Source organism: Nocardioides insulae DSM 17944, from assembly GCF_000422825.1.
Taxonomy (GTDB): Bacteria; Actinomycetota; Actinomycetes; order Propionibacteriales; family Nocardioidaceae; genus Nocardioides; species Nocardioides insulae.
On record NZ_KE383929.1, the window covers coordinates 285570 to 343240 of the forward strand.

Consider the following 57671-nt stretch of genomic DNA (forward strand, 5'->3'; position numbering starts at 1 on the left):
GTCGATCACGATCAGATCCAGCGCGCCCGACCGGATCAGCATGTCGGCGATCTCCAGCGCCTGCTCCCCCGAGTCGGGCTGGCTGACCAGCAGGGCGTCGGTGTCGACGCCCAGATTCTTCGCATAGTCCGGGTCGAGTGCGTGCTCGGCGTCGATGAAGGCCACGATGCCGCCGGCCCGCTGGGCGTTGGCCACCGCATGCAGGGCCACCGTGGTCTTACCCGAGGACTCCGGACCGTAGATCTCCACGACCCGGCCCCGAGGCAACCCGCCCAGGCCCAGAGCCACGTCGAGCGCGATCGCTCCGGTCGGGATGATCTCCAGCGGCGCACGGGCCTCATCGCCCAGCCGCATCACCGACCCCTTGCCGAATGACTTCTCGATGTTGGCGAGTGCAGCGTCTAGCGCCTTCTCGCGGTCACCACCAGCCATGATGTTCCTTCCCTCGGACCCCTTGGCCCCGGTCGTCTTAGCTTTTCGTCGTGTCGTCGCCATCAATCCTGGACGCTAGAGGAGGCCACCGACAGTCTTGGAACGGAGCCTGTGGATGAGGCCCGCGGATGTGCGATACACCGCCACCTTAGCCCGAACAGATGTTCGATCCAGGTTGGTCGTGGTGGCGTGTTGCGAACGCCGCACAGGCCAGGTCCAGACCCGGAACCAGGCCAGGACGAGAGCACGACCAGACCCCGGGCGATCGGGATCCGACCGATCGACTCCGGGAGGTCCATCGACGATCACTCGCGGTCAGCACTCGCGGTCAGCAGCGCGGGGACCGGTCAGGGGGCAGCAACGCTCAGCGTTCGCTGGCCGGCAGGTCGAGGGCGGTGTGGACGGCACGCCAGACCTCCTTGGGCGCGTGGCCCGCGTCGAGGGCCTCGCGGACCGTACGTCCGCCCAGGGCGGCGAGCACCTGCTGGTCGGCCCAGACCCCGGCGTACCCGGGTGACAGGGCGCCCTCCATCCGGGCCCAGAACTCGGTGTGACGCATCGCCCCTCCCCAGATGGTCCTCGACGGCGGCCAGCATGCCACGGAACCCCGGTCCGAGCCCGCATCGGGAGCCTGGGGACCGCTCAGGTGAGCAGCAGGGTGTCTAGTCGCCGGCGCACCAGGACCAACCCGACCGCGGCCATCGCCGCGAGGTAGAGGACAGAGACGGCCGAATCCCAGGACAGGGCACCGGTGGTGAGTTCCCGGCAGAGCACCACCCCTCGGTAGAGCGGGGTGACCTCCACGATCCAGCGCAGCCAATCGGGGAAGGTCGTCACCGGGAAGAAGGTGGCGGAGAACAGGAACATCGGGAGGGTCGCCAGAGTGATGTACTCGAAGTGCTGCCAACTGGTGAAGTAGGTGGTCAGTGCCATGCACACCGCGCCGAAGGCGGCCCCGATCAGCAGAGTCGCCGGCACCGCGGCCAACGCCCACCACGAGTCGACCAGCCCCATCAGGAGCATCACCACGAGGAAGGCCGCCGAGTAGATCCCGCCGCGCAGCAGTGACCAGGTGAGTTCACCGCGCGCCACATCTCCGGTGGTCATCGGGGTCGCGAGGATCTGATCGAACAGCTTGAGATAGCGGATCTTGAAGAAGAAGTTGTACGTCGAGTCGAGGACCGCGCCGTTCATCGCCGAGGCCGCCAGCATCCCGGGCGCGACGAAATCGGCGTAGGCGATCTCCTCACCGTTGAGTTCGAAACCGGAGACCAGCGACCCCACTCCAATGCCGATCGAGAGGAGGTAGAAGAGCGGCTCGAAGAACCCGGTGAGGAAGACCAGCCAGGCCCGGCGGTAGGAGAGGAAATTGCGATGGACCAACAGGCCGGTGGCCTGGACCGGCCCCGGCGATCGGGCGATCGAACGTCCGGCGGCCGCGGAGAGCACCGGCATCAGGTCATCATCCTCCGGGTCAACTGCCGCACCGACAGGTGCCACCCGACCACCGCGAACGCCGTCAGAAAGGCCAGATGCACCAGGGTGGCCAGGGGCTCGAACGTGCCGAGGCTCAGCATCCGGGTCAGGTCGACGCCGTGCCACAGCGGGGTGAACCTGGCCGCGACCTCCAGCGGGACGGGGAGGTTGGCCACCGGGAAGAAGGCACCCGAGAACAGGAACATCGGGATCATGCCCAGCCGGAACACGGGTGCGAATCCGACGTCGGTCTTCAGACTCACGGCGTAGGCGTAGAGCGGCGTGGCGAACGCGGCCCCGATCAACACCTGCACCAGCCAGGCACCGAGCGCACCGCCCACACCTGCATAGACACCGAACAGTGCCATCACGGCGGTGAACACCGCCCCGGAGACGGCGACGCGGAGGAGCATGAAGCCCACGTGGGCGAGCACCACCGAGCCGATGCCGAGTGGGCTGGCGACCATGGAGAAGTAGGCCTTGTCCCAGATGATCTTGCCGAGAACGGGGTAGCTGGCCTCGCCGAAGACCGTCGTCATGCTGTGTGCGGCCAACAGGCCCGGGGCCACGAAGGCCAAATAGGAGCCCGCCCCCTCGAGGCTGTCGTCGGACGCGTCGACGAACCCGCCCAGCAGCACGCCCATAGCCACGACGTAGAGCAGCGGCTCGACGAAGGACGAGATGACGCTCCCCTTCCAGGTACGGCGGTAGCTGATCGCCCAGAAGTCGGCCAGCCGCCAGGCTCCTTCCAGGACGGTGCGAGGGGCGGCCGCGCGCGGTCCGTCCGCGGAGATCTCCGTCATGGCGGGCGGCCCTCAGTCCACCAGGGTCCGGCCGGTGAGGCGCAGGAAGACGTCCTCCAGGGTGGCCCGTCGCACCAGCGTGACCAACGGCGTGAGGCCACGCTCGTGGACGCCGGCGACGACGCTCTCGCCGTCGTCGCTGTACATCAGGAGCCGGTCCGGCAGGACCTCGACCCGCTTGGCCAGGTCACGGACCTGCTCGGCCAGTGCCTCGTGCTGTCCGACCCCGAACCGGAGCTCGGCCACCTCCCGTGTCGAGAACTGCTCGATCAGCCCGAGGGGCGACCCCTCGGCCGCGATCCGACCCTTGTCCATCACCACCAGGCGGTCGGTGAGCTGCTCGGCCTCGTCCATGTAGTGCGTGGTCAGGATGAGGGTGACTCCCTGCTGTTTGAGGCGGAACAGGCGATCCCAGATGACATGCCGGGCCTGCGGATCGAGCCCGGTCGTGGGCTCGTCGAGGATCAGGATCTCCGGCCGGTTGATCAGGCTGCGCGCGATGGTGAGCCGCCGCTTCATGCCGCCGGAGAGGTGGTCGACCACGGTAGTCGCCTTCTCGGTGAGCTGGGCGAACTCCAGCAGCTCGTCCACCCGTGCCCGGACCTCCCGGCGCGGCAGTCCGAAGTAGCGACCGTAGACGTAGAGGTTCTCCCGGACGTTGAGCTCGGTGTCGAGGGTGTCCTCCTGGGGACACACGCCGATCCTGGCCCGGATCTCGGGACCGTCGGTGGCCGGATCCAGGCCGAGGATCCGGAGCTCGCCGGCACTCACCGGACTGACCGCGCTGATCATCCGCATGGTGCTGGACTTGCCGGCGCCGTTGGGCCCCAGGAAGCCGAACGCCTCGCCACGCTGCACGGACACGTCGATGCCCCGGACGGCCTCGACCTCGCCGAAGGACTTGCGCACCCCGCGCGCCGAGATCATCAGCTCTGCCGACATGTAGCGAGACTCTAGGGCCGCTCGCCGACAGTCCGCGACGCGGAATCTCACCTGGCCCACGAGAGTCCCCGCCGATCTGGCCGTCCGGACCGTCAACCCGGACTGTCAACCCGGGCCGACCGATCCCTCCGAGACTGTCGGTGCCGACTGCCAGGATGTCTCCATGACCGATCCGCTCGCTCGCTTCAGCGAACCCACCCGGGAGTGGTTCTCGGCGGCGTTCGCGAGCCCCACCGCCGCGCAGTCCGGCGCGTGGGAGGCGATCAGCGCAGGTCGGCACGCACTGGTGGTGGCCCCGACCGGCTCGGGCAAGACCCTGAGCGCGTTCTTGTGGTCGATCGACCGACTGCTCACCACTCCTCCACCGGAGGCGACCCCGCCGAGCACCAGGGTTCTCTACGTGTCCCCGCTCAAGGCGCTGGCGGTCGACGTCGAGCGCAACCTGCGGGCGCCCCTCACCGGCATCCGGCACACCGCCGAGCGGCTGGGCGCCGAGTTGCCGCAGGTGCGGGTGGGCGTCCGGTCCGGTGACACCCCCGCCAGTGAGCGGCGGCGATTCGCCACCCATCCGCCCGAGATCCTGATCACCACCCCGGAGTCGCTCTTCCTGCTGCTCACCAGCCGGGCGCGCGAGGCTCTGCAGGGGGTGGAGACCGTCATCCTCGACGAGGTGCATGCGGTGGCGGGCACCAAGCGTGGCGCGCACCTCGCGCTCACCCTGGAGCGCCTCGACGCCATGTTGCCGCAGCCTGCCCAGCGGATCGGGCTCTCCGCGACCGTGCGGCCGGTGGAGGAGGTGGCGCGCTTCCTCGGCGGCACGGCTCCCGTCGCGCTGGTCACCCCGGCCAGCGAGAAGCGCTGGGATCTCAGCGTGGCGGTGCCGGTGCCCGACATGACCGAGCTCGACAACGACGAGCGCTCCATCTGGCCGCACGTCGAGGAGCGGATCGCCGGGCTCATCCGGGAGCATCGCTCAACCATCGTCTTCGCCAACTCGCGCCGGCTGGCGGAGCGGCTGACGGCTCGGCTCAACGAGATCGCCACCGAGCAGGCGGGCACCGAGACGGTGCTGGCCAAGTCGCACCACGGGTCGGTCTCCAAGGAGCAGCGGGCGCTCATCGAGGACGACCTGAAGCGCGGCCGTCTCCCCGCGGTGGTCGCCACCAGCAGTCTCGAGCTGGGCATCGACATGGGCGCAGTCGACCTGGTCGTGCAGATCGAGTCACCGCCGTCGGTGGCGAGTGCCCTCCAGCGGGTCGGCCGCGCCGGTCACCAGGTGGGCGAGGTCTCCCGCGGGGTGCTGTTCCCCAAGCACCGCGCCGACCTCGCCCCGACCGCGGTGGCCGTGGATCGGATGCGCACCGGTGCGATCGAGGCGCTCAGGGTGCCCGCCAACCCGCTCGATGTCCTGGCCCAGCAACTCGTCGCCCTGACCGCGCTGGAGGAGTGGCCGGTCGAGGATCTGTTCACCTTGGTACGCCGGTCGGCGCCGTTCGCGCGGCTCCCCCGGAGCGCCTTCGACGCGACCCTGGATCTGCTGGCCGGGCGCTATCCCAGCGACGAGTTCGCCGAGCTGCGACCCCGAGTCGTCTGGGACCGAGTCACCGGCCTGGTCAGTGGCCGGCCGGGTGCCCAGCGTCTGGCGGTCACCAGCGGCGGCACGATTCCCGACCGCGGCCTGTTCGGCGTCTACCTCGTCGGTGCCGAGCAGGGCCGCCGGGTGGGTGAGCTCGACGAGGAGATGGTCTACGAGTCCAGAGTGGGTGACGTGTTCGCCCTGGGAGCCAGCAGTTGGCGGATCGAGGACATCACCCATGACCGGGTGCTGGTCTCGCCCGCACCGGGGATCCCCGGCCGGCTGCCGTTCTGGAAGGGTGACACGCTGGGCCGGCCGGCGGAGCTGGGCGCCGCGGTGGGCGCCTTCGGCCGTGAGCTGGCCGCCATGCCTCGAGCCGAGGCCGAGCAGCGGGCGGGCGATCTGGGGCTGGATGCGTGGGCGGCCGGCAACCTGGTCTCCTATCTGCACGAGCAGGGCGAGGCGACGGGCACCGTCCCGAGTGACACCTCGCTGGTGGTCGAGCGCTTCAGGGACGAGCTGGGCGACTGGCGGCTGGTGGTCCACTCCCCCTACGGCACGCCGGTGCACGCACCCTGGGCGCTGGCGGTCAACGCCCGCCTCCGGGAGCGGTACGGGCTCGACGGCCAGGCGGTGGCCTCCGACGACGGCATCGTGATCCGGGTCCCGGACACCGAGGCCGAGCCGCCGGGCGCCGAGGTGGTGGTGCTCTCCCCCGAGGAGATCGAGGGTCTGGTCACCCGCGAGATCGGCGGCTCGGCGCTGTTCGCCAGCCGGTTCCGGGAGTGCGCGGCCCGGGCGCTCCTCCTGCCGCGCCGGCATCCCGGGCGACGGAGTCCGCTCTGGCAGCAGCGGCAGCGATCCGCGGCACTGTTGGAGGTCGCCGCCCGCTATCCCTCCTTCCCGATCGTGCTCGAGGCGGTGCGGGAGTGCCTCCAGGACGTCTATGACCTCCCCGCGCTGGTCGACCTGCTGAGCCGGATCGAGCGTCGTGAGGTGCGGGTCATCGAGGTGGCCACCAGCCAGCCCTCCCCCTACGCCCGCAGCCTGCTGTTCGGCTACGTAGCCGAGTTCATGTACGAGGGCGATTCCCCGCTGGCCGAGCGCAGGGCGGCCGCGCTCGCCCTGGACCAGGGCCTGCTGGCCGAGTTGCTGGGTCGGGCCGAACTGCGCGAACTCCTCGATCCCGACGTGCTGCACGAGCTGGAGGGACAGCTCCAACGCATCGTGCCCGACCGGCGGATCCGCGACGCCGAGGGGCTGGCCGATCTGCTCCGTCTCCTCGGCCCTCTGACCACCGTCGAGGTCCTCGCCCGTACCACCGAGTCGGACGCCGTCCCGGGGTGGGTCGACGCGCTGGTCACCTCCCGGCGAGTGGTTCAGGTGAGGATGGCCGGTGAAGAACGCTGGGCGGTCATCGAGGATGTCGGTCGGCTCCGCGACGGGCTGGGCGTCCCGGTCCCCCCGGGCATCCCTGCGGCGTTCACCGAGCCGGTCGCGGACCCGGTCGGTGACCTGGTCGGGCGCCATGCCCGCACGCACGGCCCGTTCACCGCCGCCGAGGTGGCGGACCGGCTCGGACTCGGCCCGGCCGTGGTGCGGCACACGCTCGAGCGCCTCGAGACCCAGGGGCGGCTGCTCAGCGGCGAGTTCCGCCCCGCAGGCGGCGCGGCCTTCGCCGGCGGCGAGGAGTGGTGCGACGTCGACGTCCTGCGCACCCTGCGGCGTCGTTCCCTGGCCCGCCTACGACGGGAGATCGAGCCGGTCGAGCCGGTGGCGGTCGGGCGGTTCCTCCCGGCCTGGCAGCAGGTCTCCGGCGCCGTCTCCGGGCGGAGGCTGCGTGGGCCAGACGGGGTGTACGCCGCCATCGAGCAGCTCGCGGGTGCCCCGCTGCCGGCAAGCGCACTCGAGCCGCTGGTGCTCGCCGCGCGGGTGGAGGACTATCAGCCCGCCCATCTGGACGAACTCACCGCCACCGGGGAGGTGCTGTGGGTGGGGCACGGCTCGCTTCCGGGCAGCGACGGGTGGGTCTCGCTGCACCTGAGCGACGGTGCCGAGCTCACCCTCCCCGAGCCGCTGCCCGTGGAGTCCTCCGAGTTGAGTGAGCGGGTGCTCGCCGCCCTGGCTCCCGGCGGTGCCTGGTTCTTCCGCCAACTGGCCGACGCCGTCGAGTCCGAGGACGACCGGGAGCTGAGCCGCGTGCTGTGGGAGCTGGTGTGGTCGGGTCGGGTCGGCAACGACACCCTTGCTCCGCTACGGGCGCTGACCCGCACCGGCACGCCCAGCCATCGCAGCCGACGGCCCCCGCCTCGGAGCCGGATGGCCAGGCCGGGTCGGCGAGGCCTGCCTCCGGCACGCCCGGGCGTGTCTGCGGTCGCGGGCGATCCGACCACGGCAGGTCGCTGGAGCCTGCTGCCCCCGGTCGACACCGACCCCACCCGGCGCGCCCACGCCCTGGCGGAGACCCTGCTGGAGCGTCACGGGGTGCTCACGCGGGGTGCGGTCGCCAGTGAGCGGGTCCCGGGTGGGTTCTCCGGTGTCTACCGGGTGCTCACTGCCTTCGAGGAGTCCGGGCGCTGCCGGCGGGGCTACTTCATCGAGGGGCTGGGCGCGGCCCAGTTCGGCACGTCCGGGGCGGTCGATCGGCTACGCACGTACACCCTCGGGCCCGACCGGGCGGAGAGGGCCGCGTCACCGATTGCCCTCGCCCTGGCCGCCACCGACCCGGCCAACCCGTACGGCGCGGCGCTCCCCTGGCCGGCACCGTCGTCGGCCGGGGTCTCCGAAGAGTCCTCGGAGGAGGCAGGGACCGGGCACCGTCCCGGGCGGAAGGCCGGCGCGCTGGTCGTGCTCGTCGACGGCTCGCTGGTGATGTACGTCGAGCGGGGCGGTCGCACACTGCTGACCTGGTCGGAGGACGAGACCGCCCTGGCCGCGGCCGCCACAGCGCTCGCGGACGCCGTCCACCGCGGCGTGCTGGGTCGGCTGACGGTTGAGCGGGCCGATGGAGCGGCCCTGCTGGGGTCGGGTGGGACTCCCCTGCGCCGTGCCCTGCAGGAGGCCGGCTTCGTGACCACCCCGCGCGGGCTCCGCCTGCGCGGTGCCAGCAGGTAGGCGGTAGGGGCTCAGGCCGCGGAGGCCACGACTTCGCGGGTCCGCTCCGGGCCGGTGCGCACCGGGATCGGGGTCGGCAGCAGCGCGGCCTCTTCGAGCGCGACCGCATCCGAGACCTCGACCAGCACCTGGGAGAGAGGAACGTCCAGGGCGCTGCACAGCGAGGCGAGCAACTCGGAGGAGGCCTCCTTGTGACCCCGCTCGATCTCGGAGATGTAACCGAGGCTGACCCGCGCCTCGGCAGAGACCTCGCGCAGGGTCATGCCGCGCTCCATCCGCTGGGAGCGGAGCACTTCGCCGAGAAGCCGACGGAACAGAACCATGCGCACTCCCTTCCTCCTTTGCCCCGGGACGGCGTGTCCGTGGGGTCGAGCATCGATCTCGCTCGAATGCGTAGAGGCAACGCTACCCGAGGGGTGGTTCTTCCCGCTCAGGTGACTCGTCGCTCGGGTCGGGGTGCGTCGGGCAACCCGCTGCTGAGACGGTCGCTCACGCCGCGAGTACGTCGTACACGGCGGCTCAGGTCCGCGGGTCGAGCAGTTCCGCGAGTGCTGCCAGGGCCGCGTCGCAGGTCTGCTCCTGGATCTGCGTGCGGGTGCCGCTCAGTCCGAGTGACACGGTGGTCACCCCGTCCGGCCCGGCCACACCGACGTACACGGTGCCCGCCGGTTTGTCCTCCTGCTGGTCCGGCCCGGCCACCCCGGTGGTGGAGAGCGCGTACGTCGCCCCGGTGAGCGACCTCGCGCCCTCGGCCATGGCGGCCGCGCACTCTGCCGAGACCACGCCGTGCCTGGCGACGGTGTCCTCGGGCACGCCGAGCACGGACACCTTCAGCTCGGTGGCATAGGTGACCGCTCCGCCCCGGTAGGTGGCCGAGACACCCGGCACGTCGGTGATTCTGGCCGCGAGCCGCCCCCCGGTCAACGACTCCGCGGTCGCCACCGTGGCGCCGCCACTGAGCAGGATTCGATGCAGACGCTCAGCGGCGCCGTCGGCGGCGGTCACGACTGTCCGTGCCCGGGCAGCACCCAGACGGTGACCGAGCGCTCGGCCGGGCCGGTGTGTTCGTCGCCGGCGTACGCCACGGTGAGGCGATGACGGCCGGGCTTCCAGCCCCGGGTGTCGAAGCGCAGCACGGCGGCCGGGCCACGCAGCCGAGCCCGGTCGAGCACCCTCGCGTCGTCGCGGAGTTCGACCGTGCCGCGCAGGGTCGGCTCGGGACCGCGCACGTGCGCCACGACCCGGCCGGTCCTCCCCTGCTTGACGGGGAGAGCCAGTGCCCGGATCGTGGCCGGCTCGAGCGCCGCCGCCCCCACCGGCACGGTGACCGCGGTGCCCGACGGCTCCGCCACCAACTGGATCTCGCCGCCGGCCAACTCCGCGGGTACATCGAGGGACACCTCCGCGGTGCCGGCCTCGACCGGGAAGCTCCCCAGCTCGAGCAGCTGGCCCGCTGCGCCGGTGCCGGTCGCGGTGAGCGAGGTGTTGAACGGGGCACCGAGGGAGGTGAGGTCGAGGGTCTCACCGGTGAAGGGCTGGGACGGCGACTCAGCGTCCGGACCCAGGACGAAGGTGCTGGGCCCACCCGCGGGAAGTTCGGCCGGCAGGCCGCTGGTGAACACCTGGCGCCGGGCGAAGTCGGGGCTGACCGGCGAGTTCGCCGCGAGGTAGTCGCGCCACAACTCCGCATCGAGCAGCCCGGTGTCGGTCCACTCCCCCTCCTGGAAGGCGGTGAAGTTGTCGCCGCCCGCGGACAGGAAGGAGAGGGTGGAGACCGTGTAGCTCCGTGCCGGGTCGAGGGGCTCGCCGTCGACCCGCACCGAGGTGATCCGCTCGCCCGCCGGTGCACCGGCGTCCGCGGTCACCGAGACGTTCTGCGAGAGCCCCAACTGCAGGTAGGGCCGCGCGACACCGGCCGGCTGCCACTGCTGCTCGAGCACCGAGACGATCTGGGCGCCGGTCAGCTGACCGAGCGACACGGTGTTGTTGAACGGGAGGACCTGGTTGGCCTCCGCGTAGGTGACCACGCCGTCCGTGTTCGCAGGGTTCTCCGCGGTGTCCCCGGCGTAGAGGAGTTCGTCCCGGAGACCACCCGGGTTGGTGATCCCCAGGTCGACGTCGGCGATGTCCGAGACACCCTCGCGCAGCGCGTCGGCCACCAGGCCCCCGAGGGTGGACTCAGCGGACCGGTCGTCGCGGACCCCGGCGTTGAACGCGGTGGTGATGTCGTCGGTGATCTCCCCGACCGGTTGGCTCCCGACCTCGTCGGCGTGCGCGAGAGCGGCCTTGACGATGCCGTCGACCTCGGCCACCCGGGGCAGCGAGGTGTCCGCCTGGGCGGCCCGCGGGACGTTGCTCGCGGCGTACGCCGTCACCTCGCCGCTCTCGGAGTCGACGGTGATGTCGACCTGGCCGACGAACTCGCCGTACGAGCCGGTTTGGACCACCGGCCGGGTGCCGCCTCCGGGCAGCGGGGCGTCCCAGGCGTACTGCTTGTGGGTGTGGCCGGTGAAGATCACGTCGACCTCCGGCGCGGTGTCGTTGACGATCTGCGCGAACGCACCGCCGGCGGCCACCTCGTCCTCGAGGGTGGCCTCCTCCGGGGTGCCTGCCGACGCCCCGTCGTGGTACTCGGCCACGATCACGTCCGCCTCGCCGTTGGCATCCTCACCGTCGCTGAGTTCGGCGGCCACCCGGTTGACGGCCTCCACCGGGTCCCCGAACTCCAGGCCCGCGACACCGTCCGGGGAGACCAGGCTGGGTGTCTCCTGGGTGACCGCGCCGATCACGCCGACGGTGAGCCCGCCGATCTCGCGGGTGGTGTAGGCATCGAGCACCGGTGTCGTGGTGCCCGCCTGATAGACGTTGGCGCCGAGGTAGCTCCAGTCCGCGGCCGCGCCCACTCGGCCGGTGAGGTCCTCGACGCCCTTGTCGAACTCGTGATTGCCGACCGCGGAGGCGGTGAGGCCGAGCGCGTTCAGGACGTCGATCGTGGGCTGATCCTCCTGCACTGCGGAGGCGAACAAGGACGCACCGATGTTGTCCCCGGCGGACAGGAACAGGGTGTTGGCCTCCCCCGCTTCGGCACGCTGCTGCTCCACGGTGGTGGCGAACGCGGTGGTGTTGGCGTCGATGCGGCCGTGGAAGTCGTTGATGTCCAGGAGCCTGATCGGCACCGCCTCGGCGTGCGCCGGCCCGGCGACCGCGCCCACGGCCAACGGGGCCGTGACCAGGACCGAGGCCAGGGCACCGATCAGGGAGTGACGAGCAGAGATCATGAGCACGACCTTCGCTGAGGGGGTGGGCGCAGGCGACCGCCGAGCGGTACCCGCGATCACCCGACCCTAACGATTGCTGAACGTCCGCTCCGGACGACACGGTGAACGCCCGGTGACCATCGGCCCGCCGATGCGGTGGGGTGCTCCGATCGGGTCCGGGGGCCCCTGCTCGACGTCCCGCACGAGGATCGACGGAACCGCAGGCCGAGAACTGTCGGGAGGTCTCAGCCGCGCAGGTGATGCCGCTGCTGCCACACGCTCCGGTAGAACTCGAAGCCGGACCACATGGTGAGTACGACCGCCACGGCCAGGAGCACCTGACCGGCGTAGAAGAGGATCTCGCCGGGCATGCCCAGCGCGTCGAAGGCGCCGCCGTGCGAGTCGCCGTGCGGCAGCGGCATGGTGAGCACGGTGAGAGCGACCGCCTGCACGGCGGTCTTGATCTTGCCCAACTGGTCCGCGGGGATCACCAGCCTGCTGAGCACGGAGAGTCGCAGCGCCGTCACGCTCCACTCCCGCAGGAGCACCACGATGGTGACCCACCACCACACGTCACCGACGATGGAGAGACCGATCAGTGCCATGCCGGTGATCGCCTTGTCCGCGATCGGGTCGGCGATCTTGCCGAAGTCGGTCACCAGCCCCCGGGCACGGGCCAGGTCGCCGTCGATCTTGTCGGTGATCATGGCGAGCACGAAGATGCCCACCGCCAACCAGCGCCAGGTGCTGGAGTCGCCGCCGTCGTGCAGCAGCGCGAAGCCGAAGACCGGCACCATCGCGATGCGGAACATGGTGAGGACGTTGGGCAGGTTCCAGTTGCTGGGCTTGGTCACCGGCTCGCTCTGGTGCTCGTTCAACGGGCCTCCTCGGCTCGGGCGATCAGGTCGGCGCCCTCGGTGGCGACGACGCTCGCCCGCACCATGTCACCCACCTTCGCGGAGCACTCGACGAGGGTGGTGACGCCGTCCACCTCCGGCCCCTGATGGGCGGCGCGTCCGGTCACGGTGCCGTCCTCCACCGACTCGACGAGTACGTCGAGGGTCTGCCCGATCCGCTCCTCGGCCCGCTGCGCGGTGAGCTCCTCCACCAGCGCCGTCACGTGCTCGGTGCGCGCCCGCACCTCGTCCTCGTCGAGCTTGTCGGTGAACCCGGCCGCAGCGGTGCCCTCCTCGTCGGAGTAGCCGAACACGCCGGTCACATCGAGCCGGGCGGACTCGAGGAAGTCGCACAGGATCTCGAGGTCCTGCTCGGTCTCGCCGGGGAAGCCAACGATGACGTTCGACCGGATGCCGGCCTCGGGGGCCAGCGACCGGATCTGGTCGAGTAGGCCGAGGAAGCTGTCGGGGTCGCCGAAGCGCTTCATCCGGCGCAGTACGGCGTTGCTCGCATGCTGGAAGGAGAGATCGAAGTACGGCGCCACCCCGGGGGTGTCGGCGATCCGGGCCACCAGGCCCGGCCGGGTCTCGGCGGGCTGCAGGTAGGAAACCCGCACGCGGGCGATGCCGTCGACGGCTGCGAGCTCGGGCAGCAGCGTCTCGAGCAGCCGCAGGTCACCGAGGTCCTTGCCGTAGGAGGTGGAGTTCTCGCTGACCAGGAAGAGTTCCTTGACCCCCTGCTGACCCAGCCAGGCCGCCTCATGGAGCACATCGGAGGGCCGGCGGCTCACGAACGAGCCGCGGAAACTCGGGATGGCGCAGAAGGTGCAGCGTCGATCGCAGCCGCTGGCGAGCTTGAGCGGTGCCCAGGGGGCGTCGTCCAGCCGGGCCCGCACCTCGGAGAAGTCGGTGACGTCCGCGCCGGCCAGACCGGGGACCGAGAGCGAACCGGCGTCCCGCTCCGCGGGGCTGATCGGAAGCAGCAGTCGCCGATCCTTCGGCGTGTGCGGGTGGTGCGTCTCGCCCGCGACGATGCCGCGCAGGCGGGCGGCGATGTCCGGGTAGTCGTCGAAGCCGAGCACCGCATCGGCCTCGGGCAGCGAGGAGGCGAGCTCCTTGCCGTACCGCTCCGCCATGCACCCGACCGCCACGACCGCCTGGGCCCGACCACCATGCTCGACCTTGAGGTCGGCCGCCTCCAGCAGGGTGTCGACCGAGTCCTTCTTGGCCTGCTCGACGAAGCCGCAGGTGTTGACCACCACGGTGTCGGCGTCCTCGGGATCCGCCACCAGCCGGAACCCGCCGGCGCGCAGCCGGCCGGCCAACTCCTCGGAGTCGACCTCATTGCGGGTGCACCCGAGCGTCACCATCGCGACGGAGAGTTCGGGTTCCCCCCGCTCCGGGTCGGGGGCAGGGGTGTGCTGGGGCGCGGTGGCAGATGTGGTCATGTCGTTTCGAGTATGGCAGTCGCGCGGCCGGGCGCCGGAATCCTCCGGCCCCGGCCGGGACCATGCGAGCAGCGGGCGGTCAGCGGGCGGTGTAGGTCTTCTGGGCCTGCTCGCCGGTAGCCCCGATCGCCGCCGGGTCCTCGCCGTTGACCGACACCTCGACGGAGCCGTCAGAGCTCTGCACGCGCACCGGCGGCGAGGCCTTGAGGTGCTTGGTCTGACCGAAGGCGAGGTCGCCGTTGAAGACCACGTCCCCGGTCCCGTCACGTACGACGACGTTGGAGCCGCCGCCTGCGGCGGTCACCGAGACGGGTACGGGGGCAGCGGTCCTGCCGTAGGGGTTGGTCATGCCATGGGAGTCGCCGGCGAGGCCGGCCACGTCTGGCGCACTCGGGCGCGAGTCGTCCATCACCAGCCTGGCCACCGACCACAGCAACACCACGGCCATCACGGCGGCCACCAGCACCGACCAGTTCGGTCCGCCGCGCATCCGTCGGATGGTGCCCGAGGACCCGGTGGCCAGTTCGGCCTCGAAGACGGCCCGCGGATCGAGCGGGGCATCCGCGTAGGTGGCGTCGTAGGCCTCCAGCAGCGGGGCCCCCTCGACGCCGAGGACACGAGCGAGCGTGCGCAGGTGGCCTCGCGCGTAGAAGTCGCCGCCGCACGGGGCGAAGTCGTCGACCTCGATGGATTCGATCACGTGCGGCCGGATCCGGGTCCGGTCGGCGATCTGGTCGACTGTCAGTCCCAGCCTGGTCCGCGCCGCGGCGAGCTGCGGCCCGATCACCGGCTCGGGTGCGGGCTCCACGTCGGGTTCCTCGATGACGATCGGCTCGACGGCCTCGCCCGGTCGTGCGATCGGGGTGACCCCGGGTGCGGTGACGACCGAGGAGTGCAAGTCGGCCTGCAGCGCGGTCGCGCCGATCGTGCCGACCCGGGGCTGATGGTCGCGCACGATCTGCGCCCGTACGGCGTCCACGGGGGTCCGCTGGGGTCCGGGAGTCGCGGTGGGCAGGATGCGGGGCCTCGCCACCGGCCGGGTGTCCTCCCGATCCGGCTGCGCCTCTGGGGCCGCAGCGGCGGGTTCGGGAGCGGACTCAGGACCGGGCTGGGGAGCGGACCCGGCAGCGGTCTCAACAGCGCTGTGAACAGCGGACTCGGGAACCGACGCCGGCCGGTGGGCAGCGACCAGCGGCCACTCCGGCAACGGAGTCGGCGATGTGGTGGTGGGCCGCTGCTCCACGTCGGTGTCCACGTCGGTGTCCACACTGGTCTCAACGACGCGATCCGGACCGGGCTCGACGGCCCTCTCCGGGCTCATCCCGGAGACCGCGTCGTCTCCCGCCGAATCCGCGGACGCCTCGGCGGCACCCCCGTCGCTGACGGCGTCGGGGGCGGGTTCCGCGCCGGCGTCCTCCGCCAGCGAGGTGTCGATCTCGACGATCGTGGTCTGTTCGCCCGCCAGCCCGGCGAGTCGCTCGGTGAGGTCGCGGCTGCCGCTGCTGACCAGGGTGGTCATGCCGAGCGGCACTGCGAAGGAGACGCCGTACAACCTGCGGGAGAGCGCGGCCCGGCGCCGGGCTGCGGCGGGGATGGCGGCGTCCTGGGCGTCGGCATCACGCGGCAGCAGCACCAGCCTGCCGTCGCGCAGCATGCCCTTGCGGGGTTGGTGCTCGACCTCGTCGAGTTCCGACCAGGGCATGCCGTTCCACACCCGGCCGAGCCGGATCCGGATGCCGTGGTCGTCGGCGACCAGGAGCGGGGTCCGGGCGTCGGCCGCGACCCAGGCCCACACCAGCGCGACCAGCGCCAGCACTCCGCCCAGGACCCAGTCCACGGTGCCCTGTCCCCGCATCAGGAAGGCGAGCGACAAGGCGCCGGACACCAGGCCCAGCACGATGGCCAGCCGGCCGTTGCGGCGTACCTCGACGCTCGGGTTGCCGCTGCGCTCCGCGGAGTCCTCGGGGACGGCGGGGGCCTCGTGGCCCTGCACGTCCTCGCCGAGCCCTTCGGCTCCCGCGATCAGGTCGATGTTGTCGTCGGTCTCACGGATCCTGCTCATGACTCCCCCTGGATCACGGCGATCACACTGTCGATCTCGTCCGGTTTGACGAGTACGTCCCGGGCCTTGCTGCCCTCACTGGGGCCGACCACACCGCGGGACTCCAAGATGTCCATCAGGCGGCCGGCCTTGGCGAAGCCCACCCGCAGCTTTCGCTGCAGCATCGAGGTGGACCCGAACTGGGTGGAGACCACCAGTTCGATCGCCTGGACCACCAGGTCCATGTCGTCCCCGATGTCGTCGTCGAGCACCTTCTTGCTCTCCACGGGGGCGGTGACGTCCTCGCGGTAGCTGGGCTCGAGCTGCTCCCGGCAGGCCTTGACCACGGTGGCGATCTCGCCCTCGGTCACCCACGACCCCTGCACACGCATCGGCTTCGAGGCGCCCATCGGCAGGAAGAGGCCGTCACCCTGACCGACCAGCTTCTCCGCCCCCGGCTGGTCCAGGATCACCCGCGAGTCGGCCAGCGACGAGGTCGCGAAGGCCAGCCGTGAGGGCACGTTCGCCTTGATCAGACCGGTCACGACGTCGACCGAGGGGCGCTGGGTGGCCAGCACCAGGTGGATGCCGGCGGCGCGGGCCAGCTGGGTGATCCGGACGACGGAGTCCTCGACGTCGCGCGGCGCCACCATCATCAGGTCGGCCAGCTCGTCGACGATGACCAGCAGATACGGGTACGGCGCGAGCTCCCGCTCGCTCCCCGGCGGCAGTTCGATCTTGCCCGCGCGGACCGCCTTGTTGAAGTCGTCGATGTGTCGGAAGCCGAAGTTGGCCAGGTCGTCGTAGCGCATGTCCATCTCGCGCACGACCCACTGCAGCGCCTCGGCGGCCTTCTTCGGACTCGTGATGATCGGGGTGATCAGGTGCGGGACGCCCTCATAGGCGTTCAGCTCGACCCGTTTCGGGTCGACCATGATCATCCGCACCTCGTCGGGAGTGCTCCGCATCAGGATCGAGGTGATCATCGAGTTGATGAACGAGGACTTACCCGAACCGGTGGCGCCGGCGACCAGCAGGTGCGGCATCTTGGCCAGGTTGGCCACCACGAAGCCACCCTCGACGTCCTTGCCGACACCGGTGACCATCGGATGGTGGTCGCCCCGGGCGGCGTTGGATCGGAGCACGTCGCCGAGGGTGACGATCTCCTTGTCGGTGTTCGGGATCTCCACCCCGACCGCGGACTTGCCGGGGATCGGGCTGAGGATGCGCACGTCGGCCGAAGCGACGGCGTAGGCGATGTTCTTCTGGATGTTGCCGATCTTCTCGACCTTGACACCCGGGCCGAGCTCCACCTCGTAGCGGGTCACCGTTGGGCCACGGGTGTATCCGGTGACCTGCGCGTCGATGTTGAACTCGTCCAGCACGTTCGCCAGCCGCTGCACCACGTCGTCGCTTGCCTTGGACCGCGACTTGTGCGGCGTGCCCTGCTTGAGCGTGTCGCCGCCGGGTAGGGAGTAGACGACATCGCCCGACAGGGCCAGCTGCTCGACCCGCTGGGGCAGGTCCGCGTGCGGCGGGGGTTCGACGTGGTCCTGGGGCTCCTCGGCGTCCGGATCGATCTTCTTGAGGCGGGGCATGGTGTCCCGGTTCGGATCGCCGCCGACGGGGCCGGTGTCCTCGGTGTCTGCGGTGGCCCCGGTGTCTGCGGCGGCCTTGCCGCGCCTGCCCAGGCCGCGCCGCTCGAGCATGCTGTGGCCCGCGTCGGGCGCGATCTCGTCCTCGCCCTCCTCGAGAGCCAGGTCGAGGGAGTCCTTGCGCCGGCCCTTCTTCTTCGCCGGCGCCTCCTCCAGGATCGGGGAGTCGTAGGCGGGGTCGCCCATGTCGGGGTCGATGGTGTCGTCCAGGGCACGACCGTGGACGCGCTCGGCGCCGTCGACCCCGTCCCAGTAGTCCAGGTTGCGGCCCAGTGCCCGGTCGCGCAGCTCGGCGAGCCGGTCCGGGATCTGGTAGAGCGGGGTCGCGGTGATGACCAGCACCCCGAAGAAGGCGAGCAGCCCCAGCAGCGGCACCACGACGTACGGCGTCCGCAGCAGGTCCAGGAGCAGCGAGCTGATCACGAACCCGACCGCGCCGCCGGCATCGCGCAGGTTGGAGGCGTCCCCGGCGACCGGCTCGGGGCTGCCGTTGGCGATGTGCACGATCCCGAGCACGCCGAGCGCGAACGCCGTCCAGCCGATCACCTGTCGGCCGGCGGGGCCGTTGTGGATGGGGTCGCGCATGGTGCGCACCGACACGTACAGGAGCGCCAGCGGCACCAGCCAGGCGACCTTGCCGACGCTGCCCTCGATCGCGGCCCGGGTGAAGGAGAAGACTCCGCCCGGAAGCTGGAACCAGACCGCGGCCGCCACGATCATTGCCAGAGCCAGGACGAAGAGTCCCACCCCGTCCCGACGGTGCTCGGGGTCGAGATCCCGCGCACCGCGACCCACCCCTCGTGCGACCGCCCCGACGCCGTGCGCCAGCCCGAGCCACACCGTGGCGATCAGTCGGAAGATCCCGTCGAAGAGACGGGCGATCGGTCCGCGCCCGGTCCGGACCGCCCGCGGTGCGGGCCGTCGGGCGCCGGCCGAACCCTTCGCGGCACCGGACCGTTTCGCCGTGCTCGATCCCTTCTTCGACCCCTTGGCAGGGGATGCCTTGGAGCGCGCCCTGGTCTGGGGCGCGGGTCGGGTGGTGGACGTACTCCGGGATCGGGACTTGCTTGCGTTGGACGCAGCACTGTTCCGCGACCCCGGCGGGGAAGACGTACGGGTCGCCATGCCGCCCAACCTAGGCGATCGTCACACCAGCCACAGGTATCACACGCGTCGTGTCGCTCCCCAACCGTCTCGCCACCCTCGACGGATGCACACACCCGCTGCTGGAATGACCGAGATCACAGGGCAGGCGGGAACTTTCCCGGAGGAATCGGTGCCAACTCGTTATCCACGATCACCTCCGCGGCACTGGACCCCCCTGCGCTGTTGTCCCTAGTTTCACCTGGATGGCTCTGTGGGCCATCCGACCATCCGACTCGGAGGAGATCCCTCTCGTGAAACAGCTCAGGCAGGGCTTGGCCCTCGCAGTTCTCGGGGCGGGCTTCGCGGCCGCTCCACTCCTGTCACCTACACCCGCATCCGCAAGCTCGGCTCCGCCCGACTGGACCGCGGAGCTACGCACCAACGCCACCAGCGCTGTGGAGGTCTCGAAGCAGCCGGCCACCGGCGAGATCGGCTTCGTGAGCACTGACGGCGACCTGTTCCCCGGCCCGAGCCTGCGCTCGGCCGCGCCGGCGGCTGCGGCGGAGCGCAAGACGGACGCCTTCCTGACCGAGTTCGCGCCGGCGTTCGGTGCGCCCGCCGACCAACTCGTCGACGCCGAGGTGCGGGAGAACCCCACCGGCTACACGGTCGAGTACACCCAGGAGTACGACGGCGTACCGGTCTTCGCCTCCGACCTGCTCGCGCGGGTCGACCAGCAGGGGCAGCTGACCTCGGTCAACGGCTTCCTCGTCCCCGATCTCGGGCTCTCCACCACGCCGTCCTTCACCAAGGACCAGGCGGCCGAGCGGGCGCTGGCCACGGTCCGGGAGCTGCCGGTCGGGCACGACCCCGAGGCGGGGAAGATCGACACCGGCGGGCTGGAGGTCAAGTCCAACGAGCTGATGATCTACCGGATGGGCACCACCCGGGGCATCGAGGGCGAGGCCAAGCTCGCCTGGGTGCTCGAGGTCAGCAACGACGAGAGCGTCCGCGAGACGGTGATCCTCGACGCGCTCACCGGCAAGGCACTCAACCGCTACTCGATGATGGCGCACGCCCTCGACCGTCATCTCTACGAGGCCTACCGCGACGACAACGGCACGCCCGAGGACCCCTCCGATGACACCGTCGGAGGCCTGGACGCGCCGGTCTGGAGCGAGGGCGATGCCTTCCCCGCCGACCTGAACCAGGACCACCAGAACGAGGTGCTCGGCACCTCCGAGGCGTACTGGATGTTCATGAACACCTTCGGTCGTGACTCCTACGACGGCGAGGGCTCGCCGATGATCACGGTCAACAACGACCCGAGGATCAGCTGCCCCAACGCCAACTGGAACGGCGTCACCACCAACTACTGCTCCGGGGTCACCGGTGACGACACCGTCGCCCACGAGTGGGGCCACGCCTACACCGAGTACACCTCGGGCCTGATCTACCAGTGGCAGGCCGGCGCCATGAACGAGGCCTACTCCGACATCTGGGGCGAGACCGTCGACATGCTCAATGCCCGACACAACGAGGGCGGCGAGACCCCTGAGGACGCCGTACTCCGCACCGAGGGCACCTGTTCGGCCTACACCCGCTCGGCGATCTCGCTGGAGATCACCGAGCCCGCCACGGTCGCCGGCCCCTGCACCTCGGCTCCGGCGTCGTTCGGTCCGGTCATCACCCAGGAGCCGATCGAGGCGACCGCCGTGGTGGCCACCGACCCGGCAGACGATGCCGGTCCGAGCGCCACCGACGGCTGCTCGGCCTTCGACAATGCCGCCGAGATCGCCGGCAACTGGGCCTATGTCGACCGCGGCACCTGCGGGTTCGCGGTCAAGGCCGCCAACGCCGAGGCGGCCGGCGCGAGCGGCATCGTGGTCGGCAACACCAACGCCGACGCGCCGATCTCGATGTCCGGCGACGCCGACATCTACGGCGTGATGGTCGCCCAGGCGGACGGCGCCAAGTTCAAGACCGCCGGTGGGCCGGTGGACTTCCGGGTCTGGGACTCCTCGACCGACGCCAAGGACGACACCTACCGCTGGCTCTCGGGCGAGTCCGACCCGGCCTTCGGCGGCGCCATCCGCGACATGTGGAACCCCAACTGCTACGGCGACCCGGGCAAGGTCTCCGATGAGGAGTACCACTGCTCCGCCGAGGACGGCGGCGGCGTCCACACCAACTCCGGCGTGGTCAACCGCACCTTCGCGGTCCTGGTCGACGGCAGCGCCGGTGAGGGCGTGGAGCCTATCGGGCTGGACAAGGCGGCCAACCTGTTCTGGCGTGCCCAGAGCGAGTACCTCACGCCGTCCTCGTTCTTCCCCGACCTCGCGAACGCCCTGGAGTCCTCCTGCGCCGACCTGACCGGCGCCGAGATCAACCAGGTCACCCTCGGCGACCCGACCGCGGCCGACGGCTCCGACGGCGCCATGACGCCGGAGCTCGCCGATCCGATCACCGCGGCAGACTGCAGCGCCGTGACCGCAGCGATCGCGGCCACCGAACTGCGCCTGGACCCCACCGCGGAGTGCGCCTGGGAGCCGATCCTCGCCGATGGTGCTCCGCAGCTGAACTGCGGTGAGGGCACCAGCTCCGTGGTGAGCTACGAGGAGGACTTCGAGGACGGCCTGGCCGGCTGGACCCAGGACTCCGACATGGTCTACGGCGCCGAGGAGATCCCGTGGGAGGGCAAGGCCGCCGCCGAGGTCCCCGGTGGGCACGACAGCGCGGTCGCCTACGCCCCCGACCCGACCTCCGGCTCCTGTGCCGCCGACGCCGAGGACATCTCCAGTCGGAGCGGCCTGACGAGCCCGGACATCACCGTGCCCGCGGGCGAGACGCCCCGGCTGTCCTTCGACCACTACGTGGCGACCGAGGCCGGCTGGGACGGCGGCAACGTCAAGGTCAGCGTCAACGGCGGCGACTTCGCGGTCATCCCCGCGGATGCCTACCTCTTCAACGCCCCCGGCGGCACGCTGGAGACGGCGGCGGCCGGCAACACCAGCCCGATGGCTGGTGAGATCGCCTGGACCGGCACCGACGGCGGCGAGCTGACCGGGTCGTGGGGCACCTCGATCGTGGACCTGTCCGCGGTCGCCCAGCCGGGCGACACGGTGCAGATCCGGTTCGACATGGGACGCGACGGTTGCAACGGCATCGACGGCTGGTACGTCGACAACGTCTCCGTCGAGTCCTGTGACGAGGTCGCCGACCTCGCCGACGCACGCGTGTTCGCCGCACCGGCGCTCACCTGGGAGGGTCGTCCCGCGAAGGTGCGGGTGCTCGTGGTCGGTCGGGAAGGCAGGGCCACCGGCACCGTGACCGTGACCACGAAGCGTGGCCGGGTGCTCGGCAGTGCCGAGCTCGGCAGGCACGGGTACGCCACCGTGCGCGTGTCCGGGCTCGACGAGGGCAAGCACAGGCTCATCGCCGCCTACTCCGGCGACCAGACCTACGCCCCCGCCGAGGACGGCTTCGAAGTCCGCGTCCTGCGCGGCTGGAGGCACGGTCACAAGCACTCGTGAGGCCACCCCACCGCGCCTCGCCACGGTGAGTCGCGGAGACGATCAGGCCCCGCCGGGAATCTCCCGGCGGGGCCTGATCCATCGTGAGCGGGGCGGTCGACCTTCGGCCGATCAGGCCTCGAGCACGACGGGGATGATCATCGGGCGGCGGCGGTGCTTCTCGGCCACCCAGCGGCCGATGACGCGACGCACGGTCTGCTGGAGTTGGTAGGTGTCGGTGGTCCCCTCGGCGACGACCCGGTTGACGGCGTCCGCGATCGGCTGCTTGATGTCGTCGAAGGCGGTGTCGGCCCAGGCGTGGCCGCGGGCGTGGATCTCCGGCCCCGCGGCGACCTTGCCGCTCACCGAGTCGACCACGACGATCACCGAGATGAACCCCTCCTCGCCGAGGATGCGGCGGTCCTTGAGCTCGCTCTCGGTGACGTCGCCGATCGAGGTGCCGTCGACGAAGACGTAGCCCGCGTCGACCTTGCCGGTGATCCGGGCGACCCCGTCGATCAGGTCGACGACCACGCCGTCCTCGGCGATCACGACGTTGTCGATCCCGGCCGAGGCGGCCACCTCGCCGTTGGCGAGAAGATGACGCACCTCGCCGTGGACCGGCATCACGTTGCGCGGCTGGACGATGTTGTAGCAGTAGAGCAGCTCACCGGCGGAGGCGTGACCCGACACGTGCACCAGGGCGTTGCCCTTGTGCACGACGTGGGCACCGAGTCGGGCCAGACCGTTGATCACCCGGTAGACGGCGTTCTCGTTGCCGGGGATCAGCGAGGATGCCAGCAGCACGGTGTCGCCGGGCTCGATGTGCACGAAGTTGTGGGTGCCGTTGGCGATCCGCGACAGCGCAGAGAGCGGCTCCCCCTGGGAGCCGGTCGAGACCAGCACCACCTTCTCCGGGGGCAGCTTGGCCAGTTCCTTCGCCTCGACCATCACCCCGGTCGGAACGTCGAGATAGCCCAGGTCGGAGGCGATCTGCATGTTGCGGACCATCGAGCGGCCGACGTACCCGACCTTGCGGCCGTGCGCGGCCGCGGCGTCGAGCACCTGCTGCACCCGGTGGATGTGGGAGGCGAAGCAGGCGACGATGATGCGCTGGTCGGACTCGCGGAAGACGCGGTCGATGACCGGGGTGATCTGCTTCTCGCCGGTGGTGAAGCCGGGCACCTCAGCGTTGGTGGAGTCGGTGAGGAACAGGTCCACGCCGGCCTCCCCTAGCCGTGCGAAGGCCCGGAGGTCGGTGATCCGGCCGTCGAGGGGCAGCTGGTCCATCTTGAAGTCACCGGTGTGCAGCGCGACGCCGGCACCGGTACGGATCGCGACCGCGAGCGCATCCGGGATCGAGTGGTTGACCGCGACGAACTCGAGCTCGAAGGGACCGAAGGTGATGGTGTCGCCCTCGGCGACCTCGTGGCGCACCGTCTCCTTGAGCCGGTGCTCGCGCAGCTTCGGCGCCACCAGCGCGAGGGTCAGCTTGGAGCCCACCAGCGGGATGTCGCCGCGTTCACGCAGCAGGAACGGCGTGGCGCCGATGTGGTCCTCGTGCCCGTGGGTGAGCACCAGGGCCTCGACCTGGTCCAACCGGTCCCGGATCGGTTCGAAGTCCGGCAGGATCAGGTCGACGCCCGGGTGGTGGTCCTCGGGGAAGAGCACGCCGCAGTCGACGATCAGCAGCCGGCCGTCGTACTCGAACACGGTCATGTTGCGACCGACCTCGCCGAGGCCGCCCAGCGGGGTGACCCGCAGACCGCCCTCGGGGAGTTCACCGGGAGCGGTCAGCTCAGGATGGGGATGTGACATGAAGGCCTTTCCGGGTCAGCGCCGAGTCGCCTCGTCGTGGACCGTGAGGGTCGGGAATCAGAGGATGCCGCTGGCCTGCAGACCGGACCGCACCGCGGCCACCTCGGTCTCGTCCAGGGCCAGCAGCGGCGAGCGGACCCGCCGGTTGTCGAGCACACCGAGGAGCTCGAGGCCCGCCTTGGCGGCGGTGGCGCCGTAATTGGGGGCGCCCATGATCGCGTCGATCACCGGGAGGGTGCGGGCGTACGCCGCCCGGGCGGCCGCCAGGTCGCCGGCGGCGACGGCGTCCACCATGGCACGCAGCAGGTCGCCGGCGACGTGGCCGACCACGCTGACCATGCCGACGGCACCGTGGGCCAGCCAGGCGAGGTTGAGCGCGTCGTCACCGGAGTAGACCGTGTAGCCGAGATCGATCAGCCGAGTGCCGCGGGCGAGATCTCCGGCGGCCTCCTTGACCGCGACGACGGTGTCCCAGCCGATGGCCTCGCGGTAGACGTCGTAGCCGATCGCGGTGCCGGTGCGCCCAGGCACGTCGTAGAGCATCACCGGCACGTCGACGCCGGAGACGACCTGGCGGAAGTGCTCGCGCACCCCGGCCTGGCCGGGCTTGCTGTAGTAAGGGGTGACCAGGAGCAGCCCGTCCACGCCGATCTTCTCGGCCTGACGGGCCAGCTCGAGACTGGTGCGGGTGTCGTTGGTGCCGATGCCGGCGACGATCTTGACCTCACCGCCGACGGCGTCCTTGACCGCAGCGAGGATCTCGCCGTCCTCGACGACGCTGGTCGTCGGGGACTCGCCGGTCGTGCCCGAGACGACCAGACCATCGTGGCCGTGCGCGACCAGATGCCGGGCGACCTTCTGCACGCCCTCGAGGTCGACCGAGCCGTCTGTCTGGAACGGGGTGGCCATCGCCGTCAGGACGGTGCCGAAGGGCGCAGCAGAACTCATGGGCCCAGGGTATCGCCCAGTTCCCCGTCCCACCGCTCCGGTAGGCCTGCGCGTCGTCGCTCGGTACCAGCGGGTGGCGCCATCCCGCCACCACCCGATGCGCACTGCCTGGATGGCCCGCGCGTCCGCCCGAACCGTCAGGCGCTTGGCCCGGCTCGGCGGATGCGGACGCCGTGCCCTGCCCGGATCGGCCGGATCCGCCCGGACCGGCCCGGACCGCTCGGCTACGGACCGGCGGGCTCACACCCGCGGCATCACCTCGGTGGCCACCAGCTTGAGGTGGTCCAGATCGCTCAGATCGAGCACCTGGAGGTAGACCCGCTCCACACCGGCATCGGCGTAGGCCCGGAGCTTGGCGATCGCCTCCTCGGGCGTGCCGGCGACGCCGTTGGTCCGAAGCTCCTCCTTGTCCCGCCCGATCGCTGCTGCGCGACGCTCGACCTCGCTCTCGTCGCTGCCCACGCACAGGACCAGCGCCGCGGAGTAGGTCATCGAGTCGGCCGGCCTGCCGGCGCGCTGGACGGCGGCGCGAACGCGCTCGAACTGGGTCCGCACCGACTCCAGCGGGCCGAAGGGGAGGTTGAACTCGTCGGCGTAGGCCGCTGCCAGGGCGGGGGTGCGCACCTTGCCCTTCCCGCCGATCACGATCGGCGGGCCGCCCCGGTGGCCGGCACGCTGCGTCGGCTTGGGCAGCCCGGGGCTGTCGCTGACCTGGTAGTGCACGCCCTCGTGGGCATACCCGCCCTCGCTCCCCCACAGCCCGGTGATCACGGCGAGCTGCTCCTCGAGCCGGTCGAAACGCTCGCCGACCCCGGGGAACGGGATCCCGTAGGCCCGGTGCTCGGCCTCGAACCAACCGGCTCCGAGGCCGAAGTCGACCCGTCCGCCCGACATCTGGTCGACCTGGGCGACCTGCACCGCCAGCGGGCCCGGGTGCCGGAAGGTGGCGCTGGTGACCAGGGTGCCGAGCCGGATCGTGGAGGTCTCCCTGGCCAGGCCGGCCAGCGTCGTCCACGCGTCGGTCGGACCGGGCAGCCCGTCGCCCCCCATGGCCAGGTAGTGGTCGGACCGGAAGAAGGCTCCGAACCCGAGGTCCTCGGCCGTGCTGGCCACGGCCAGGAGGTCGTCGTAGGTGGCGCCCTGTTGGGGCTCGGTGAAGATGCGCAGCTCCATGCGGGCACTGTGCCACAGCCCTGGAGCCGCCCGCCCGAGCGGTCTGCGCCGCGGAGGTCTTGGCCGGTCACGGTCAGGTCTGGGATCATGTCGAGCGCGCGAGAGGAGACCCATGAGGCGTACGCCGGCACGGCCTCCTCTACGCGCGACCCGTGGCGCGATCGCGGGCACCGTGTGCGGCCTCGGCGCAGTGGTCGCTCACCAGGTCGCCGGTGGGACGGTTCCGCACTGGTCGGCCGCCCTGATCTGGCCGGCCTCGGTGCTGCTGTGCACCTGGCTGGTGACCCGAGGCGGCCTGAGCGTGACCCGCGCCGTCCTCGCGGCCGCGGCGGCGCAGTTGGGGTGGCACCTGATCATGGCCCTCCCCGGCACCGGCTCGGGCATGTCGGGGATGCACCACCCCGGGATGGCCCACCACGACATGGCGCTCGGGATGTCCCACGAGATGGGCGGCATGCAGCCCGGGATGTCCGGCGCGGATCCGATGACCCACTCCGGCTCCGACCATTCGATGCTGATCGCCCATGCGGTGGTCGCGCTGGTGACCGTCGTGGTCTGCCAGGGCGCAGACCGAGCCGTCCTCGGAATGCTCATCGAGTGGCTCACGCCCCTGCACGCAAGCATCCGGCTGCGGCTCCTGGTCCTTCAGCGGCCACCCGCGCTGCGTGACCGATCCACGCCGGCCCTGCGGCCGGCTCCCTCACCCGCCACCCGGCGCGGTCCACCGCTCGCCCTGGTCTGAACACACACTCTCTCGGGCACCACGCCGCCCTCGCGTCCACCGCGACGGACGCTGCGTGCTGCCGCCGACCCTCAGACCTGCGAGGACCACGATGACGACCATCGAACACGACCCGTCCCGACCCCCCGGTTCCGATCCGCCCGACGCACCCTCCGGTCGGCCTCGGAGCCTGCGGCCGCTGCTGTCTCGGCTGCATTTCTACGCCGGCGTCCTGGTGGCGCCGTTCCTGCTCGTCGCCGCGGCGAGCGGATTCCTCTATGCCGCCACACCCCAGATCGAGCAGCTGGTGTACGCCGATGAGCTCCAGGCCGCCACCTCCGGCCCCCCGATCTCCCTCGACGACCAGATCGCTGCCGCGCGGGCGGTCGAGCCCGATCTCCCGATCGCCGCCGTACGCCCCGCACCGGAGGACGGCGACACCACCCGGGTGCTCTTCGACATGGGCCAGAGCGCCGAGAGCCGGCACCTCGCCGTCTTCGTAGACCCGGCCAGCGGCGAGACGCAGGGCGAACTGACCGTCTACGGCACCTCCGGTTCGCTTCCGCTCCGCACCTGGGTCGATGAACTCCACCGCAGCCTCCATCTCGGCTCGGTCGGCCGGGTCTACTCGGAACTGGCCGCCTCCTGGCTGTGGGTGATCGCCCTGGCCGGGGTCGCGCTGTGGTGGACCTCCCCCCGCCGCAAGGAACGTGCAGGCGAGCGTGCCCGCGCACGCCTCCTGCCGACGCGGAGCGGCAGCCCGCGTCGCCGCACCCTCTCCTGGCACGGCGCGGTGGGCACCTGGGTGGTGCTCGGCTTCCTGATGCTCTCGGCCACGGGACTCACCTGGTCCCAGTTCGCCGGCGCCAACGTCACCGAACTGCGCACGGCGCTGAACTGGTCGACCCCCGCGGTCACCGCCGACCTCGAGTCCGACGTACCGGTCGACGAACATGCCGGGCACGCCGGACATGACATGAGCGACATGGACGGCATGGAGGGCATGGAGATGCCTCCCGAGGACTCCCCCGGCGTCGGCTACCAGACCGCTTGGGACGCCGCCCGCACGGAGGGCCTCACCGCTGACGCCGAGATCACGCCACCGGCGGGCGCGACCGGCACCTATGTCGTCACCGAGATCCATCGCGCCTGGCCCACCCAGGTCGACGCGGCCGCGGTCGACCCGGCCAGCGGCGAGGTGGTGGACGTGGTGCGCTTCGACGACTACCCGTTCATGGCCAAGCTCGCGCGCTGGGGCATCGACCTGCACATGGGCACCCTCTTCGGGGTCTGGAACCAGCTGGGACTCATGCTGCTCGCCGGAGCACTGGTCACCATGATCGTGTGGGGCTACCGGATGTGGTGGCTGCGCCGTCCCACCGGCTCCCGCCGGCCTGGGACGCCGCCGCTGCGGGAGGCGTGGCGAGCGGCATCGCCGCTCCAGCTGACCCTGTTCGCCGCCGGCACGCTGGTGATCGCCTGGTTCATGCCGGTGCTCGGTGTGAGCCTGCTGCTCTTCTTGGCCCTCGACCAGATCCTGGGCGCCAACCAGCGTGCCCGGGCCGGGGCCGCGGAGCGGGCTAGGGAACGGGCTTCTCGCCCCGAGGACGGGTGAGCCACACCCGCTCGTAGTGCTCGAACCTCTCCCGCTTCGACTCGGTCCACGCGGCCGGGTCGAAGCGGGGGTAGTGCACGTCGCCCTCCGGACGCAGCGGCACCCGGGTGAGCACCTGCTCGGTGGCGTACGGCAGCGCCGCGGCGTACACCTGGGCACCGCCGGCCACCATGATGTCGCCGGGCAGCCCGGCGGCCACCCGGAGCGCCGTAGCGATGTCGTGGGCTACCTCGACGCCATCCGCGTGCCAGGCGCGGTCGCGGGTGAGGACCACCGTCGTACGACCGGGGAGCGGCCGGCCGATCGACTCGAACGTGGTTCGTCCCATCACCAGGGTGTGCCCCCAGGTGAGTTCCTTGAACTGCTTCTGCTCGCCGGGCACCTGCCACGGGATGTCCGGACCGTTGCCGATCACGTCGTTCTCGGCGACGGCGGCAACCAGGACGACGCGCACTCCCCCACCCGACGCCGATTCAGACCGCAATGGGTGCCTTGATGCCGGGGTGGGGGTCGTAGCCCTCCACCGCGATGTGCTCGAGCTCGAAGGCGTCGATCTCCTTGACCTCGGGGTCCAGCCACAGGGTCGGCAACGGCCTGGGCTCGCGGCCGAGCTGGAGACGGGCCTGGTCGAGGTGGTTGAGGTAGAGGTGGGCGTCGCCGAGGGTGTGCACGAAGTCACCCACCTCGAGACCGGTCACCTGCGCCACCATGTGGGTGAGCAGCGCGTAGGAGGCAATGTTGAAGGGGACGCCGAGGAACACGTCCGCGGATCGCTGGTAGAGCTGACAGGAGAGCCTTCCCGGGCCGTCCTGCTGGGGAGCGACGTAGAACTGGAACAGGCTGTGGCACGGCGGGAGCGCCATGTCGTCCACCTGGGCGGGGTTCCAGGCCGAGACCAGGTGACGCCGCGAGTCCGGGTTGGTCCGGATCTGGTCGATCACCTGGGCGAGCTGGTCGATCTGGCGTCCGTCCGGGGCCGGCCAGCTCCGCCACTGGGCGCCGTAGACGGGCCCCAGATCGCCGTCCTCGTCCGCCCATTCGTCCCAGATCGAGATCCCTCGCTCCTGTAGCCAGCGCACGTTGGTGTCGCCGCGCAGGAACCACAGCAGTTCACCGAACACGGACCGGGTGTGGATCTTCTTCGTGGTCACCAGGGGGAACCCGGCGGTCAGGTCGAAGCGCATCTGGTGACCGAAGACCGACAGCGTGCCCGTGCCGGTACGGTCACCCTTCTCCGCTCCGTCGTCGAGGATGCGTTGGAGGAGGTCGAGGTACGGGCGCACATCCCCACCCTAGGCGGTGCCCACCCGGCCGAGACACACGACGTGCGGGCCATCGGAATCGGGTTCGGGTGGGCGTGGGTCGGGTCGATCAGTCCGTGCTCGGGATCTCGCCGGGCCGGTACCGCGGCAGTCGGGAGGCGGGGAGCGCGGCCGCCGCGCTGATGCCGGCCAGGATCAGGAACCCGAGTTTCAGGGTCTGCAGCCGCTGGTCCTCGTTCAGCTCGACGGCGGCCTCCACCTGCTCGGGGGTGGCCGAGGTCGTCGCGAGGACCTCGCGCAGGTCGTCGTTGCTCACGAAGTTCACGTTGTCCAGGTCCACCTGAGCGACCAGTTCCGGTGGCAGTTCGGGGTGCTCCTGCACCGACGAGACGATGCCTGCGCTCAGCGTGGTCACCAGCACCGCACCCATGACCGCGGTACCGACCGCCGAGGCGAGGTTCTGCGCGGTCCCGCGCAGCGAGCCGACGTCACCGGCCAGCCTCTTCGGCGCAGCCGTGACCAACACGTTGAAGACCAGGGTCACCAGGGCGCCCTGCCCGATCCCGAAGGCGATCAGCCCCACGATTGTCGGAAGCGTCTCCCAGTTGTTCGTCACCACCAGGGCGAGCCAGACCAGGGCGACCGTGGTCAGACCGAACGCGAACAGCGCGATGGTGCGCGGGGCGAACCGCTGATAGAAGCGGACGACCAGTGTCGCGGTCACGAAGACGGTGAGGTTGAAGGGCATCATCGCCAGCGAGGTGTCGAACGGCGTACGCCCCTGCACGACCTGGATGTAGGTCGGGACGGTGAAGTTGACCGCCGCCTCCATCGCCACGATCACGAACATCGCGTAGACGGCGGCGCGCTCGGTCGGGCGGGCGAGCACGCTCAGATCGACCAACGGGACCTGGCCCCGGCGCATCCGCCGCCCGGTCCAGACGAAGAAGGCCTGCCCGAAGATGATCCCGAGTACCACCAGCACCGGAGCGGGCGACACGCCAGCGATGGAGAACGGCGCCGAGTCCTCGGCGCGCAGGATCCCCCAGCCGTTGAGGTTGTTGAACCCCAGGGTCAAGGAGACGACCGCCGCGCCGACGAGGACCGAGGCGAACAGGTCGATCCGGATGGTGCGGTCACCGCGGTCGGCGCGAAGGCCGAAGCTGAACGCGAAGACGGCCACCGCCAGTCCCAGGGTGATGGCGAAGACGGGGCGCCAGCCGACCAGCGTGCCCAGGGTGCCGCCGATGAGGAAGGCGCTCACGCCGGAGAAGGCGCGGGCCGAGCCGAGCGAACCGACCGCGGTGGCCTGCTGGTCGCCCTTGTAGTTCTCGGCGATGAGGGCGACCAGCGCGGGCACGATGATCGCGGCCGCACCACCGGCGAGCACCTGGCCGCCGATCGCCCACCCCACGCTGGGCGCGAGCATCATCATCACCGAGGACGTCGCGAACACCACGACGACGACGCGGAAGATGAGCACCCACCCGACCCGCTGGCCCAGCTTGGCCCCGGTCATCACCAGGGCAGCAACCGCCAGTCCGTAGGCGACGATGGTGGAACTGACCACGGTAGGCGGGACCTCGAAGTCCTCGACCATGCCACCGATGGAGATCGGCAGCGCGGCGACGTTGAACGACATCAGCACCTGGGCGAGGAAGAGTCCGACCATCGGTCCCCAGGACCGTCGCTCCTGGACGGGATCGGTGAGGGCAGCGGAGGTCGACATGGTCAGCGGTTCTCCTTCGTGGTCCGGGCGGCCGGATGGGCCGCCGAGGCGAAGAGGTTGAGCCCCAGGGCGCGGGAGAGGTAGGCGCACGCCCGCTGGCCCCGGACGCTGTTGCCGGCGGTGTCCAGCCTGGGTGAGAAGGTGGCGAGGCCGCCCTTGCCGGGCGACACGGCGACGATGCCGCCGGAGACGCCGGACTTGGCCGGCAGCCCGATCTCGAAGAGCCACTCCCCGGACCGCTCGTACAGGCCGCACGAGGCCAGCAGCGCCAAGGTGTCTCGCGCCACCTCCGCGGAGACGACCTGCTCACCGGTGCGCGGGTTGACCCCGCCATCGGCGAGCGTCGCACCCATCACCGCGAGGTCGGTCGCGTTCACCGCGAGGGAGCACTGCCGGGTGTAGATGTCCACCGCGTCCAGGGGGTCCATGTCGAACCGGCCGTAGCTCTCCAGGAGTCGTGCGATGGCCTTGTTGCGCTGGTTGGTGAGGATCTCGGAGTGGTAGACGGCCCCGTCGAGCTCCAGGGCTCGCCCCGCGAACCTGGACAGGCCGGTGCGGATGTTCTCCCACTGCTCGGCCGGAGTCGCGCCAGGCATCAGAGCTGTGGTGGCCAGTGCGCCGGCGTTGACCATCGAGTTCATCGGGCTGCCCCGGTTGAGTTCCACGGCCATCACCGAGTTGAACGGCAGCCCGGTGTTGTTCACGCCCACCTGCTCGTGCACGTCCTCATGACCGATCGCCTCACAGACCAGAGCGAAGACGAAGGCCTTGGAGATGGACTGGATCGAGAAGGTGCGGGCCACCTCGCCGGCGGCGTACGTGCTGCCGTCCACGGCGACCAGGGCCACCCCGAACCAGCGCGGGTCCGCGGCCGCGAGCACCGGGATGTAGTCGGCGACCTGGCCCTCGTCCAGGTCGGCGTACCTGCGCAGGGCCCCCGCGACGAGGGCCTCCAACCGCTCCTCGCCCGGCAGTCCTCCGGTGAAGGCCGACTGCTCGACGTCGGTCAGATCCGTCTCGAACATCGCAGCTCCTGGTCCGGCAGCACCACTGGCCCGCGGCGCTCGCACCGCCCCGACTCCTCAGCCGACCACACCGTTCCGGGGTCGGGTCCGCGCCACGCCGTCCAGCACGTCAGATCGGTCCCCGCACGAAGTACCACACGAACAGCGCCGACACGATCGCCATCAGGGGATGGATCTCCCGCCACCGGCCGCGACCCAGGGCGATCAGGGTGTAGAGCACCATCCCGGCGCCGATGCCGTTGGCGATCGAGTAGGTGAAGGGCATCATCGCGATGGTCGCGAAGGCCGGCAGCGCCAGGCCGATGTCGCCCCACTCGATGTCCGCGATCTGACTCATCATCAGCGACCCCACCACGACCAGCGCGGGGCCGGTGGCGGCCGCCGGGATCATCCCCGCGACCGGGGCCAGGAACATCGCCAGCAGGAACGCCGCGCCCGTGACCACGTTCGCCAGACCGGTCTTGCCGCCCTGAGCCGCACCTGCGGTGCTCTCCACGAAGATCGTGTTGGAGGAGGCCGAGGCCGCACCGCCCGCGACCGCGCCGGCCGACTCCACCAGCAGCACCTTCCGCATCTGCGGCAGTTGGCCCTGCTCGTCGGTCAGCCCGGCCTCGCGACCGACCGCGAGCGCGGTGCCCATCGCGTCGAAGAAGTTGGCCATCAGCACGGTGACGATCAGGGCCAGCGCGGCGCCGTACCCGACGACCTCGAAGACACTGAAGTCGAACTCCCCCACCAGGCCGAAGTCGGGCGCCGCCACGATCGAGCTCGGCAGTTCGGCCCCCGGCACGGGGGTGCCCGAGGCAGAGGCGTTGACGATGATGCCGAGGAAGGCCGCCACCACGATGCCGATCAGCAGCGCCCCCGGCACCCGCCAGGCCATCAGGATGCCGATCAGCACGAGCCCGAAGCAGAAGACGAGTGTGTTCCAGGAGGCGAAGTCGGGGCCGATCGCCAAGATGGTGCCCTCCCCGGTCGCCACGATGCCGGAGCCGGAGAGCCCGATCAGCGCGATGAACAGGCCGATGCCGCCTGCGATGGCCCGCTTGAGCGCGTCGGGGATCGCCCGCATGATCGCCTCGCGCAGGCCGATCACCACGAGGATCAGCATCACCACGCCCTCGATCACGATGACGCCCATCGCCTCGGCCCAACTCAGACCGTTGGCGCCCACCAGGGTGTAGGCGACGAAGGCGTTGATGCCCAGGCCGGCCGCCAGCGCGATCGGCACGTTCGCTATCAGACCCATCGCGATCGTCATCACGCCCGCGACCAGCGCGGTCACGGTCACCAACTGGTCGTGCGGCAGCACCAGACCCGCAGAGTCGGGCAGCTCGCCGAGCACCGCCGGATTGACCACCAGGATGTAGGCCATCGTCGCGAAGGTCACCAGCCCGGCAAGGACCTCGGTCCTGACGCTGCTGCCACGCTCACTGATCCGGAAGAAGCGGTCCATGTCTCTCCTCTGTGGGCCTCACCGGCCGGGGGTCGGTACGCCGGGGCTCAGGCGCTCAGCGACATCGGGCCGTACACCTCGCGGTCGTGCTCGAGCAGCACGACGGACTCCACGCCCACCTCGGTCAGCTCCGGGTAGAACTCCCCGATCCAGGACTCGGCGTCCGACTGGCTCGGGAAGCGCTGGTCGGCGTACTCCTCGGGTACCTCGACCTCGGCTCCGTCCCCCCCGAGCAGCCGCCACCACCACACCGATTCGCGGGCCGGAGTGGGATGGAACACGGACGGTGGTTCGGGCAGGCTCATCGGAACTCCGGGGGCTCGTGGGCGGCAGCGAAGCGGGAGACACCCGGCCGGTGGCTGAGGACCTCCCCAGGTCACCTTGCCATGGTCGATGCCGGCTCGCAGTAACCTCTCCCCGTGACGTCGTACTCGCTGCGCTCCGCCAGCCCCGCCAAGACCAGAGCCGAGGCCGTCGTGGTCGGCGTCCTCGCCGGGCCGAAGGGTCCGCAGCTCGCGCCCGGTGCCGAGGACATCGCCGACGTCTTCGGGCGCCGCCTCCGGCCGCTCCTCTCCACGCTCGGGGTCAAGGGCAAGCCCGGTGAGGTCACCCGGATCCCGGCCGGCGAGAAGGTCGCCACCTCGCTCCTCGTCCTGGTCGGGCTGGGCTCGACGGAAGCGACCCCCGATGCCGTCCGACGGGCCGCCGGGGTGGCCGCGCGCTCGGTGCCCAACGCCGCCTCCGTGGCGATCGCCCTGCCGGCCCACACTCCCGAACTGCTGCGCGCCGTCACCGAGGGCTACCGGCTCGGCGGCTACACCTTCACCGACTACCGGGCCGCCGGCGAGGACACCTCACCGTCCGACGTGGTGATCCTCAGCGAGGGCGCCCGTCGGCAGGAGATGGTGGCCGCCTTCGAGAGCGGTCAGGTGCTGGCCGACGCGGTGGCGCTGTGCCGTGACTGGGTCAACATCCCCCCTGGTGATCTCACCCCGCCCGCCTTCGCCGACAAGGTCTCCGCGGCGGTCGCCGCCACCGCCCTGCCCGAGGGTGTCCCCGCCATCGGGGTCACCGTCCACGACGAGGCTGCCCTCGCCGACCTCGGCTGCGGGGGGATCCTTGGCGTCGGTGCGGGGTCCGCGGCCCCGCCACGCCTGGTCGAACTCACCTACACCCACCCGGACGCCGTTCGTCACATCGCACTGGTGGGCAAGGGCATCACCTTCGACTCCGGCGGCCTGACCATCAAGCCGGGCGGCAGCATGAGCACGATGAAGTCCGACATGGGTGGTGCTGGCGCCGTGGTGGCGGCCACCCTGGCCGCCGCGCGGCTCGGCCTCCCGGTCACCATCTCCACCTTCGTCCCGATGGCCGAGAACATGGTCTCCGGAGCCGCCACCCGTCCCGGCGACGTCCTGCGCATCTACGGCGGCACCACCGTGGAGGTGTCCAACACCGATGCCGAGGGACGACTGGTGCTGGCCGACGCCCTGGTGCGCGCCACCGAGGTTGGGCCCGACGCGATCATCGACGTGGCCACCCTCACCGGTCACATGGTGATGGCGCTCGGCGACAGGGTGACCGGCGTGATGGGTTCTCCCGAGATCGTCGAGGCGATCCTCTCAGCGGCCGAGCAGGCCGGAGAGGAGAGCTGGCCGATGCCCATCCCCGACCCCATCGCGGAGCGGGTCCGGTCCAGCAAGATCGCCGACCTCGCCCAGCACGACTGGATCCGCTGGGGCGGCGGCCTGTTCGCGGCTGCCTTCCTGCGCGAGTTCACCGCCGACCTGTCCTGGGCCCACCTCGACATCGCCGGGCCCTCGTTCAACAGCGGTGGGTCGAACGGACACCTCACGCCGGGCGGCACCGGCGTCGGGGTCGGCACCCTGGTCGACTACCTCCGGGCCCAGTCCGCCTGAGCCGGCGATCCGTTCGGTCCCAGGAAGTACGTCGGTCGGGCGCTGGAGCCGCTCCCCGCTGGGGGATGTCGGTGCGCTCCACGGTCCTCGCGGACAGGTCGCTGAGCTCGCGGGGGGTGCGGGGCCGCCACGACCCAGCCGCGCCGGGTCGGCGTACCTGCGGGCCGCCTCGGGTCGGCCGGGTCGGCACGGAGAGGGGTCGGCTCAGCCGCGACGTTGCTTGCGCTGCTGGGTGACCCGGTGGTTGTAGTCCCGCATCCGTTGCGGGATGCCGACCAGGCCGGCGTCGTAGGACGGGACGCCGTGGTCGTTGCAGAAGTCGTGTGCCCAAGCCACCGACTGCACTCTGCGCCGGGTCCACTCGCCGTCGTGCGCGACCAGGAGGAGGGTCACCTCACTGACCGCCGTGCGCGGCTCGACGAAGCCCTCCACGCCGCGCCGGGTACCGACGAACTGCTGGAGGTGCTCGCGATCGGTGGCATCGGAGGCGCGGACCCGGGTCGACCCCGTCCGGGCGGCCTCGCGGGCGGGTCCGCTCATCTTCACACCCGAGCGCCGACGGAACCTCTCCAGGAACGACATGCCTCCAGTGTGCCGTATGCCACCACGAACCCCCGGGGGCAGGGACGGTTGGGCGGCCAGATGTCTCCCACGACGCGCCATGACCGGTGAGTACACGGCCCGGCGCTGGACTCCTGGGTCGGAGGTGCCAAGATGGTCCCCGTGTCCGATGCCGGTTCCGAGGTCCTCACCCCCATCGGGGTGACCCGGGGCCGCACCGCACCCAGACCCGGTGTTCTCACCGCCACCAGCCGCCGCTGCGGCCGTGGCCACCCCGGCAAGCGAAGGCTCATCAGCCTGCGACGCGTGCACCGTGGCGCGCAGCCGAGCGTGGTGCTCACCCCGTCCACGCGGCCGATCACCCTCGGCCGTCGCACGATCAGTTGACCCTGCCGATCATCACCAGACACAGAAGAAGCGAGCGAAGGAACTCCATGGCCACCGAAGTCACTCTCCCGGCACTCGGCGAGTCCGTCACCGAAGGTACGGTCACCCGCTGGCTGAAGAACGTCGGCGACACCATCGCCGTCGACGAGCCCCTGCTGGAGGTCTCCACCGACAAGGTGGACACCGAGATCCCCTCCCCCGTGGCCGGCACCCTGCTCGAGATCAAGGCCGGCGAGGACGACACCGTCGAGGTCGGCGCCGTCCTCGCTCTGGTGGGCGCAGCCGATGAGGCTGGTTCCGCCCCGGCCGAGCCCGAGGCCCCCGCCCAGTCCGAGGCGCCCGCCGCTCCCCCGGCCCCCGAGCCCACCCCCGCCGAGTCCGCGCCGGCCCAGCAGGCCGGTGGCGAGCAGGCCCAGAGTGCCTCCGCTGCGCCCTCCCAGGGCGGTGGCTCCGGTACGTCGGTGACCCTGCCCGCGCTGGGTGAGTCCGTCACCGAGGGCACCGTGACCCGCTGGCTGAAGAACGTCGGCGACACCATCGCCGTCGACGAGCCCCTGCTGGAGGTCTCCACCGACAAGGTGGACACCGAGATCCCCTCCCCCGTGGCCGGCACCCTGCTGGAGATCAAGGTCTCCGAGGACGAGACCGTCGAGGTCGGCGCCGAACTCGCGGTCGTGGGCGACGCGAACGCGGCTCCCGCCCAGGCCGCTCCGGAACCCGAGCCTGAGGCGGCGCCAGCGGCCGAGCCCGAGCCGGAGCCCCAGGCCGCCCCCGCCGCGGAGCCCGAGCCGGAGCCGGAGCCCCAGGCCGCCCCCGCCGCCCCCGCCGCTGCCGCGGCTCCCGCTGCCTCCTCGCCCACCACCGACTCGGCCGGCTACGTGACCCCCCTCGTGCGCAAGCTCGCCACGCAGCAGGGTGTCGACCTGGCCTCGGTCGAGGGCAGTGGCGTCGGCGGCCGCATCCGCAAGCAGGACGTGCTCGACGCGGCCGCCGCGAAGGCTGCTCCGGCCGCGCAGGCGCCGGCCGCCTCGGGTGCCCAGGCGCCGGCCCCGGTCGCCCCCTCCCCGTTGCGGGGCACCACCGAGAAGGTGAGCCGGCTGCGCAAGATCATCGCCCAGCGGATGGGCGAGTCGCTGCAGACCGCGGCCCAGCTCACCCAGGTGGTCGAGATCGACGTCACCAACGTCGCGCGACTGCGGACCGCGAAGAAGGCCGAGTTCCTGGCGCGCGAGGGCGTCAAGCTCTCCTACCTGCCGTTCTTCACCAAGGCGGCGATCGACGCGCTCAAGGAGCACCCGAAGCTCAACGCCGGCATCGACCTGGACAAGGACGAGGTCACCTACTATGACCGCGAGAACATCGCCTTCGCCGTCGACACGGACAAGGGTCTGATCACCCCCGTGGTCAAGGACGCCGGTGACCTGTCGGTCTCCGGTCTGGCCAAGAAGATCGCCGACGTGGCCGAGCGCACGCGGACCAACAAGATCGGTCCCGACGAACTCTCCGGCGGCACCTTCACGATCACCAACCTCGGCAGCGTGGGTGCCCTGTGGGACACCCCGATCATCAACCAGCCGCAGGTGGCCATCCTCGGTCCCGGTGCCGTCGTGAAGCGCCCGGTCGTCATCGACGACCCGCAGCTCGGCGAGACGATCGCGGTGCGTCACATGGTCTACTTCGCCCTGACCTACGACCACCGCCTGGTCGACGGCGCGGACGCCGGCCGGTTCCTCCAGGACGTCAAGAAGCGCCTCGAGGCGGGCCAGTTCGAGGTCTGACACCCCGAGCACCACACGACCGGCTGAGCCGGTCACCCACGGATCGGGTCGGCGTACACGTACGCCGGCCCGATCCGTTGCGTGCGGTGTCCGCTCGACCCCGATGGGTGGCACAGTGGCGACATGTCCTTGCACGCGGTCATCGCCGGCTCGTCGGGCTTCCTCGGCACCCACCTCAGCTCCGCCCTGGTGGATCGCGGCCACCGGGTCACCGCACTGGTACGCCGTCGCGCCGATGGCCCCCACGAGGCACAGTGGGATCCCGAGGCTGGCGCGCCGGCCGCCGCCCTCCCCCTGGATCTGATCGCCGGGGCCGACGTGGTGATCAACCTCGCCGGCAGCCCGTTGATCGGCAACCCGCATTCGGCACGCTGGCGCGAGGAGCTGCGCAGCAGCCGCATCCGCACCACCCGTCTGCTCGCGGAGGCGATCTCGCAGGCGGGCCAGGAGGGCGGCCGGCTTCCGGCGTTCCTCGCCGGCAACGGCATCAGCTGGTACGGCGACCACGGCGACCAGCCACTGACCGAGGTGTCCGACTCGCGGGGCCATGCCCTGCTCACCGAGGTGTGCCGTGACTGGCAGCTCGCCGCGACCCCGGCGGTGGAGGCCGGAGCCAGGGTGTGCTGGCTGCGCACCGCTCCCGTGATGGATCGGCAGAACCCCCCACTGGCCCAGTTGCGCCTCCTCGCCAGAGCCGGGCTCAGCGCTCGCCTCGGCAACGGGCAGCAGGTGATGCCGATGATCTCGCTGCGGGACTGGGTCGGCGCAGTGGTGTTCGCGGCCGAGCACGACTCGCTCGCCGGGGCCGTGAACCTGGCGGCACCACGCCTGCCCACCAACGCCGAGTTCACCTCGGCCCTCGCGCGGCAGGTGCATCGGCCGGCGTTCCTGTTCGCCCCGGGCGCAGCGCTGAAGGTGGCCGCCGGCCCGATGGCGCCCGAGCTGCTCGGCTCGGTCAACGCCCGGCCCGCCGCGCTCGAGCAGGCCGGCTATCTCTTCCTCGACCCGGGGGTCGAGGAGATCCTCAGGTCCGGACTCTCCGCACGGAGCTGACCCGCCAGCCGGCCCCCACCCGACGCAGCTCGATCCGCCGCGTCGAGATCCGACCCGCAGGCAGCGCCACCATCCGCACACCGCCGACCACCCGTGCCCCGAGTAGCCGATCACGTACGCGCAGGGTCCAGCCCCGGTCGCCGTACCCAGCGAGCACCTCGACCTCGAGGATCCGGGTGCGCAGGTGCTCGACCCGAAGTCCGCGCGCCCGCCAGGCCCGCAACTGGTCCACGTCCGCGCGGCCGGCGGGCGCGCGTGCGACGTACAGCCCCCTCAGGGTGCGGGGGTCGCCTCGGGCCCATGCCCGGGCGCGGGCCCGATCCCAGCCGCGCAGCACTGTGGCCGCTCTCACGGCCGTGCGTGTCGAGGGCGCTCCCACGATCGGGGCGGGCGAGGTGTCAGGATGCTCTCGCTCGGCCACCGGCCGATCACCCGAGCGCGCCAGGATCGGCGCTGCCACGGCGATCGCGGTCACGAGCATCGCGAAGAGCAACAGGTGTCCGAGTCGAGGCCGGGGGCCACGGGCCGCATGGCGGGAAGGGGTGGAGGTCATGACTGACGTCCTACCCTCTTCCGAGGTCGCCCGCGGGAGTTCTCCACAGGGGCCTCGACGACCCCGGCGGGTCACCCGGCGCGGGCTGTTCGCCGCGGCCGGTGCCGGCTTGGTGGCCGCCGGCGCCTCCACCGCCGCGGTCGCGGTGTGGCGCGACATCCGCGCTCACCAGGGCGACCCGTTGGTTCCGCCCTCGCCCACTCGGGAGCCCTCGCCCCAGCAGTCCTACTGGCAGGGTGACGCAGTGATCGAGGAGCATCGCTTCCGCTCGGTCCATCGCGGGCCCACCGGGTATGCCGTCCTGCACCCACCCGGCGCCGCCCCGACCTCCGTCCTGCCCGTGGTGATCGCCCTGCACGGATGGCGGGACGACCATCGGGTGCTGCTCGGCCAGCGTTTCCAGCTCGGCCGGTTCCTCACCGAGGCGGTCGCCGCCGGCGTACCCCCGTTCCGGATCGTCACCGTCGACGGCGGTACGTCGTACTACCACCCGCACCAGGGCGAGGACGCCGGCGCGATGGTGATCGACGAACTCCTCCCCCGCCTCGCCGATACCGGTCTGGCCACGGCGCCGTCCGATCGGATCGGACTGCTCGGCTGGTCGATGGGCGGGTACGGAGCCCTCCGGCTCGGCGGCATCCTCGGCCCGGACCGGGTGGCGGCGCTGTGCGCGGTCAGCCCCGCGCTATGGCAGGACCCGCACCTGGCCAGCCGAGCAGGCTTCAGCAGCGCCCGCGAATACCGCCGCTACTCCGTCCTGGGTCGGCAGTCGGATCTGGACGGCATCCCGGTGCGGATCGACTGCGGCACCCGCGACCGTTTCGTTCAGGCGACCCGCTCCTACGTGGACGGGTTCACCCGGCCGATCGAGGGCGGCTTCACGCCCGGTGCCCATGTGGCGTGGTTCTGGCGACGGGTCCTCCCCGATCAGTTGTCCTACCTCGGGCGTACCCTCTCGGCATGAGCCAGACCGCGGAGCCCGCCGCCCTCGCCAGCGTCACCTCACGGCACGGCACGGTCCGCTTCGAGTGGCTCGGCCGCGTCGACTACCTCGACGCCTGGGAGCTGCAGAAGCAGGTGCACGCGCGCGTCGTGGCCCGCGAGCAGGACGACACCGTCCTCCTCCTCGAGCATCCGCCGGTCTTCACCGCGGGCAAGCGCACCGATCCGCACGAGCGTCCGCTCGACCCGGGGGGCGCCCCGGTGGTCGACGTCGACCGCGGCGGCAAGATCACCTTCCACGGCCCGGGCCAACTGGTCGCCTATCCCATCATCCGGCTCCCCGAGAAGGTGCGGGTCGTCGACTTCGTGCGTCGCCTGGAGGAGGCCATGATCGGGGTCTGCGCCGACTACGGCATCGCCGCTGCCCGCGTTCCCGGCCGCAGCGGCACCTGGCTGGCCGAGAGCGAGCAGGGTCCCGAGCGCAAGATCGGCGCGATCGGTCTCCGGGTCAGCCAGCACGTCACGATGCACGGCCTTGCTCTCAACTGCGACGTCGACCTGGGGTGGTACGACAGGTTCGTCCCCTGCGGCATCTCGGACGCCGGCGTCACCACCCTCACCCACGAGACCGGGCGGGAGGTCACCGTCACCGACGCACTGCCGCTGCTCCATCGCCGGCTCGCCGAGATGTTCGCCTGGGAGCCCTACACCCGCACCCCCGACTATGCGCCGAAGCCGGAGCCGGGTCACCACCCCCGCGTCGAGCTGCTGCGCCCGAGCACCTGACCGGGCCCTGCGACACCGATCAGGTGACCGGCCGCGCTGCGTCGTACCCTTGATCTGTGACCGATGCCCCAGCGCCTGAAGGCCGGAAGCTCCTCCGTCTGGAGGTCCGGAACGCCCAGACCCCGATCGAGCGAAAGCCCGCCTGGATCAAGACCAAGGCGAAGATGGGCCCGGAGTACAAATCACTCCAAGGGCTGGTGAAGTCCGAAGGCCTGCACACCGTGTGCCAGGAGGCCGGCTGTCCCAACATCTTCGAGTGCTGGGAGGACCGCGAGGCCACCTTCCTCATCGGCGGCGACCAGTGCACCCGACGCTGTGACTTCTGCCAGATCGACACGGGCAAGCCCCAGCCGCTGGACCGCGACGAGCCTCGCCGGGTCGCCGAGTCCGTGCAGAAGATGGAGTTGCGCTACGCCACCATCACCGGCGTCGCCCGCGACGACCTCCCCGACGGCGGCGCGTGGCTCTACGCCGAGACCGTCAAGCAGATCCACGAGCTCAACCCCGGCACCGGGGTGGAGAACCTCATCCCCGACTTCAATGGCCGGCCCGAACTCCTGACCGAGGTCTTCGAGTCGCGTCCCGAGGTCTTGGCCCACAACGTCGAGACCGTGCCCCGGATCTTCAAGCGGATCCGCCCCGCCTTCCGCTACGAGCGCTCCCTGGACGTCATCACCCAGGCCCGGGAGTTCGGGCTGGTCACCAAGTCCAACCTCATCCTCGGCATGGGCGAGACCCGCGAGGAGATCTCCCAGGCCCTGCACGACCTCCACGACGCCGGCTGCGAGCTGATCACGATCACGCAGTACCTGCGCCCCTCGGTCCGGCACCACCCCGTGGAGCGCTGGGTCAAGCCGGAGGAGTTCGTCGAGCTCCGCGAGGAGGCCGACCAGATCGGCTTCTCCGGCGTGATGTCAGGACCCCTCGTCCGTTCGTCCTACCGTGCCGGCCGCCTGTACCGTCAGGCGATGGACGCGCGCGAAGGCGCGTCGGCCGCCGTCTGACCGCCCGCCCTTCCTTCCTTCTGCTCCCGAAAGAGGCACCACCCGCATGTCGCAGCTCGACCCGAGCAACATGAGCCGACGTCAGCAGTTCGTCGAGACCTACCGGCTCACCAAGACGACCGACCCCAAGATCGGTCTGATCCTTCTCGCCGTGTTCGTGGTCTGCGCCGCGGTCGGCTTCGGCATCTTCTGGATCCTGCCCGGCAGCGGGCTGCTCAGCTGGGTGCTCTCGATCATCGGCGCGATCCTCCTCGGTGCCCTCGGTGCGATGGTCGTCTTCGGCCGGCGAGCGCAGAAGGCCGCTTACACCCGCATGCACGGCCAGCTCGGCTCGGCGGCCGCGGCCCTCGGCATGCTCCGCAAGGGGTGGAAGGTCGAGCCCGCCGTCGGCTTCACCAAGCAGCAGGACGTCGTTCACCGCGTCGTGGGTCCCCCGGGCATCGTCCTGGTCGGTGAGGGCAACCACAACCGGGTCAAGGGACTCCTGATCAGCGAGCGCCGCAAGCACGAGCGGGTCGTCGTCGACGTGCCCGTGCACGAGCTGATCTGCGGGGACGAAGAGGGCGAGATCGCGCTGGACAAGCTGCTCAAGCACGTGCAGAAGCTGGGCCGCAGGATCAAGCCCGCCGAGCAGACCGACGTGCTCAACCGGCTCAAGGCGATCGACACGGTCCGCGGCAAGGTGCCGCTGCCCAAGGGGCCGGTCCCCACCAGCATGAAGGGCATGCGGGGTAACCTGCGCGGCCGCTGAGTCGCCTGCCTGACACGCCCCCGGTCCTGCCACCTCGGTGGTCGGACCGGGGGCGTTGTGTTCGTTCGGCAAAGGTATGTCGCTGGATGTGCGCCCCTCTACCGGACCTCCACCAGGGACGTGACCGTTGGGCTACATGCCTCGAGCAACGGGCACCCGGTCCACCCTCAGCGGCCGGTGACGAACCGCGCGCGATAGGTCTGCAGGGTCACGCTCGCCGTACCCACTGCGAGGTCGTGCAGGCCACGCCCGTCCGGCTTGAAGACCAACGGCGGTACGACGAGGATCACCAGGACCTGTCGGGCCAGGGAGCGCAGCAGGTCGAGCGGCCGCGGATCGTCGACGACTCGGACCGTCCGCAGGCGGGTGGCGAGCTTGCCGAAGGACCCGCCCACGGTCGCGGTCAGCAGGGCCGACTCGACGACGTACACGAGCAGCACCACCCCCTGCTCCGGCCCGCCGGGGCTGAGGAACTCCGACCAGCCGAGGATGAACGCGGCGACCAGCGAGGACACCACCCAGTCCACCAGGAGTGCCAGCGCCCGCCGGGGCCAGGACGCCGTCTCGAAGGGCAGCGCACCGGCGCCGGTGGTCGGATGGGAAGGCGTTGTGCTCACCGGGTTAGCCTAGGAGCCGCAACCCGGACGCCGGCGTCCGGCCGACCCGAAAGCTGTAACATCGCTGAAACATTGCGGTGACGGTGAGGCAATCCCGGCGACCTAGGTTGCTCACACGTCGGGGACAGGACCCCCGATGCAATCTCGCAAGAGCTGGCGCGTCCAGACGCGGACCGCCAAGGAGGACGAATGTTCAGCAACCCCGACGAGCTGTTCGCCTATATCAAGGACCAGGGTGTCGAGATGGTCGACATCCGATTCATGGACCTTCCGGGCATCCAGCAGCACTTCACCGTTCCCGTGTCGTCGTTCACGCCGGATGTATTCGAGACCGGCTTGGCCTTCGACGGCTCGTCGATCCGTGGGTTCCAGGCGATCAACGACTCCGACATGGCGCTGTTCCCCGATGTGACCACCGCCTTCATCGACCCGTTCCGCCAGGCCAAGACCCTGGCCCTGGACTTCTTCGTCCACGACCCGATCACCGGCGAGGCCTACTCCCGCGACCCGCGCAACATCGCCCGCAAGGCGATGAGCCACCTGGCCACCACGGGGATCGCCGACACCGCGTTCTTCGCGCCGGAGGCGGAGTTCTACATCTTCGACTCGGTGCGCTACAACACCGACGCCCACGAGGCCTTCTACCACATCGACTCCGTCGAGGGCTGGTGGAACTCCGGCCGCCAGGACGCCAACAACCCCAACCTGGGCTACAAGACCCGGTTCAAGGGCGGCTACTTCCCCGTGGCGCCGTACGACCACTACGGCGACCTGCGCGATGACATGGTGAAGAACCTCGAGGCGGCCGGCCTGCTGGTCGAGCGTGCCCACCACGAGGTCGGCACCGCCGGTCAGGCGGAGATCAACTACCGCTTCGACAAGCTGCTCAAGGCTGCCGACGATGTCATGAAGTTCAAGTACATCATCAAGAACACCGCCTGGCAGCAGGGCAAGTCGGTCACCTTCATGCCCAAGCCGATCTTCGGTGACAACGGCTCCGGCATGCACGTGCACTCCTCGCTCTGGAAGGACGGCGACCCGCTGTTCTACGACGAGGTCGGCTACGGCGGTCTCTCCGACATCGCCCGCTGGTACATCGGCGGCATCCTCGAGCACGCCCCGGCGCTGCTCGCCTTCACGAACCCGTCGGTGAACTCCTACCACCGTCTGGTGAAGGGCTTCGAGGCCCCGATCTCGCTGGTCTACTCCTCGCGCAACCGCTCCGCCTCGGTCCGGATCCCGATCACCGGTTCCAACCCGAAGGCCAAGCGCGTCGAGGCCCGCTTCCCCGACCCGTCGGCCAACCCGTACCTCGCGTTCTCCGCGCTGATGCTCGCCGGTCTCGACGGCATCCAGAACAAGACCGAGCCGCCGGCCCCGATCGACAAGGACATCTACGAGCTCCCGCCGGACGAGATGGCCGAGATCGCCCAGGTCCCGACCTCGCTCGACCAGGTGCTCAACGCCCTCGAGGACGACCACGACTTCCTCACCGTGGGCGACGTGTTCACCCCCGACCTGATCGACACCTGGGTCAGCTACAAGCGCGAGCACGAGATCGCGCCTGTCCAGCAGCGCCCCCACCCGCACGAGTTCGAGCTCTACTACGACATCTGAGTCTCAGCGGTTGCTCAGATTCACCACCGATGGCCCCGGGTCGCCCCGGGGCCATCGGCCATTTTTGCTTCTTGGCGATCTCCGACGTTCGCGCGGGTCAGCAGCGGTGCCCGAGTCGAGGATCGGGCGACCGGCTGCTGACCTGCGCGACTCCGTCTCAGATCATCGTGCGACCGAGAAGACGCAGGGTCACGGGGTCACGGGGTCACGATCGCGAAGTCCGGGTTGCCCGGGTCGAGGATGGCCGTGAGCCGCTCCAATGCCGTCCGGTCGCCGCTGACCTCCACGCCGTCCGCGGTGGCGCCTCCACCGAGCACCAGCGCCGAAAGCTGGTGGCGCGTGGTGGTGATCGTGGCGTCCGCGGCACCGGCCTGCGGCCGGGGGCTGTAGGTCAGCGCGCCGTTGGCGAGCCGGAGCCGATAGCGCTGGTCGGTGTCGGTGACGACGATGTCGATGCTCAGCTCGACGTCCCACGCCGCCGGACCGTTGACCTGGATGGCGATCGCGTCGAAGAGCATCTCGGGACTGAGCTGGGCGACCATGTCGGGCGAGTTGGTCACCGTCGGCGTTCCGAACTGGCCGTTGCGCAACTCATAGGCTCCGGAGAGGTAGAAGTTGCGCCAGGTGCCGTTCTCTGAGCCGTAGCCGAGCTGTTCGAGGGTGTCGGCGAGCAGCCCTCGTGCCGCGTCATGGCCGGGCTCGGCGAAGACCACGTGGCTGAGCACCTCGGCGGCCCAGCGGAAGTCGCCGGAGTCGAAGGCGGCCTGGCCGTTCGCGAGGACCGCGTCGGCGCCACCGCCCAATTGGAGGTACCGCTTCGCCTTCTCCGCCGGAGGGTGCTCCCACAGATGAGCCGGGTTGCCGTCGAACCAACCGAGGTAGCGCTGGTAGATGGCCTTCACGTTGTGGCTGACCGAGCCGTAGTAGCCCCGCGTGGACCAGGAGTTCTCCAACGCCGGCGGAAGGACGATCTGTTCGGCGATCTCCGGACCGGTCAGGCCCTGGTTGAGCATCCGCAGGGTCTGGTCGTGCAGGTATGCGTACAGGTCGCGCTGCAGGGAAAGGAACTCGACCACCCGCCCGTTGCCCCATGTCGGCCAGTGGTGGGAGGCGAAGACGACCTCGATGTCGGAGCTGAACAGGTCGATGGTCTCGGTGAGGTACTTCGCCCAGACGTGAGGATCACGAACCACCGCGCCACGGAGGGTGAGCAGATTGTGCAGGTTGTGCGTCGCGTCCTCGGCGGCGCACAGAGCCTTGAAATCGGGGAAGTAGAAGAGCATCTCCGAGGGCGCTTCGGTGCCGGGCGCCATCTGAAATACGATGCGGACCCCGTCGACGACCTCCTCCTGACCCGTGGTGGTGATCTCGAGGGTCGGCGCGATGAAGGTCACCGTGCCGGTCGAGGTGGTCTGGCCGAGCCCCGCGCCGAGCGCACCTTCGGCGCTGCGCGGCAACGCGGCGCCGTACATGTAGCCGGCTCGCCGGCCCATCGCGGTGCCGGCGTAGACGTTCTCCGACACGGCGTGCTCGACGAAGCCCTCAGGAGCCAGCACCGGGACCCGGCCCGCGTCGACGTCCTCCTGGGTGGTGACCCCCTTGACCCCGCCGAAGTGGTCGACGTGGGAGTGGGTGTAGATCACCCCGGTGACCGGCCGGTCACCACGATGCTCGCGGTAGAGCGCGAGGGCGGCCGCGGCCGTCTCGACCGAGATCAGCGGGTCGATCACGATCACCCCGGTCTCCCCCTCGATGAAGCTGATGTTCGACAGGTCCATCCCGCGAACCTGGTACACGCCCGGGACGACCTCGAACAGACCGTCGGAGGCGACCAGGGTCGACTGCCGCCACAGGCTCGGGTTCACGGTGGCCGGCGCGTCACCAGTGATGAAGTCATAGGTGTCGTTGTCCCACACGAGCTTCCCGTCGGCCGAGGTGACGGCGTTCGGGCTGCGACGGCCCAGGAACCCGCGTTCGACGTCGTCGAAGTCGGTGGTGTCGGCGAAGGGCAACTGTGACCGCAGTGTCTCCTGCTGCTGGGTGATGGTGGACGATGCTGGCTTCGGCTCTGTCGGCATGGCTCGGCCTTCCCACCTTTCCTGGAGGCGTGGAAGTACCACTCGAGGGTGGTGGGACACCTCACCTTCGCCCTCGAGGCGAGGCCCCGCCGGAGGTTCCTTGGCCGGCAGCGGTGCCAACACTCGGCCTCGCCGCCGGTGGCAGCCCGGGGCCGGTGACTCCCCCGCTCACGCCGGCGCCATGAGCCGAGGCGGTGGTTGCACGCGGACCGATCGGGGGGATCCGGAGGGGCCGTTCCGGCGTAGCATTCCGAGCGGGCGCCGCCGCCCAGCGATCACACGAAAGGACGCCTCGTGAGCGACCAGCAGGTGAAGATGATCATCTTGTCCACCGACGACCTCGATGAGTCGATCGCGTTCTACACCGAGACGCTCGGGTTCAGCCTCAAGTTCCGCGACGGCGCGCACTTCGCCGCGCTGGACGGCGGACCGGTGACGCTGGCGCTGGCCACCTCGATCGATCATCCGTTGCCGGGCAAGGTGGTGGTCGGCGTACGCACCGAGGACGTCGATGGTGCCGCCCGGGCCATCGAGGAGAACGGCGGTGCCGTCGTGAAGGCTCCCTACGACGACGCCCACGAGCGCCGAGCGGTCGTATACGACAACCAGGGCAACGGCCTGGTCTTCTACCGACCACTGCCACGCTGAGTCCGCGACCGCGGATGTCCTCACCATCATCGGCGCGGGCACGCCGACTCCTGCTGACCGTCGACGCGCCCTCCCTGCTGCACCGCCACCACCACGCCCGCGCGTACACCCGGATGACCGACCGCAACGGCCGCCCTGCCTGGGCGTTGCACGGGATGCTCCGCCAGATCCTCGACGCGATCGACCGGTTCGCACCGGACGCCGTGATCTTCGGACTCGACGACCGGGGCGGATCGGTACGCAGGGATCGCTACCCCGACTACAAGGCCGGCCGCGCCGAGAAGGACCCCGACCTGGTCGACCAACTCTCCCGCGCCGGCGCGATGCTCGACGCACTCGGGCTCGCCACCGTGACCCCGCCCGGATTGGAGGCCGACGACGTCAACGCCTCCGCGGCCGCGTGGGCCGGTCGGCACGGGTGGGACTGCACCATCGTCACCTCCGACCGCGACTCCTTCGCCCACATCAGTGACCACACCCGGGTGCTCCGGCTGATCGACGGGGGCATCAACGGTTCGCCACTGATCACCCCCGAGCGACTGGTGACCATGTACGGCGTGGCCCCCGAGGACTATCTCCAGTTCGCCGCCGTCCGCGGGGATGCCAGTGACAACCTTCCCGGCATCGCGGGCATCGGGGAGAAGACCGCGGCGGCCCTCCTCACCCAGGTCGCGCCGATGGAGGCGATCTGGGCCGACATCGAGCACGACGAGGGTCGGGGCGTGGTCGCCGCCTTCGACTCGTGGTGCGAGGAGACCGGCGCACGCCGGATGGGCGCCACCGTGCTCAAGCGCCTGAGCGCCCCCGGCGCCCGCGAGCGCTACGACTTCAACCTGGAGATGATGGCCGGTCACCTCGACGTGGATCTCGGCATCACCCCGGACGTGCCGGGCACTCCCGGACTGCTGCCACTCGACATCGACCGGGTCAGGCGGGTCGTGGGGCACCTCGGCATCCAGGAGACGACCGACCTGGCGGTCCGCGTGCTCAGCGGCGCTCCTGCCTCCGCCGATCCGGGGCTGCCGGTCCCGCACTAGCCCGCGTCCATCGCCGGCCACGTGCCCCGCCGTGGCGCGCGGGAGCCGGGAGTCTCGACCCGCTCGGCATAGCATCGGGCTCCGCGAGCACCACGCACGGCTGATCGAGGGGGCACCATGGGCGATGAGGTCGAGGAGCGAGCCTTCTCCTCCGAGGACCGCACCCGGCACCGCGAGAAGATCCGTCGCAGCCTGGACGTCCTGGCCCGGCTGCTGCGCTCGGAGCGGTTCGAGTCAGCGCGGCCGATGACGGGGATGGAGGTCGAGCTCCATCTCGTCGACGGCCACGGCGACCCAGCCTCGACCAGCGCCGAGGTGCTGGAGACGCTGGACGACGAGGAGTTCCAGACCGAGCTGGGGCAGTTCAACCTCGAGATCAACCTGCCGCCGGTGCCTCCCGGCGAGGGCGGCCTCGGCACGCTGGAGGCCGGGCTGCTCCGGCGACTGGCCCGGACCGCCCGTCATGCCCGGGCGCACGACTCCCAGCCGGTGATGATCGGCATCCTGCCGACGCTCCGCGAGGAGCATCTCCAGCAGCGATACCTCAGCGACGACCCACGCTACCGACTGCTGGAGAAGCAGATCCTCCGCGACCGCGGCGAACACCTGCGGATCCGGATCTCCGGCCGGGAGCGGGTCGATCTCACCTCGGACACGATCATGCCCGAGGCCGCATGCACGAGCGCGCAGTTCCACGTCCAGGTGCGCCCGGAGGAGTTCGGCCAGTACTGGAACGCGGCGCAGGCCATCGCCGGCTTCCAGCTCGCGGTGGGCGCCAACTCGCCGTACCTCCTCGGCCAGGAGCTGTGGCGCGAGACCCGGATCCCACTGTTCGAGCAGGCGACCGACACCAGGCGCGAGGAGTTGAAGGCCCAGGGGGTACGCCCGCGGGTCTGGTTCGGGGAGCGCTGGATCACCTCCGTGTTCGACCTGTTCGAGGAGAACGTGCGCTTCTTCCCGGCGCTCCTGCCGGTGCTCGAGGACGAGGACCCCGTGGCGGTGCTGGACGACGGCGGGGTGCCGACCCTGCCGGAACTGCGCCTGCACAACGGCACCGTGTATCGGTGGAACAGACCCGTCTACGACGTGGTGGACGACGGGGACGGGCCGGTCCCGCACCTCCGCGTCGAGAACCGGGTACTCGCGGCCGGCCCGACCGTCCTGGACACGATGGCCAACCACGCCTTCTTCCTCGGCCTCGTGCGCGCCCTCGCCGAGGCGCCCCGATCGGTGTGGACCCGGATGCCCTTCGAGATCGCCGAGCAGAACTTCCACCTCGCCGCGCGGCTCGGAGTCGACGCGCAACTGGCCTGGCCGGAGCACGGCCAGGCCCCCGCCACCGAGATCGTGCTCCGAGAACTGCTCCCGCTGGCCCACAGTGGCCTGAGCTCCTGGGGCGTCGATCAGGCCACCGCCGGGCGTCTGCTGGGTGTCATCGAGGGCCGCTGCGAGCGCCGGACGAACGGCGCGGCCTGGTTCGTCGGCCGTGTGCGTGAGCGGCTCGATGCCGGGGAGGACCGGCACACCGCTCAGCGCGCCGCCCTCCTGGAGTACTGCCGCAGAGCGGACACCGGCGACCCCGTCCACACCTGGGTGTGAGCCGCCCGAGGTGGTGCGACGGGGTGCCGGAGGGTCGCGCTCAGTCGGTCGTGAGGCGCAGCAGGCCGTGGGTGACGTCGCCGTCGGCCCAACTGCTCGCGCCCAGTGCGTCGAGCGGCTCGACGTTGGCGATCACCTCGGCCGGAGCTCCGCCGCTCTCCAGCACGTCGGTGAGCCAGCCATCGGCCGCGTCGAAGTTGACGTAGAGCAGGCCGGTGGCGTCGCCCTGATCGGGGATGACGTCGCGGTAGGCGTCGGTGTCTCCGAGCCCGCCGTCCTCGAGCAGCATGGCGAGGTAGTCGGGGTCGGGTCCGATGGCGACGACGTCGCCCTCCCCGCTGGACCCGAGCACGCTCCCGGTGGGATCGATCTGGGGACGGACCTTGTCCAGCACCCCCTCGATCTCAGCCGGGTCACCCTCGACCTTCAGCCCGATGGGAAGGGCGGAGGGGTCGGTGGCTCCGGACAGGGCCTCGGGATCGATGTCACCGTCGAGCGCGAGCGCGGCGGACTCGCCGAGGAGCGCTTCGGCGTCGTCGGGGAGGTCGAGGCCGGTCGCGGCCTCCGCCTGTGTGAGGAGCTCGTCGGCGGACATACCGGTCGACTCCGCGAGGGAGTCGAGGACCTGGTCCACCCAGCCGTCGGCGAGCCCCACCCCCAGCGCCACCGACGTGCTCTCCGGGAGGGTGGCGACCATGTCGCCAGCCCGCCCGGAGGAGAGCGACTCCTCCGCGGCGCCTTCGAGGCCCGAGGCCACCTCGATCTCCACGCCGCCGTCGGCGAAGCGCAGCGTGCCGGCGAACCCCTGGAAGGAGTCGGCCGGGTCGGCGGTCGACTCGTCGGAGACGGGGCTCTCCCCGAGGAGACCGAGCCCCTGCCCCATCCCGCCGAGATCTTCGAAGTACTTGCTCGCGGCGGGTGCGGCGTACACCGTCGCGATCCCCGGGTCGCCCGCCTCACCGGTCCAGTGCTGGAAGTCCGAGTCGGAGGCGAGGTCGCCGTCCGCGGTCGCCGCCACGATCTCCTCGGCCACCTCGGTGCTATCGGCCAGGACGACCCAGCCATCGCTGAAGGCCCATCCGGAGTCACCATCAGCGGCGCAGGTGGTCAGCGCGGCCTCGGTGGCTTCCTCGTCATCGGTCTGGAGCACGATCGCAGTCGCCGGCTCCTCCCCGCCCAGGTCCACCGCGGCCGCACCGGCCCTGTGACCGAGCCACGGCTCGATGTCCTGGTCGTAGTCGAGCCCCTCGCAGGAGGAGTCGGCCTGGATCTTCTCGAAGAGCCACTTCCTGATGTCGTCATCCGCGCCCAGGTCGAGTTGCTCGTCGAGCCCCGGGAACTTCTTCAGTGTCTCCAGTGCCGCGATCTTCTGGCCACCGTTCGGGTCGAGGTCGACACCCACGTAGCCGATCGTGCCCGCCGGGAGCGCCTCGGCCGGCTGAGCACCCGTACTGAGGAACGCCATCGCCGCCCAGGCACCGCCGCCGATCAGGGCGACCCCGGCCACGGATCCCGCGATCACGGCGATCGTCGCGCCCCGACGTCGGCCTCGTCCTCCGCCGGCGCCACCACCGGGCGGGGGCCCGTACGCCGGACCCGCGGGCGGCGGACCCATCGGTGGCGGGCCCATCGGCCCTCCCAACGGCGCCCTGGAGGAAGGCGGACCTGCGGGCGGGGGGCCTGCGGGCGGTGGGCCTGCGGGCGGTGGCGGCAGCGGGTTGTCGGACATGGCTTCCCCTCGGTCGGTGCGTACGTCGCGAGGCTACCCAGGCACGCCGACTTCAATCCGGCCTGATCGGGCTGCCTCGGATCCGACCCGCGCGAGGTCCGGACGCGGCCCGGTCGGAGGCGATCCACCGCGCGAGGCGACCGGAGTTCGGCGGCGGCGCGTGCCGGTCAGGCGGGCGGGGATTGGCTGGGCAGCCGACGGGTGAGGACCAGGTCCTCGGCCACCTCGCGGAGTTTGCGGTTGTGGTCCTGGGAGTAGCGCCGCAACACCTGGAAGGACTGGTCGGCGTCGAGGCCGAACCGCTCCATCAGGATGCCCTGCGCCTGCCCGATCCGCTTACGGGTGTCCAGAGCGATCCGCAGATTGGTCTCCTGGAGAGTCGTGGCCAGCGCCACCGCGGCGTGCCTCCCGAAGACGTGGGCGAAGGCGACCTCGTCCTCGGAGAACTCGCGGCTCTGCTCCCAGAACAGATTGAGCGCGCCGACCCGGCGGCCGCCGACATCGGGCAGGGAGATGGCCAGCACGCTGGCGACACCGAGGGCGGCCGCCCTCGGACCCCACTTCGGCCAGCGCGGGTCGGTGGCGAGTCGCGGTGCCCGAAGGGTCTCTCCCTCCCAGGCGCTGTCGACACAGCTGCCCTCCTTGAGCTCGTACTGCAGCTCGTCCACCTTCACCACGACGTCGGAGGTGGGTGCCACCGTCTTGAGCCGCCCGCCACGTTGGATGAGCGTGATCCCGGCATGGTCGGCGTCCAGCTGCTCCCGCGCGTAGCCCACCACCTGCTCGGCCGTCTCGGTCACGGAAGGGGCGGCGTGCAGTTCGGCGGCGAGCCTGGCGAACTCCTCGGCGTTCAGATCTGAGCTCATCCGTCTTCTCCTGGTCCTGGAGCGCACCTGAATTCTCCCACCCGGCCGCTTCCAGACCAACCAGTGGCGCAGTGATCTTGTCATGCCCCGGACGTGCATGGCACCTGCCTGGCTGGGTACTCGGGACCAAGGTCGAAGCAGAGTGCGCACACCGACATTCGGCTCAGGCTTCGGGCGTCCAGACCAGTGGCGCCCGAAGCCGTCGCGGCGACGTGTTCGACGGCGATCCGGCCTCGACACGGCACCGGCCCACCCACCCGACCGGATCGAGGACCGGGCATCCTGGAGGGGTGCGATTCACCGAGAACGAACTCACCGCGGCGCTGACGGGCGCGGCGAAGGCCGTGGTGGCCGCGGACCGGAAGCACCGCAAGCGCGGCGCCGACATCGACGAGGTCTGGGACGGGATGGACCGCTACCAGCGCTTCACCATGCTCGACGCGCTCGGCAGCCAGATCCTGCCGGTCCTGGTGGCGCTGCCGGACGTCGAGGTCGAGCCGGGCACCCGGCCCACCTTCACCGAGCAGCAGGTCAAGGACACCGTGACCGACCTGGTGGGTGAGGAGCACGGCAGGCTGCGCCGCGCCGTACTCATCAAGTCCCGCATCGCGCTCGTGCAGACCGCCCTGGCGCACGTACCCCCGCGGCTGGATCCCGACGCGATCCTTCCCACCGACGGGCTCTAGTCCGAGTCCGTTCCGCGCTGCCGCCCGCCGGAAGGCTCGCCTCTCCGGGTCAGCGCGCGACCTCCCCGGCTTCGCGAGCGCGGTACGACGTCCCGCCGCCGGGGAGCATCCGCGGCAGCAATCGGTTGCCGACCACCGTGCCGACGTGCACGGCCAGCGCCGCGAAGAAGGCGAGGTGGCCGCCGATGTGCACCCACACGGGCCCGCCGGCGATCAGCACGAGTCCGGTGACGGGGACCGCGACCTGGAGGCTGAGCATCGTCCGCTCCGTCACCTGGACCAGGCGCCTTCGGGTCGGGTTCAGCCGGGGAGACCAGGGCGGGAGCGGGGTGCTCGCCCGCCAGACCAGCCGGAGCAACGCCAACCCGAGGATGAGGAGTCCGAGCAGGATGTGGGTCTCCGGGAGCGAGAGCCCGTCGGCGAACCCGTCACCGCCCGAGGTCAGCTCCGCCCAGGCGGTGCCGAGGGTGTCGTCGGCCTCGTCCTCGAGGCGGTCCTGCCCGGCCTCGCAGCGCTCCTCCAGTCGATCCAGGCGGGCCTGCTCCGCATCGGTCGTGTCGCCGCCGCTGCGCCCCTCACCCGGCGGGTCACACTCGACCTCCGGCACGTCTGTCTCCGTCGACATCAGGTAGCCGACGCCGAACTGGGCAGCGAAGGCAAGCACGGTCGACCAGTGCAGGGTCTTGGTCACCGCGCCGTAGCCGTGCGGGCCGTTGCGCAGTCGCATGGTCCAGTTGTAGCCGACTCGCGCACCGGTGTGGGCGGCAGTGGGTAGCGTGCCAGCCGGGAGCCGGTTCGTGCGACGGTTCGGTCCGAGGGTGCGACCACGGCTCCCATCACCCATCCCCTGCCGAGGAGGATCCATGGATGCCAGTCCCGACAGCGCCCTCGACACCGGAGCGGTGGACGCGCTCTTCGCCCGACGCTTCGCGGAGGGGCTGACGCCGGGCCAGGTGCACGGGGTGGTGCGCGGCTCGGCGCTGATCCACGTGGGCTCCTCGGGTACGACGCGACCCGGCCCGGCGGGCGGCGTGCTGCCGGGGCCCGACCACGTGTTTCGGATCGCCTCGATGTCGAAGTCGTTCACCGCGGCGGCCCTGTTGCTCCTCCGCGACCGCGGGCACCTGGATCTGGACGACGCGGTGGCGCAGTACGTCCCGGAACTGGTCGACCAACCGCCGTACGCGCCCGACAGCCCGGCCCTGACCCTGCGGCATCTGCTCACCATGAGTGGTGGGCTGCTGACCGACGACCCGTGGGGGGACCGCCAGGAGTCGCTGAGCCATGCGGAGTTCGGCACCTTCCTCGACGGCGGGTTCACCATCGGTGCCCACCCCGGCACCCGGTTCGAGTACTCCAACCTCGGCTACGCGATCCTCGGCCGGGTGATCGAGCAGGTGGTCGCCGAGACCAGCGGTATCCCGCCGGAGGGTGCACACCGCATCCTGATCGAGCGGGAGCTGTTGGCCCCACTCGGCATGACCGCCACCCGGTACGACGCAGCCGCGGTCGGTCCCGCCCTGGTGGCCGGCCACGTCAAACGCGCCGAGGAGTGGGTCGAGCTGGCCCCGACCCCGCCCGGTGCCTTCTCCGCGATGGGTGGGCTGCACAGCACGCTGGGCGATCTGGCCCGCTGGGTGGGCGGGTTCGTCAGCGCCTTCGACCCCGCTCCGGATGACCACCCGCTGTCCAAGGCCGCGCGGCGCGAGATGCAGCAACTGCACCGGTTCGCCGGCGTGAACGGCGAACTCACGGTGCCGGCGGCGCACGCCGTGCCGAGCCTCGGCGCGACCGCCAACGGCTACGGCTTCGGCCTGTTCGTCACCCACGACTCCGACCTCGGGCACCTGGTCCACCACGCCGGCGGCTACCCCGGCTACGGCTCGCGGATGCTGTGGCATCCCGCCACCGGGCTGGGAGTGGTGACCCTCAGCAACGCCACCTATGCCGGCGCCTACGACCAGGCCATGGACGCGCTCAGGCTGCTGGTCCGGGGGGCCGCTCGGGGCGGGCCCGCGCCCGTCGTACCGGCGACGTTGGACAGCGTGGTGGCGGCCTCCGATCGGCTGGCCGCGCACGCCACCGGGGCGGCCCTCACGCCCTTCGCCGACCCGGACCACTTCGCCGAGAACGTCGAACAGGACGTGCCGGACGCCGAACGCCACCGACTGCTCGAGGCGGCCCACGCACGCGCCGGCACGGTCGATCCGCCGGACGCCACTCCGGCGGTGTGGAGCCGCGCGATGGCGCACGCGGGATGGGTGCTGCCGGCCGCCGAGGGGCACTACGAGCTCGAACTGCTGCTCAGCCCCGAGGCCCATCCGCGCATCCAGCAACTCCGGGTCACCGCGTTGCCGACGCTGGGGGCGGAGGAACTGTTGCGGGCCCGCACCGCCCTCGAGGCCGAGGAGCCGGTCGCCGTGCTGCTACGCGCCTTCGGCCCTCCCGTCCTGGTCGAGCGCCCGGTCCGGGTGGGCGCGGACGGCACCGAGCTGCTCGTCTCCGCCGGTCACACCTGGTGGCAGGTACTGCTCGCCCCCGGCACCGTGACCCTCACCCCCCATCCCACGTCCGCCTACCCCCGCCTGCGCGTCCTGGCCGCCGCGCTGCGGGAGCGGTGAAACCCCCGATCGCCGCGTGCCAGGCCCGAGACGTCCCGCCGGACCGCCGGCGGGCACCCGCCCCCGAGGAACGACGATGGTGCAGGTCCCCAGCCGGGTGTTGCCGGCGTACTTCCGCTTGATCGGCGCGCAGCGCAAGTTCGCCTCCCGTTCGGAGGCGGCCAAGCATCTGGCCGCCTCGGCAATGCGGCCGGCGACGTACGGGCCTCCGCGCAGGCTGCGTGGCGACGTGACCGTCGAGGTGGAGCAGCGGGAGGGGTGGCCCGTCTACACGGTGCTCCCCCGCACCGGGCGACCGCGGGGCGGGGTGGTCTACCTCCACGGAGGTGGGTGGGTGAACCAGATCGTGCGGGAGCACTGGCTGCTGATCACCCAGATCGCCGCCGAGGCCGGCCTCGCCGTCACGGTGCCGATCTATCCGCTGATCCCCTTCGGCCAGGCGGCCGAGGTGGTC

Annotated in this window: 47 protein-coding genes (2 of these 47 cut by a window edge); 19 read left to right on the forward strand and 28 right to left on the reverse strand. The window is 70.9% G+C overall.

Annotation, left to right across the window (positions count from 1 at the left end):
- The 5 genes from recA to G515_RS0115960 form a co-directional block, all read right to left on the reverse strand.
- A protein-coding gene (gene recA, locus G515_RS0115940) for a recombinase RecA (protein WP_028660947.1) crosses the window boundary here: on the reverse strand, nt 1-435 show its beginning. The gene continues 615 nt to the left of window position 1, outside the view; the window shows 435 of its 1050 coding nt (coding positions 1-435); it begins with the start codon at nt 433-435; the stop codon falls past the left edge of the window.
- Between the two features lie 361 nt (nt 436-796).
- Nucleotides 797-991: a DUF3046 domain-containing protein gene (locus G515_RS0115945; protein WP_028660948.1), complete on the reverse strand. Its 195-nt coding sequence runs from the start codon at nt 989-991 to the stop codon at nt 797-799.
- 83 nt (nt 992-1074) lie between these two features.
- Nucleotides 1075-1887, reverse strand: a complete 813-nt coding sequence (locus tag G515_RS0115950) for an ABC transporter permease (protein ID WP_028660949.1) — start codon at nt 1885-1887, stop codon at nt 1075-1077.
- Nucleotides 1887-2711 carry an ABC transporter permease gene (locus tag G515_RS0115955; protein WP_051218482.1) on the reverse strand — a complete coding sequence of 275 codons (825 nt, stop codon included), beginning with the start codon at nt 2709-2711 and terminating at the stop codon, nt 1887-1889. Before G515_RS0115955 ends, G515_RS0115950 begins: the two co-directional genes overlap by 1 nt.
- A 12-nt stretch (nt 2712-2723) precedes the next feature.
- Nucleotides 2724-3653, reverse strand: a complete 930-nt coding sequence (locus G515_RS0115960) for an ABC transporter ATP-binding protein (RefSeq protein WP_028660951.1) — start codon at nt 3651-3653, stop codon at nt 2724-2726.
- A 163-nt stretch (nt 3654-3816) separates the two neighbouring features.
- Between G515_RS0115960 and G515_RS0115965 the strand changes: the two genes are divergently transcribed.
- Nucleotides 3817-8343, forward strand: a complete 4527-nt coding sequence (locus tag G515_RS0115965) for an Lhr family helicase (RefSeq protein ID WP_028660952.1) — start codon at nt 3817-3819, stop codon at nt 8341-8343.
- 11 nt (nt 8344-8354) lie between these two features.
- On the opposite strand, the gene G515_RS0115970 is transcribed toward G515_RS0115965, so the two are convergent.
- The 7 genes from G515_RS0115970 to G515_RS0116000 all read right to left on the reverse strand — a co-directional run bounded on the left by G515_RS0115970 (nt 8355) and on the right by G515_RS0116000 (nt 18765).
- Nucleotides 8355-8672: a helix-turn-helix domain-containing protein gene (locus tag G515_RS0115970; protein ID WP_425411234.1), complete on the reverse strand. Its 318-nt coding sequence runs from the start codon at nt 8670-8672 to the stop codon at nt 8355-8357.
- A gap of 190 nt (nt 8673-8862) precedes the next feature.
- Complete coding sequence (locus tag G515_RS21865) at nt 8863-9348, reverse strand: CinA family protein (RefSeq protein WP_036555889.1); 486 nt, start codon at nt 9346-9348, stop codon at nt 8863-8865.
- Nucleotides 9345-11621: a bifunctional metallophosphatase/5'-nucleotidase gene (locus G515_RS21870; RefSeq protein WP_051218483.1), complete on the reverse strand. Its 2277-nt coding sequence runs from the start codon at nt 11619-11621 to the stop codon at nt 9345-9347. The genes G515_RS21865 and G515_RS21870 overlap by 4 nt, the downstream gene beginning before the upstream one ends.
- Before the next feature lie 224 nt (nt 11622-11845).
- The gene (gene pgsA / locus G515_RS0115985) at nt 11846-12478 is read right to left on the reverse strand and encodes a CDP-diacylglycerol--glycerol-3-phosphate 3-phosphatidyltransferase (protein WP_028660954.1); all 633 of its coding nucleotides are present in this window, start codon (nt 12476-12478) and stop codon (nt 11846-11848) included.
- On the reverse strand, nt 12475-13866 hold the full coding sequence (gene rimO / locus G515_RS0115990; protein WP_245565471.1) for a 30S ribosomal protein S12 methylthiotransferase RimO: 1392 nt from the start codon (nt 13864-13866) through the stop codon (nt 12475-12477). Before rimO ends, pgsA begins: the two co-directional genes overlap by 4 nt.
- A gap of 157 nt (nt 13867-14023) precedes the next feature.
- Nucleotides 14024-16006: a RodZ domain-containing protein gene (locus G515_RS22795; protein WP_028660956.1), complete on the reverse strand. Its 1983-nt coding sequence runs from the start codon at nt 16004-16006 to the stop codon at nt 14024-14026.
- Nucleotides 16003-18765 carry an FtsK/SpoIIIE family DNA translocase gene (locus G515_RS0116000; RefSeq protein ID WP_028660957.1) on the reverse strand — a complete coding sequence of 921 codons (2763 nt, stop codon included), beginning with the start codon at nt 18763-18765 and terminating at the stop codon, nt 16003-16005. The genes G515_RS22795 and G515_RS0116000 overlap by 4 nt, the downstream gene beginning before the upstream one ends.
- Nucleotides 18766-19223: 458 nt before the next feature.
- On the opposite strand from G515_RS0116000, the gene G515_RS22800 reads away from it, so the two are divergent.
- Nucleotides 19224-22259 (forward strand): M4 family metallopeptidase, encoded by a 3036-nt coding sequence (locus G515_RS22800; protein WP_169570659.1) that lies wholly within the window; start codon nt 19224-19226, stop codon nt 22257-22259.
- Nucleotides 22260-22370: 111 nt separating this feature from the next.
- On the opposite strand, the gene G515_RS0116010 is transcribed toward G515_RS22800, so the two are convergent.
- From G515_RS0116010 to G515_RS0116020, 3 genes are all read right to left on the reverse strand, one after another.
- A complete protein-coding gene (locus tag G515_RS0116010) occupies nt 22371-24056 on the reverse strand; it encodes a ribonuclease J (RefSeq protein ID WP_028660959.1) in 1686 nt (561 codons plus the stop codon).
- A gap of 57 nt (nt 24057-24113) precedes the next feature.
- Complete coding sequence (gene dapA, locus G515_RS0116015) at nt 24114-25004, reverse strand: 4-hydroxy-tetrahydrodipicolinate synthase (RefSeq protein ID WP_028660960.1); 891 nt, start codon at nt 25002-25004, stop codon at nt 24114-24116.
- 240 nt (nt 25005-25244) lie between these two features.
- The gene (locus tag G515_RS0116020; protein ID WP_028660961.1) at nt 25245-26177 is read right to left on the reverse strand and encodes an LLM class F420-dependent oxidoreductase; all 933 of its coding nucleotides are present in this window, start codon (nt 26175-26177) and stop codon (nt 25245-25247) included.
- A 112-nt stretch (nt 26178-26289) separates the two neighbouring features.
- Between G515_RS0116020 and G515_RS0116025 the strand changes: the two genes are divergently transcribed.
- Both G515_RS0116025 and G515_RS21885 read left to right on the forward strand, forming a co-directional pair.
- A complete protein-coding gene (locus G515_RS0116025; RefSeq protein WP_157571146.1) occupies nt 26290-26919 on the forward strand; it encodes a hypothetical protein in 630 nt (209 codons plus the stop codon).
- A gap of 91 nt (nt 26920-27010) precedes the next feature.
- A complete protein-coding gene (locus tag G515_RS21885; RefSeq protein WP_051218484.1) occupies nt 27011-28513 on the forward strand; it encodes a PepSY-associated TM helix domain-containing protein in 1503 nt (500 codons plus the stop codon).
- Here the strand turns inward: G515_RS21885 and G515_RS0116035 are convergent.
- The 6 genes from G515_RS0116035 to G515_RS0116060 form a co-directional block, all read right to left on the reverse strand.
- Nucleotides 28479-28967, reverse strand: coding sequence for a dihydrofolate reductase (locus G515_RS0116035; protein ID WP_028660963.1), 489 nt, complete (start codon nt 28965-28967; stop codon nt 28479-28481). The genes G515_RS21885 and G515_RS0116035 overlap by 35 nt on opposite strands.
- Nucleotides 28968-28986: 19 nt before the next feature.
- Entirely contained in the window at nt 28987-29796 is an 810-nt protein-coding gene (locus tag G515_RS0116040; protein ID WP_028660964.1) for a thymidylate synthase, read from the reverse strand.
- Between the two features lie 88 nt (nt 29797-29884).
- Nucleotides 29885-31504: an MFS transporter gene (locus G515_RS0116045; RefSeq protein ID WP_028660965.1), complete on the reverse strand. Its 1620-nt coding sequence runs from the start codon at nt 31502-31504 to the stop codon at nt 29885-29887.
- Nucleotides 31505-31506: 2 nt separating this feature from the next.
- Nucleotides 31507-32529 (reverse strand): glutaminase A, encoded by a 1023-nt coding sequence (gene glsA, locus G515_RS0116050; protein WP_028660966.1) that lies wholly within the window; start codon nt 32527-32529, stop codon nt 31507-31509.
- A gap of 109 nt (nt 32530-32638) precedes the next feature.
- Complete coding sequence (locus tag G515_RS0116055; RefSeq protein ID WP_028660967.1) at nt 32639-33985, reverse strand: NCS2 family permease; 1347 nt, start codon at nt 33983-33985, stop codon at nt 32639-32641.
- A 47-nt stretch (nt 33986-34032) separates the two neighbouring features.
- A complete protein-coding gene (locus tag G515_RS0116060) occupies nt 34033-34290 on the reverse strand; it encodes a hypothetical protein (protein WP_051218485.1) in 258 nt (85 codons plus the stop codon).
- A 114-nt stretch (nt 34291-34404) separates the two neighbouring features.
- On the opposite strand from G515_RS0116060, the gene G515_RS0116065 reads away from it, so the two are divergent.
- Complete coding sequence (locus G515_RS0116065) at nt 34405-35904, forward strand: leucyl aminopeptidase (RefSeq protein ID WP_028660969.1); 1500 nt, start codon at nt 34405-34407, stop codon at nt 35902-35904.
- Between the two features lie 204 nt (nt 35905-36108).
- Here the strand turns inward: G515_RS0116065 and G515_RS0116070 are convergent, their stop codons facing one another.
- Complete coding sequence (locus tag G515_RS0116070) at nt 36109-36486, reverse strand: hypothetical protein (protein ID WP_245565440.1); 378 nt, start codon at nt 36484-36486, stop codon at nt 36109-36111.
- A gap of 141 nt (nt 36487-36627) precedes the next feature.
- Here G515_RS0116070 and G515_RS0116075 point away from each other — a divergent pair, with 141 nt between their 5' ends.
- The 3 genes from G515_RS0116075 (at nt 36628) to G515_RS0116085 (ending at nt 39683) form a co-directional block, all read left to right on the forward strand.
- Complete coding sequence (locus G515_RS0116075; RefSeq protein WP_169570661.1) at nt 36628-36852, forward strand: hypothetical protein; 225 nt, start codon at nt 36628-36630, stop codon at nt 36850-36852.
- 47 nt (nt 36853-36899) lie between these two features.
- Nucleotides 36900-38630, forward strand: coding sequence for a 2-oxoglutarate dehydrogenase, E2 component, dihydrolipoamide succinyltransferase (gene sucB, locus G515_RS0116080; RefSeq protein ID WP_028660972.1), 1731 nt, complete (start codon nt 36900-36902; stop codon nt 38628-38630).
- 123 nt (nt 38631-38753) lie between these two features.
- A complete protein-coding gene (locus G515_RS0116085) occupies nt 38754-39683 on the forward strand; it encodes a TIGR01777 family oxidoreductase (RefSeq protein ID WP_036555890.1) in 930 nt (309 codons plus the stop codon).
- On the opposite strand, the gene G515_RS0116090 is transcribed toward G515_RS0116085, so the two are convergent.
- Complete coding sequence (locus G515_RS0116090; RefSeq protein WP_157571147.1) at nt 39655-40236, reverse strand: hypothetical protein; 582 nt, start codon at nt 40234-40236, stop codon at nt 39655-39657. The genes G515_RS0116085 and G515_RS0116090 overlap by 29 nt on opposite strands.
- Here G515_RS0116090 and G515_RS21890 point away from each other — a divergent pair.
- The 4 genes from G515_RS21890 to G515_RS0116110 are packed head-to-tail and all read left to right on the forward strand — an operon-like array spanning nt 40235 to nt 43719.
- Entirely contained in the window at nt 40235-41200 is a 966-nt protein-coding gene (locus G515_RS21890) for an alpha/beta hydrolase (protein ID WP_157571148.1), read from the forward strand. The genes G515_RS0116090 and G515_RS21890 overlap by 2 nt on opposite strands.
- Nucleotides 41197-41964 (forward strand): lipoyl(octanoyl) transferase LipB, encoded by a 768-nt coding sequence (gene lipB / locus G515_RS21895; protein WP_051218487.1) that lies wholly within the window; start codon nt 41197-41199, stop codon nt 41962-41964. The genes G515_RS21890 and lipB overlap by 4 nt, the downstream gene beginning before the upstream one ends.
- Before the next feature lie 56 nt (nt 41965-42020).
- Nucleotides 42021-42968, forward strand: coding sequence for a lipoyl synthase (gene lipA, locus G515_RS0116105; RefSeq protein ID WP_028660975.1), 948 nt, complete (start codon nt 42021-42023; stop codon nt 42966-42968).
- Between the two features lie 46 nt (nt 42969-43014).
- Nucleotides 43015-43719 (forward strand): DUF4191 domain-containing protein, encoded by a 705-nt coding sequence (locus tag G515_RS0116110; RefSeq protein ID WP_028660976.1) that lies wholly within the window; start codon nt 43015-43017, stop codon nt 43717-43719.
- Between the two features lie 167 nt (nt 43720-43886).
- On the opposite strand, the gene G515_RS0116115 is transcribed toward G515_RS0116110, so the two are convergent.
- Nucleotides 43887-44336 carry an RDD family protein gene (locus tag G515_RS0116115; RefSeq protein WP_036555891.1) on the reverse strand — a complete coding sequence of 150 codons (450 nt, stop codon included), beginning with the start codon at nt 44334-44336 and terminating at the stop codon, nt 43887-43889.
- Between the two features lie 189 nt (nt 44337-44525).
- On the opposite strand from G515_RS0116115, the gene glnA reads away from it, so the two are divergent.
- Complete coding sequence (glnA, locus tag G515_RS0116120; protein WP_028660978.1) at nt 44526-45953, forward strand: type I glutamate--ammonia ligase; 1428 nt, start codon at nt 44526-44528, stop codon at nt 45951-45953.
- A 197-nt stretch (nt 45954-46150) separates the two neighbouring features.
- Here the strand turns inward: glnA and G515_RS0116125 are convergent, their stop codons facing one another.
- Nucleotides 46151-48031 (reverse strand): alkyl/aryl-sulfatase, encoded by a 1881-nt coding sequence (locus G515_RS0116125; RefSeq protein ID WP_028660979.1) that lies wholly within the window; start codon nt 48029-48031, stop codon nt 46151-46153.
- Nucleotides 48032-48325: 294 nt separating this feature from the next.
- Here G515_RS0116125 and G515_RS0116130 point away from each other — a divergent pair, with 294 nt between their 5' ends.
- From G515_RS0116130 to G515_RS0116140, 3 genes are all read left to right on the forward strand, one after another.
- Nucleotides 48326-48679: a VOC family protein gene (locus G515_RS0116130; RefSeq protein WP_028660980.1), complete on the forward strand. Its 354-nt coding sequence runs from the start codon at nt 48326-48328 to the stop codon at nt 48677-48679.
- Between the two features lie 14 nt (nt 48680-48693).
- Nucleotides 48694-49716: a 5'-3' exonuclease gene (locus tag G515_RS21900; RefSeq protein ID WP_036555892.1), complete on the forward strand. Its 1023-nt coding sequence runs from the start codon at nt 48694-48696 to the stop codon at nt 49714-49716.
- Nucleotides 49717-49833: 117 nt separating this feature from the next.
- Complete coding sequence (locus G515_RS0116140) at nt 49834-51315, forward strand: glutamate-cysteine ligase family protein (RefSeq protein ID WP_028660981.1); 1482 nt, start codon at nt 49834-49836, stop codon at nt 51313-51315.
- Nucleotides 51316-51355: 40 nt separating this feature from the next.
- On the opposite strand, the gene G515_RS0116145 is transcribed toward G515_RS0116140, so the two are convergent.
- Nucleotides 51356-52837: a DUF3352 domain-containing protein gene (locus tag G515_RS0116145; RefSeq protein ID WP_028660982.1), complete on the reverse strand. Its 1482-nt coding sequence runs from the start codon at nt 52835-52837 to the stop codon at nt 51356-51358.
- Nucleotides 52838-53211: 374 nt separating this feature from the next.
- Nucleotides 53212-53910, reverse strand: a complete 699-nt coding sequence (locus G515_RS21905) for a GAF and ANTAR domain-containing protein (RefSeq protein ID WP_036555893.1) — start codon at nt 53908-53910, stop codon at nt 53212-53214.
- A 290-nt stretch (nt 53911-54200) separates the two neighbouring features.
- Between G515_RS21905 and G515_RS0116155 the strand changes: the two genes are divergently transcribed.
- Nucleotides 54201-54596, forward strand: a complete 396-nt coding sequence (locus tag G515_RS0116155) for a hypothetical protein (RefSeq protein ID WP_028660983.1) — start codon at nt 54201-54203, stop codon at nt 54594-54596.
- Between the two features lie 49 nt (nt 54597-54645).
- On the opposite strand, the gene G515_RS0116160 is transcribed toward G515_RS0116155, so the two are convergent.
- A complete protein-coding gene (locus G515_RS0116160; RefSeq protein WP_169570665.1) occupies nt 54646-55323 on the reverse strand; it encodes a cytochrome b/b6 domain-containing protein in 678 nt (225 codons plus the stop codon).
- A 136-nt stretch (nt 55324-55459) separates the two neighbouring features.
- Between G515_RS0116160 and G515_RS22805 the strand changes: the two genes are divergently transcribed.
- Complete coding sequence (locus tag G515_RS22805) at nt 55460-57217, forward strand: serine hydrolase domain-containing protein (RefSeq protein ID WP_051218488.1); 1758 nt, start codon at nt 55460-55462, stop codon at nt 57215-57217.
- A gap of 76 nt (nt 57218-57293) precedes the next feature.
- On the forward strand, nt 57294-57671 hold the beginning of the coding sequence (locus tag G515_RS0116170; protein ID WP_028660985.1) for an alpha/beta hydrolase fold domain-containing protein. Its footprint extends 516 nt past the window's final position; 378 of the gene's 894 nt are visible here — the first part of the coding sequence; the start codon lies at nt 57294-57296; its stop codon lies off the right edge, out of view.

Bases quoted from the DNA above. Each gene is read 5' to 3' on its own strand.
- G515_RS0116070 (WP_245565440.1), bottom strand. From the start codon at position 36,486: ATGTCGTTCCTGGAGAGGTTCCGTCGGCGCTCGGGTGTGAAGATGAGC.
- G515_RS21890 (WP_157571148.1), top strand. From the start codon at position 40,235: ATGACTGACGTCCTACCCTCTTCCGAGGTCGCCCGCGGGAGTTCTCCA.
- G515_RS0116140 (WP_028660981.1), top strand. From the start codon at position 49,834: ATGGGCGATGAGGTCGAGGAGCGAGCCTTCTCCTCCGAGGACCGCACC.
- G515_RS21870 (WP_051218483.1), bottom strand. From the start codon at position 11,621: ATGATCTCTGCTCGTCACTCCCTGATCGGTGCCCTGGCCTCGGTCCTG.
- glsA (WP_028660966.1), bottom strand. From the start codon at position 32,529: ATGTTCGAGACGGATCTGACCGACGTCGAGCAGTCGGCCTTCACCGGA.
- rimO (WP_245565471.1), bottom strand. From the start codon at position 13,866: ATGGTGACGCTCGGGTGCACCCGCAATGAGGTCGACTCCGAGGAGTTG.
- G515_RS0115945 (WP_028660948.1), bottom strand. From the start codon at position 991: ATGCGTCACACCGAGTTCTGGGCCCGGATGGAGGGCGCCCTGTCACCC.
- G515_RS21905 (WP_036555893.1), bottom strand. From the start codon at position 53,910: ATGAGCTCAGATCTGAACGCCGAGGAGTTCGCCAGGCTCGCCGCCGAA.
- G515_RS0116160 (WP_169570665.1), bottom strand. From the start codon at position 55,323: ATGCGACTGCGCAACGGCCCGCACGGCTACGGCGCGGTGACCAAGACC.
- G515_RS0116110 (WP_028660976.1), top strand. From the start codon at position 43,015: ATGTCGCAGCTCGACCCGAGCAACATGAGCCGACGTCAGCAGTTCGTC.
- G515_RS0116045 (WP_028660965.1), bottom strand. From the start codon at position 31,504: ATGTCGACCTCCGCTGCCCTCACCGATCCCGTCCAGGAGCGACGGTCC.
- G515_RS0116055 (WP_028660967.1), bottom strand. From the start codon at position 33,985: ATGGACCGCTTCTTCCGGATCAGTGAGCGTGGCAGCAGCGTCAGGACC.
- G515_RS22795 (WP_028660956.1), bottom strand. From the start codon at position 16,006: ATGAGCAGGATCCGTGAGACCGACGACAACATCGACCTGATCGCGGGA.
- G515_RS0116060 (WP_051218485.1), bottom strand. From the start codon at position 34,290: ATGAGCCTGCCCGAACCACCGTCCGTGTTCCATCCCACTCCGGCCCGC.
- G515_RS0116010 (WP_028660959.1), bottom strand. From the start codon at position 24,056: ATGTCACATCCCCATCCTGAGCTGACCGCTCCCGGTGAACTCCCCGAG.
- G515_RS0115965 (WP_028660952.1), top strand. From the start codon at position 3,817: ATGACCGATCCGCTCGCTCGCTTCAGCGAACCCACCCGGGAGTGGTTC.
- glnA (WP_028660978.1), top strand. From the start codon at position 44,526: ATGTTCAGCAACCCCGACGAGCTGTTCGCCTATATCAAGGACCAGGGT.
- G515_RS0116125 (WP_028660979.1), bottom strand. From the start codon at position 48,031: ATGCCGACAGAGCCGAAGCCAGCATCGTCCACCATCACCCAGCAGCAG.
- sucB (WP_028660972.1), top strand. From the start codon at position 36,900: ATGGCCACCGAAGTCACTCTCCCGGCACTCGGCGAGTCCGTCACCGAA.
- G515_RS0116020 (WP_028660961.1), bottom strand. From the start codon at position 26,177: ATGGAGCTGCGCATCTTCACCGAGCCCCAACAGGGCGCCACCTACGAC.
- G515_RS0116090 (WP_157571147.1), bottom strand. From the start codon at position 40,236: ATGACCTCCACCCCTTCCCGCCATGCGGCCCGTGGCCCCCGGCCTCGA.
- G515_RS0115960 (WP_028660951.1), bottom strand. From the start codon at position 3,653: ATGTCGGCAGAGCTGATGATCTCGGCGCGCGGGGTGCGCAAGTCCTTC.
- lipB (WP_051218487.1), top strand. From the start codon at position 41,197: ATGAGCCAGACCGCGGAGCCCGCCGCCCTCGCCAGCGTCACCTCACGG.
- G515_RS21885 (WP_051218484.1), top strand. From the start codon at position 27,011: ATGACGACCATCGAACACGACCCGTCCCGACCCCCCGGTTCCGATCCG.
- G515_RS22805 (WP_051218488.1), top strand. From the start codon at position 55,460: ATGGATGCCAGTCCCGACAGCGCCCTCGACACCGGAGCGGTGGACGCG.
- dapA (WP_028660960.1), bottom strand. From the start codon at position 25,004: ATGAGTTCTGCTGCGCCCTTCGGCACCGTCCTGACGGCGATGGCCACC.
- G515_RS0116000 (WP_028660957.1), bottom strand. From the start codon at position 18,765: ATGGCGACCCGTACGTCTTCCCCGCCGGGGTCGCGGAACAGTGCTGCG.
- G515_RS21900 (WP_036555892.1), top strand. From the start codon at position 48,694: ATGTCCTCACCATCATCGGCGCGGGCACGCCGACTCCTGCTGACCGTC.
- G515_RS0116085 (WP_036555890.1), top strand. From the start codon at position 38,754: ATGTCCTTGCACGCGGTCATCGCCGGCTCGTCGGGCTTCCTCGGCACC.
- G515_RS0116025 (WP_157571146.1), top strand. From the start codon at position 26,290: ATGAGGCGTACGCCGGCACGGCCTCCTCTACGCGCGACCCGTGGCGCG.
- G515_RS0115950 (WP_028660949.1), bottom strand. From the start codon at position 1,887: ATGCCGGTGCTCTCCGCGGCCGCCGGACGTTCGATCGCCCGATCGCCG.
- G515_RS0115955 (WP_051218482.1), bottom strand. From the start codon at position 2,711: ATGACGGAGATCTCCGCGGACGGACCGCGCGCGGCCGCCCCTCGCACC.